We start from the raw sequence: 54042 nt of genomic DNA on the forward strand, positions 1-54042 counted from the left end.
CTTCCCCTTGCTGTCCCGGGGGTGCGTTTTTTGGTCGGGTTGGTCGGGGTATCTAGCCCCCCGGGGCTCTGTGTTTTGGGGTGCGGCACCTGATCAGGTGCCGCACCCTTCCACATGGTTCACCCCAAAAGCTCCCGCACCAGCGGCACCAGCGCCCGGAACGCCTTGCCGCGGTGGCTGATCGCGTTCTTCTCGGCCGCCGTCATCTCGGAGCAGGTGCGGGTCTCGCCGTCCGGCTGGAGGATCGGGTCGTAGCCGAAGCCGCCGTCGCCCGCGGGGGCGTGCCGGAGGGTGCCGCGGAGCTGGCCTTCGACGACGCGTTCGGTGCCGTCGGGGAGGGCGAGGGCCGCCGCGCAGGCGAAGTGGGCGGCGCGGTGGGCGGCGTCGATGTCGGAGAGCTGGGCGAGGAGCAGGTCCAGGTTGGCCTGGTCGTCGCCGTGCCTGCCCGCCCAGCGCGCGGAGAAGATCCCGGGGGCGCCGCCCAGGACGTCGACGCAGAGGCCCGAGTCGTCGGCGACGGCGGGCAGGCCGGTGGCGCGGGCGAGGGCGTGGGCCTTCAGCAGGGCGTTCTCGGCGAAGGTGACGCCGGTTTCCTTGACGTCGGGGACTTCGGGGTAGGCGTCGGCGCCGACCAGTTCGAGGTCGAGGCCCGCGTCGGTGAGGATCGCCTGGAGTTCGGTGACCTTGTGGGCGTTGCGGGTCGCGAGGACGAGGCGGCGCTCGGGGGTCGTGGCCTGGGCGGGGGTGGGGCTGCTCATGGGCCCGATTATCCAGGGGGCCCGGGTCTGGCCGGGCGCCCCCTCCCAGGGGCGCGGCGGGGGCGCCCCGCCGCGTCGGCCCCTGCCCGGTGACGCCGAGCCCGTCGGCCTGGGGCCGTCAGCCCGAGGTGCAGACCTTGGTCAGTTCGTCCGCCGCGTCGCCGACCGGCTTCACGTCCGGGGTGCGGCCCTCGTCGACGGCCTTGTCCGCGTCCTTGACGGCCGTCTGGAGGTCGTCCACGGCCTTGTTGACGTCTGCGTCCCCGGTGCTGTCACCGATCTTGTCGAGGTTCTTGTCTATGCGGTCCAGGGACTCCTGGGCCTGCTCCGGGTTCTCTCCCGCGTCCGAGACGGCCTGCTGGAGGTCGTTGGCCGCCTCGGCGACGGTGGCGGCCGTCTGGGCGCAGTCCAGGGCCTTCTCCACGGCCCCGCATCCCGTCAGCGCCATGGTGGCGAGGGCGGCGGTGCTGACGGCGGTGGCGGTGAGCGCGAGGTGACGGCGCACTACGGGTCCTCTCCCCTGTGGTTGGACGGACCGTACGGCATGACCCGTACGGCCCGTACCCGTAGAGACGCGTAAAGCACGGGCAAAGTTTCCCGGCGCGGGCTCTTTCTTCCGGGTCAGCTCGCGAGGGACTGCCGCTGGGCGCCGTCGAGCTGGGCGCAGCCCTTGACCGCGAGGTCGAGGAGGCCGTCGAGTTCGGCGCGGTCGAAGGGCTGGCCCTCAGCGGTGCCCTGGACCTCGACGAAGCGGCCGTCGCCGGTGCAGACGACGTTCATGTCGGTCTCGGCGCGGACGTCCTCCTCGTAGCAGAGGTCGAGGAGCGGTTCGCCGCCGACGATGCCGACGCTGACGGCGGAGACGGTGCCGGTCAGCGGCTGGGCCTTGGCCTTGACGAGCTTCTTCTCCTGGGCCCAGGAGACGGCGTCGGCGAGGGCGACGTAGGCGCCGGTGATGGCGGCGGTGCGGGTGCCGCCGTCGGCCTGGAGGACGTCGCAGTCGAGGACGACGGTGTTCTCGCCGAGGGCCTTGAAGTCGATGACGGCGCGGAGGGAGCGGCCGATGAGGCGGGAGATCTCGTGGGTGCGTCCGCCGATCTTGCCGCGGACGGATTCGCGGTCGCCTCGGGTGTTGGTGGCGCGGGGCAGCATCGCGTACTCGCCGGTGACCCAGCCCTCGCCGGTGCCCTTGCGCCAGCGCGGGACGCCCTCGGTGACGCTGGCGTTGCACAGGACCCGGGTGTCGCCGAAGGAGACGAGGACGGAGCCCTCGGCGTGCTTGCTCCAGCCGCGTTCGATGGTGATGGGGCGCAACTGGTCGGCCGTGCGGCCGTCGATACGTGACATGGGGGCGAGCCTAGCTCTTACAGCGGTAAGGCCCGTTCCGGGGAACGGGCCTTCGCTGTGCGAGGGCGGCCTGGCCCTCACTCGCTCACATCATGTCTTCGATCTCGCTCGCGATCGGGTCGGCGTCGGTGCCGATGACGACCTGGATGGCGGTGCCCATCTTGACGACGCCGTGCGCGCCTGCGGCCTTGAGGGCGGCCTCGTCGACGAGGGCGGCGTCCTCGACCTCGGTGCGCAGGCGGGTGATGCAGCCCTCGATCTCCACGATGTTGTCGAGTCCGCCGAGTCCGGCGACGATCTTCTCAGCCTTGCTGGCCATGTCTCTCTCCTGATGTCTCGGCCACGTCGAACCTGTGGACCGGTGCTCTCGGCGCGTCGGCCGTTCGACTCGTGGTCACGCGCCGGATCATCGACCGGCACCATGGTGCGGTCCGCCTGGCGTCCGCCTGTCGGCGGTGTTGCGTTGGTGCGAACTGCGGAATTAGAGGTCTACACCAGTATGACAGGCTACTCGGGGTCCCTGGGAGCGGGCTTTCAGCGCCTCGCCGGGCGTGGCGCGGGAGAACGTGTGAGGAACGCGAGAGGTTTGTGGAACAGAAGATTCCTTCAGGGCCCGACCTCATGCTAAGAATGGTCTAAACCACTGGGAACCGGTGTCGTGGCCCGCGGGCCATTCGGGGACGTTGCCGTTGTTACCCGCGCGCACCGTGCGATCCCTGTCTTCGGCGAGTGCTCGCCCCCCATGGAGGAAGTAGATGTCCACGGCTACAGCGCCTGAGAAGCGCCGGGGCGCCGGTGCGATGGCCACCGCACAGCGCATCGGCCGCAGCCTCATGCTCCCGATCGCCACCCTGCCCGCCGCCGCGCTGATGGTACGGCTCGGTCAGGACGACATGCTCGGCCGCGCGAACTTCCCGGCGTTCCTGAACCGGATCGCCGAGTTCCTGGCCGCGGGCGGCAGCGCGCTGCTCGACAACATGCCGCTGCTGTTCGCCGTCGGTATCGCCGTCGGCTTCGCGAAGAAGTCGGACGGTTCGACGGGCCTGGCGGCCGTCGTCGGCTACCTGGTCTTCAAGAACGTGCTGGAGGTCTTCACCGACGGCAGCATGCCCAAGATCGAGGAGGTCCAGGACGGGAAGATCGTCCAGGTCGCGCCCCCGGTCGACGCGGGCGTACTCGGCGGCGTGGTCATCGGCATCGTGGTGGCCCTGCTCTACCAGCGTTACCACCGCAAGAAGCTGCCCGACTGGCTCGGCTTCTTCGGCGGGCGCCGTCTCGTCCCGATCCTCTCCGCCTTCGCCGGTCTGATCATCGGTGTCGTCTTCGGCTACATCTGGCCCGTCCTGGGCACAGGTCTGCACAACTTCGGTGAGTGGCTGGTCGGTTCCGGTTCGGTCGGGGCCGGTATCTACGGTGTCGCCAACCGCGCGCTCATCCCTGTCGGCATGCACCACCTGCTGAACTCCTTCCCCTGGTTCCAGGCGGGCTCCTACGAGGGCAAGCACGGCGACATCGCGCGCTTCCTGGCCGGGGACCCGACGGCGGGCCAGTTCATGACGGGCTTCTTCCCGATCATGATGTTCGCCCTGCCCGCCGCGTGCCTCGCGATCTACCACTGCGCGCGTCCCGAGCGCCGCAAGGTCGTCGGCGGCATGATGCTCTCCCTCGCGCTCACCGCGTTCGTCACCGGCGTGACCGAGCCGATCGAGTTCACCTTCATGTTCCTGGCCCCGGCGCTGTACGCGGTGCACGCCGTGCTGACGGGTGTCTCCATGGCACTGACCTGGGCGCTGGGGATGAAGGACGGCTTCGGCTTCTCGGCGGGCGCGATCGACTTCGTGCTGAACCTGGGCATCGCGACGAAGCCGTGGCTGCTGGTGCTGGTGGGCCTGTGCTTCGCGGTGGTCTACTACTTCGTCTTCCGCTTCGCGATCACCAAGTTCAACATCCCCACCCCGGGCCGGGAGTCCGAGGAGGAGGCCGAGACCCAGGAGAAGGAGCAGTTCAAGTCCTGATCCCGGATGCGGGCGGGGCGCGTGCCCCGCTCCCCCGTACATGACGGAGCGCCCCGGACACCTGGTGTCCGGGGCGCTCCGTCGTCTACGGGGAGGGCCGAAGGCGGCTCGTGCGGCGACGGCCGCTACACCGTGTAGACCGCGCCGGGCCGCGCCAGTTCCACGGGCCCGTCGAAGGACGCCTTCGCGTCCCGCAGGTTGAGCTGCGCGTCCGTCCACGGCGGCACATGGGTGAGCACCAGCCGGCCCGCGCCCGCGCCCTTCGCGCACTCGCCCGCCTCCCAGCCGTTGAGGTGCAGCTCCGGGATGTCCTCCTTGCCCTGCGTGAAGGACGCCTCGCACAGGAACAGGTCGGCGCCGCGCGCCACTTCGCCCAGCACCCCGCACGGCCCCGTGTCGCCCGAGTAGACGAGCGTCCTGCCGCTCTCCCTGTGCTCGACGCGGAACGCGTACGCCTCCACCGGGTGGGCGACCTTCTCCGTGCGGACCGAGAAGGGGCCCAGTTCGAAGCTCATGCCGGAGCCCAGGGTGCGGAAGTCGAAGACCTCGCTCATCGCCGTCTCGGAGGGGGTGTCCCCGTAGGCCGTCGTCAGCCGCTCCTCGGTGCCCTCCGGGCCGTAGACCGGTATCGCGGGGCACCGGCCGCCCTCGTGGCGGTAGTAGCGCGCGACGAAGTACGCGCACATGTCGATGCAGTGGTCCGAGTGGAGATGGCTGAGCGCGATGGCGTCGAGGTCGTAGAGACCGCAGTGACGTTGCAGCTCGCCCAGGGCGCCGTTGCCCATGTCGAGCAGCAACCGGTAGCCGTCGGCCTCGACGAGGTAGCTCGAACAGGCCGAGTCCGCGGACGGGAACGACCCGGAGCAGCCGACGACGGTGAGCTTCATGGAGCGGGAACCTCCGTTGGCGGCCGGTGGGGGTCCCCATGCCGAGGGCGAGGGGAGGGGGATTTCCGAGCGTAAGCCGCGCGGCTCCCGCTGACTCCTCCGGAGGGCTGTGGTGTGGGCGGAATCACCAGGGCGGGGTACCGTCGTCACTCCGTAGATCTTGGCCGCGGCGCCCGGGCCGAACGGGCGTACGGGGCCGTTGCGTACAGCCGTACGACGCGGTGCGGCGTACGGTCCCGCGGGACGAGGGAGGCACGGCATGCACACCGCGTGGTGGCTCGCCCTGGGGGCCGTGGTGGCGCTCGCCCTGGTAGCGGCCTTCGTCGACGGCCGCGGCAGGCTCGGCCCGCGGCGTTCGCGGCGTTCGGCCGTTCGTGGCGAGGGTCCCGGCGCGGCGCCCGCTTCCCGCGCGGGCACGCGCCCGCTCGCGCCCGACGAGGGCCCGCGTCCGGGTGAGATCTGGCGGGCCCGGGTGCCGTGGGGCGACGGGCCGGGGAGCGACCGCCCTTGCCTGGTGCTGACGGTACGGACGGAGGGCGCCCGCGTGGCGCGGATCACGACGCGCCGCCGCTACGGTGACCTGCCGGGGGCGCTGCCCCTGCCGCCGGGTTCCGTGGGCGACGCGCGGGGCAGGCCCAGCTATCTGCGCACCGACGCGCTGCGCGAGGTTCCGCTGCGCGCCTTCCAGCGCCGGGTGGGCGAGGTGGATCCGCTGCTGTGGGACCGGGTGCGGCACCTCGCGGAGTGACCGGGGTGGCCTGGGGTGACCGGCCGCGTCACCTCACGGCGCCGGGCCCGTGCCCCCCGTACCCCGGCCGCCGCTTCACCCGTGACCCGTTCCGTTACCCGTCACTCGTCCGGCCCAGCCCTCTCGGGAAACGCTCAGGCCCCCTCAGAGCCGCTCAGGCCCAGAGCTGGCCCTGGAGCGCCTCGACCGCTGCCTCGGTGGACTCGGCGGTGTAGATGCCCGTCGAGAGGTACTTCCAGCCGCCGTCCGCGACGATGAAGACGATGTCCGCGCTCTCCCCGGCCTTCAGCGCCTTGCGCCCCACGCCGATGGCCGCGTGCAGCGCGGCGCCCGTGGAGACCCCGGCGAAGATGCCCTCCTGGGCGAGGAGTTCGCGGGTACGGGTGACGGCGTCGGCGGAGCCGACCGAGAAGCGGGTCGTCAGCACCGACTCGTCGTACAGCTCGGGGATGAAGCCCTCGTCGAGGTTGCGCAGCCCGTAGACGAGGTCGTCGTAGCGCGGTTCGGCGGCGACGATCTGGATGCCGGGGCGCTCCTCGCGCAGATAGCGGCCCGCGCCCATGAGGGTGCCCGTGGTGCCGAGGCCCGCCACGAAGTGGGTGACGGAGGGGAGGTCCGCGAGGATCTCGGGGCCTGTGGTGGCGTAGTGGGCGCCCGCGTTGTCGGGGTTGCCGTACTGGTAGAGCATCACCCAGTCGGGGTGCTCAGCGGCCTTCTCCTTGGCGACGCGCACGGCCGTGTTGGAGCCGCCGGCCGCCGGGGAGGAGATGATCTCGGCGCCCCACATGGCGAGGAGCTGACGCCGCTCCTCGCTGGTGTTCTCCGGCATGACGCACACGATGCGGTAGCCCTTGAGCCTGGCCGCCATGGCGAGCGAGATGCCGGTGTTCCCCGAGGTGGGCTCCAGGATGGTGCAGCCGGGGGTGAGCCGTCCGTCCTTCTCGGCCTGCTCGATCATGTGCAGGGCCGGACGGTCCTTGACCGAGCCCGTCGGGTTGCGGTCCTCCAGCTTCGCCCAGATGCGGACGTCCTCGGAGGGGGACAGGCGGGGGAGCCTGACCAGGGGGGTGTTGCCGACGGCGGCCAGCGGTGAGTCGTAGCGCATCAGCGCGCGCCGCCCGCGACGGCCGGGAGGATGGTGACGCTGTCGCCGTCGCCGAGCTTGGTGGAGATGCCGTCGAGGAAGCGGACGTCCTCGTCGTTGAGGTAGACGTTCACGAAGCGGCGCAGCTCGCCGCCGTCGACGAGGCGGTCCTGGATGCCCGCGTGGCGGCTCTCAAGGTCCTGGAACAGCTCACCGATGGTGGTGCCCTCACCGGTGACGGTCTTCTCGCCGTCGGTGTAGGTGCGGAGGATGGTCGGGATGCGGACCTCGATGGCCATGGGTGTGCTCCTGTGGGAGTGGGAGTGGTGCGTGGTTCCTGCTTACCTGCGTGCGCACGGCCCGTGTACCCAGGTGTCGCGCGCAGGCACGGCGGCGCCCGGCGGGTGGGAGCCCGACGGGCGGGGCCCGGCGGTCAGCGGGGCGCGGCGGCGGCGCGCCGACAGATGGCGCTCGCGAGGCGGCAGAGATCGACGTGCAAACGCCCCACGAGCAGCATGCCCGGGGTCTTGAGAGAAGCGTTCACGTCGTGGACAACCATGGGCTCATCGTAACGATTCCCGGAGCCGGAATCGGATGTGTGTTTCATGATGCGGACCGATCCGTCTCAGATCGGCTCCTTGCTCGGGTTACTCGGGCTCAGTACGACTCGACGACCTCGACGTCCTCCTCCGTGACCTCGCCGTCCACGATGCGGAAGGAGCGGAAGGAGAAGGGGCCCTCGTCGTTGCCGCACTCGGCGGTGGAGACGAGGACGTAGTGGGCGCCGGGCTCGTTCGCGTAGGTGATGTCCGTGCGCGAGGGGTACGCCTCGGTCGCGGTGTGCGAGTGGTAGATGACGACGGGTTCCTCGTCGCGGTCGTCCATCTCGCGGTAGAGCTTGAGGAGGTCGCCCGAGTCGAACTCGTAGAAGGTGGGCGAGCGTGCCGCGTTGAGCATCGGGATGAAGCGCTCGGGGCGGCCCTCCCCGACGGGCCCGGCGATGACCCCGCACGCCTCGTCCGGGTGGTCGGCGCGGGCGTGGGCGACGATCTTGTCCTGAAGCTCCTGGGTGATGGTCAGCATGGTCGCCAGGATATGCGTGACGTGCGTGAGGGCCGGACCGTACCCCCGAGCGGTACGGTCCGGCCCTCACGGTCCTGGCGGCGCGGCGGCCCGGCGGCCCGGTCGGGGCCGTCGGCCTCCCGCTCTCAGGCGGTCAGGCGGGCGGTCAGCCCTCGTTCGCCGTCTCGGGCGTGAGCCGCTTGGGCGCCTCCGCCTTGTGGCCGTTCGCGGCGCGGTACGCGGCGGCGGTGTGCCGGGCGTAGAAGAACCAGCCGGCGCCGAGCACGACGGCCCAGCCAGCGCCCACGTACAGCGAGATCCGCGCGGTCGGGTCGAGCGCGACGATCACGAGGACCATCGTGAGGAAGAGCAGCGCGACCCAGCTGAAGACGCTGCCGCCGGGCGCCGGGAAGGACGAGCTGGGCAGCCGCCCCTTGACGACGGCGCTGCGGTAGCGGAGGTGGCTGATGAGGATCATCATCCAGGTCCAGATGCCGCAGGCGGTGGCGACGGAGGTGACGTACGCGAACGCCTTCTCCGGGACGAGGTAGTTGAGCACCACGCCGATGCCCATCAGGATCACCGAGACGGTGATGCCCATGGCGGGGCTCTGGCGGACGTTCAGCTTGGAGAAGACCTTCGGCGCCTCGGCGTTCTCGGCGAGGTCGCGCAGCATGCGCCCGGTGGAGTACATGCCGGAGTTGCACGACGAGAGCGCGGCGGTGAGCACGACGAAGTTGACGATGCCCGCGCCGAGCGGGATGCCGATCTTGGCGAAGGCGGCCACGAAGGGGCTGACTCCGTCGGAGAACTCGGTCCACTTGACCACGGACAGGATGACGATCAGCGAGCCCACGTAGAAGATGATGATGCGCCAGGGCAGGGTGTTGATCGCCTTGGGCAGCGTCTTCTCGGGGTCCTCGCTCTCGCCCGCGGTGATGCCGACCAGCTCGACGGCGATGTAGGCGAACATGACGCCCTGGAGCGTCATGAGGCTGGAGCCGATACCGGTCGGGAAGAAGCCCTCGTGCGCCCAGAGGTTGCTGACGGCCGCGGTGTCACCGGCCTGCGAGAAGCCGAGGGTGAGCACGCCGAGACCGATGACGATCATGCCGATGATCGCGGTGACCTTGATCATCGAGAACCAGAACTCGACCTCGCCGAACACCTTCACCGAGATCAGGTTGACCCCGAAGAGGAGGACCAGGAAGACCAGCGCGCTGACCCACTGGGGGATTTCGGGGAACCAGAAGTGGATGTAGATGGCCGCCGCTGTCAGCTCGGCCATGCCGGTCACGACCCACAGGAGCCAGTACGTCCAGCCCGTCACGAAGCCGAAGAACGGCCCGAGGAACTCGCGCGCGTACTCGGCGAAACTGCCGGAGACCGGCCGGTACATCAGAAGCTCGCCGAGAGCCCGCATGATGAAGAAGATGACGACGCCCGCGAGCGCGTACATCAGGATGATGCTGGGACCGGCCTTGGCGATGTTCGCTCCGGCGCCCATGAAGAGGCCGACGCCGATCGCACCGCCGATCGCGATCATCTGAACCTGACGGCTGCCCAGCCCTCGCTGGTAGCCCTCATCGGAAGGCGCGGCGACCCCGCCGCTCCCGCCGCCTGCTGCGGAGCCGGCTTCGCCCGTGCTGTCCGCGACCCGCTCAGAGGTCATTGTTGTCCTGCGCCTTTCTCCATACCGACCCGGAACGTCCGGATCGGGTCCCGATCCCCCCGGATGGAGTACGTGCTTGCCGACGGTCGGCCGGAACAGCGCTGACGCGCGCGACAGGGGTGGCGTCGAACGCGGCAGATCGTGCAGGTGTACCACGAGGTGAGACGCGGGAAGGTGGCCGGGATCACAGGCAAAAGGGACACGGGAGGAGATCCCCTGCGTATCGCGGGGTCCCGTAATCCGTTCGTTAGTCGGCCTTTACTATCCGTTTAACGGACGGTGCGGTCACGACAGGAGCGTCTCCACAAGTGTCTCCTGAAGCCCGCCGAGCCACAGATACGCCATGACCATCGGCTTGCGGGGGTCCGAGTCCGGCAGCGTGTAGAGCGCGCTCCCGTCGTCCTCGTCGGTGACCTCCAGGCGGGTGCCGATGGCCAGCCGCAGATCGTTGAGGGCGCCGAGCCACTGCCGCGAGTCGGCGGCGGAGAGGCGCAGCACGGCACCCTCATCCCCCACGGGCATGACCGCGTCCAGCGCGCGCACGACCGCGAGGCCGTCCTCGCGCTTGCGGGCCCGCAGATCGTTCTCCGTGAAGCGCCGGAACTCGGCCGAGGCACTGCGGGCCTCCTCGTCGTCCTCGTCGGGCTTGGCGTCCGGGCCCGCGCCGTAGGCGTCGGGGAAGAGCCGGGCCAGCGCCGGGTCCGAGGGCGGCTCGGAGGGGCCGTCGACGAAGAGGGCCGCGAGCGGGTCCTCCTCGGCGCCGCCGCCGGCGGGGCCCTCGCCGGGGCCGATCAGCTCCATGAGCTGGACGACGAGGCTGCGCAGGATCGAGATCTCGACCTCGTCCAGTGCGATGGCGGCGCCGCCGTCCCCGGTCGGCTCGAAGGTGCCCGCCATCAGCGGTCCTGCTGGAGGGTGGCCCACAGGCCGTAGCCGTGCATCGCCTGCACGTCGCGTTCCATCTCCTCGCGACTGCCGGTGGAGACGACCGCGCGGCCCTTGTGGTGGACGTCCATCATCAGCTTCTTGGCCTTCTCCTTGGGATAGCCGAAGTAGCTCTGGAACACATAGGCCACATAGCTCATGAGGTTGACCGGGTCGTTGTGCACGACCGTCGCCCAGGGGACGTCCGGCTCGGGGACCTCCAGAGGGGCCTCGGCCGATTCGGGGCGTTCGATCTCCGTGGGGGCGACACTCACAGGTCCCATGCTGCCACTCGCGGGGCCCATTGGCCCAAACGGCTCCTGGACAGGGGCGTACGCAGCGCGTGGCACGGGGCGCGCGGGCCGTCGCGCGGCGCATATCGTCAAGTTGACGAGATTCGGGGTACCCTCGCACGTATGAACACAGCGGACAGCGGACTGCCGGTGACCGTGCCCTCGACGGCGCTCTTCACCGACCAGTACGAGCTCACGATGCTCCAGGCGGCGCTGCGGTCGGGGACCGCCGAGCGGCGTTCGGTCTTCGAGGTCTTCACCCGCAGACTCCCCGAGGGCCGCCGCTACGGCGTCGTCGGCGGCACCGGACGCGTGCTGGACGCGGTCGAGAACTTCCGCTTCGAGGAACGGGAGTTGGACTTCCTGCGCGAGCGGAACATCGTCGACGGGCCGACCCTGGAGTGGCTCGCCGACTACCGCTTCCGTGGCGATATCCGCGGCTACCCCGAGGGCGAGGTCTACTTCCCCGGCTCCCCCGTGATGCGCGTCGAGGGCAGCTTCGCCGAGTGCGTGCTGCTGGAGACGGTGATCCTCTCGATCCTCAACCACGACTCGGCCGTCGCCGCCGCGGCCTCGCGCATGGCCGTCGCCGCCGGGGACCGGCCGCTGATGGAGATGGGCGCCCGGCGCACCCACGAACTGGCCGCCGTCGCCGCCTCGCGCGCCGCGTACGTCGGCGGCTTCTCCACCACCTCCGACCTGGCGGCGGGCTTCCGCTACGGCATCCCGACCGTCGGCACCAGCGCCCACGCCTTCACCCTGCTGCACGACCGCGAGCGCGACGCTTTCGTCGCGCAGGTCGACTCGCTGGGCAGCGGCACCACGCTGCTCGTGGACACCTACGACGTGACCGAGGCCGTCCGCAGCGCCGTCGAGGTCGCGGGCACGGAGCTGGGCGCCGTGCGCATCGACTCGGGCGACCTGCTGCTGATCGCCCACCGGGTGCGGCAGCAGCTCGACGAACTCGGCGCGAAGCAGACGAAGATCGTGGTCACCAGCGACCTCGACGAGTACGCCATCGCCTCCCTCGCCGCCGCGCCCGTCGACGCGTACGGGGTGGGCACCCAGCTCGTCACCGGCAGCGGCCACCCCACCTGCTCGATGGTCTACAAGCTCGTCGCGCGCGCCGGATCCGACGAACCCGGCGCGCCCCTGCACCCCGTCGCCAAGAAGTCCATGGGCGGCAAGTCCACGGTGGGCGGCGCGAAGTGGGCCGCGCGGCCCGTCGACGCGGACGGCGTGGCCGAGGCGGAGGTCGTGGGCACCGGGCCCGTGCCCGACGAACTGTCCGGGCGGCTGTTGCAGACGGAGCTGGTGCGGGGCGGCGATGTCGTGGCCCGCGAGCCCCTGGACGCGGCACGCGACCGGCACCGCGCCGCGCTGTCCCGGCTGCCCATGTCGGCGCGCCAGCTCTCGCGGGGCGAGCCGGTGCTGCCGACGGAGCATGTGTGAGGGCGGCGCGCGGGCGGAGGGGGCGGGGCCGGGGGAGCGAGCGCGAAGTGCCCACTCCCCTTAACCCGGTTGAGTCTCTAGTCTCGGTTTCAAGGACCGACCGCCCCGTAACCGCCGGCAACCCGGCCGAAAGGTGTGCTCCATGCACCGGGCACTGATCGTCGTCGACGTGCAGAACGACTTCTGCGAGGGCGGCAGCCTCGCGGTCGCGGGAGGCGCCGACGTCGCCGCCGCCATCACCGAGCTGGTGGGCGCCGCCACGGCGGGCTACCGGCACGTGGTGGCCACCCGTGACCACCACATCTCGCCGGGTGACCACTTCTCGGACCAGCCGGACTACGTCCATTCGTGGCCGCCGCACTGCGTGGCGGGCACGGAGGGGATCGGCTTCCACCCGAACTTCGCCCCCGTCGTCGCGGCAGGGGCCATCGACGCCGTGTTCGACAAGGGCGCCTACTCGGCCGCGTACAGCGGGTTCGAGGGCGCGGACGAGAACGGTACGTCGCTGGCCGACTGGCTGCGGGCGCGCGAGGTGCGGGAGGTGGACGTGGTCGGGATCGCCACGGACCACTGCGTGCGGGCCACGGCGCTGGACGCGGTGCGGGAGGGGTTCCGCACCCAGGTCCTGCTCGACCTCACGGCGGGCGTCGCCGAAGCCACCACCCAGCAGGCGCTGGACCAGCTCCGCACGGCGGGCGTCGAACTCACCGGCAAGCCGGTGCGTGCGTAGTCTTTCGGGCGGGGGTTGCCGCTTCACGGGGGTGTTGCGCGGGACGGTTGGCCGGTGTGGTGGGTGCCGTAGGGTCCCGCGCTGATTTTTGTGCCGCTGCACGTGGCGCGGGGCCCCTTCGCGGGGGCGGTTCGCCGTGTCCGGCTGCCTGCCGGTGGCTACGGCGCGGCGTGGGGTTGCGGTACGACGCGGCTGGCGCCGCGTGGTTCTTGGCTTGCGCCGGTGGTCGTGTGGGATTGCTGTGTGGGTGGGGTCGGCGCCGCGCCGGGGTGTCTCCTCGGCGTGAAGGTCTCGTTGTCGGCTTTCCGCCGGTCTTCGTCTCGACCTGCGGGGACACCCCACCACGTCCCCTCCCACCCGGTGGCCGACAGCACGCCGTGGCCGGTCCGGCTTGTTCCCATGCTGTGTGCCGGTGCCGCGCGGGAGGGGCCCAGCCCCTACCACGGGACGCTGACGGCGACGGCTCGCCGTTGTTGTGGGCAATCGTCCCGCATGGCGAGGGGGCACCTCCCAGCGGTAGCTGGGGGAGGGTGGGCACAACCCGTGCCACCGGGCCGCAGCACGCGGACGAAACCCCAAAGGGGCGCCGGGGGTGGGCGCCCCCTGTGAGGAGAGGCGCACCCCGTGTGGGCTTCACCCCGCACCCCGTGAAGGGGCGCGGACCGGTGAAGGGGCAACCCTGCGTTTCAATCCTTACCCCGTGGAGGGGTTACGCGCGGAGGAGGGAGGCTATGGGGTGCCAGGATTCGCGGTCGTCGTCGGGCGTGGTGCGCCAGACGAGGCCCTCCGGGTGGTGGAGGACCGCCGTGATCTCGTCGGCCGTGGGCGGGTCCGCGTTGCCGTTGAGATAGACGGCGCGCAGCCCGAGGTTCCGGAGCCTGGTCAGGGCCCTGGACCGGTTCAGAGCGTGGACGAGGACGCGGACGCGCGGCTCGTCACCACCGCCCGCGCTCGCCGCACGCACCGTGTGCGCCTCGTCAGCGTGCGCGGACCAGCGCCGCCGCACGGGCCTCTCGCGCCGCTCGGGCGCCACCGCAGGGACCTGGTCAGGGCCCCTGGCCGCCCTCGGGCACGGGTCGGGCAGCGAGAGCGCGACGATCACGCTCCCGTCGGGAAGCTGGGCGTATCCGCCTCTAGCCATGATCAACATCTCCCCCGCGAGACTTCTTCGACAGGGCCCCGGACGAGGCCCTCAAGACGCATCTAAACGCGATCGGCCGCTGCCCGCCAGGGGGGCAACGGCCGATCATGTTTTGACCTGCAACGATGCAAATTAATTTCTTGAGGGACCCACCTGGACGGTGATCGTCTTACCGGAGAGCGGCTGGTTCGCGATCTTGATGCTGGTGTTGGTGTCCGGCACCTTCACCCCTCCGGTCGGGTTGCCGGCGTACCAGTACGTCCCCTTCCGGTCGTCGAACACCGGAACCGGCAACTTGGCCTTCACCTTTGCCGCTTTGCCGTCCTTGTGGAGAGTCATCCCCTTTGTCGGGTACCGGCTGAAGGGCGAGTCGTACGACTGGATGCGGTTCCGCATCACCGCGCCGTCCGCCCATTTCTCGGGCTTGGCGTGCGCGTCGACCGGCAGGATCAGCCCCTCGCCGGGGTGGACGCCCACGTTGTTGTCCTGCTGGGAGGTGTCCCAGAGCCAGACGAGCAGGCCCTTCTGGTACGCGTACCGCTCCACCCAGTCGGGCCGCGTGGAGGGCCAACCGAAGTTGTACGGGCCGTAGTTGAGGGCCTTGTCGTACGAGGCGTGGTTGCGGTTCTCCGCGATGTAGAACTGCGGGTAGCTCTTGGTGAACGACTCGCCGATGCGCGAGAAGCCGTTCGTCTGCCACCCGTTGTCGCCGTCGCCCTCGGCCCCGTCCTCGAACACCGGGGCACCGTCCGCTGTCACGCGGATCGCGTCGGCCGTGAAGCCCTTCTGGGCCACTCCACTGTCCGTCAGATAACGGAAGCGAACATCAATCTTCTTCCCTGCGAAGTCGTCCAGCGGGAAGGAGAGATCGCGGTACTGGCCCGAGACGCCGTGCAGCGCGGGCTGCCCGCCGCCGTCCCTCGGGATCGGCTTTCCGTCGGCCGTGCCGTCGAGCGGCTGCCAGTTCTGGCCGCCGTCCTCGGAGACCTCGGTGTAGAGGTAGTCGTAGTTCTCCTCGATGTCCCACCACCCCTTGAGGTCCAAGGAGGCGCTGGACTTGCCCGTCAGGTCGACGGGCCGGGAGAGGGTGTTGCGCAGGTCGTCGCCACTGCCGCTCCACCACTGCTTCGTGCCCTCGGCGGGCTTGGTGATCGTGGTCGTGACGTCCTTCTCGGGGAGTTCGACGACCACGGCCTGCTTGTTCTTCGTCTGGTACGAGTGCGTGCCCAGCGTGTGCTTCGAGCGCGTGGCCGCCTTCGCCCTGTCGTAGTCGAGCCAGCCGAGCTGGAGCTTGTCCCAGGCGTTCATGTCGCCCGCGGAGTCGCCGATGGCGTCCTTGCCCTTGTTGAGCCAGGAGCCCACGGACATGATCGACCAGAAGCCGACCGAGTTCTCGCCGGTGCCCGTGGTGTCGTAGTGGTCCGGCAGGCCCAGGTCGTGGCCGTACTCGTGGACGAAGACGCCCAGTCCGCCGTTCTCGGGCTGCGCCGTGTAGTCGCCTACCCAGATGCCGGTGTCACCGATCTGGGTGCCGCCCGCCTTGTTCTGCTCGGGGCCCGTGCGGCCCACGTCCGTGCCGTAGGCGTACCAGCGGTGCGCCCAGATGGCGTCGGTGCCCTGTGCGCCGCCGCCCGCCGACTCGTCCTCGCCCGCGTGCACGAACTGGAAGTGGTCGATGTAGCCGTCCGGCTCGTTGAAGTCGCCGTCCTGGTCGTAGTCGTACCGGTCCCAGAGGTCGTACTCGGCCAGCGCCTTCTTGATCTCCTCGTCGGTGCGGCCCGCCGCCTTCTGGTCCGCGACCCACTTGTTGACGCCGTCGCGCACCGCGTCCCACACGTTGGGGCAGTTGGTGTCGCCGCAGTGGTTGGACCCGTAGCGCGCCTCGTTGTAGTCGACCTTCACCCAGTCGGAGACGGCGCCGTCGACGGAGTAGCGGCCCGAGGACTGCTTCTCGTAGTAGCTCTTGACCGAGTCCTCGGTCGCGTCCGAGAAGTAGAGGTCCTCGAAGTGCTCCCGGTTGAAGTCCTTCTGCCAGTACGTGGAGTTGTCGTTCGCGCGGTCGGGCTCGGGGATCGTGTTGTGGACGGGGCCCGGAGTGCCGCCGTACTTGTCGTCGATCTTGTCCCCGAACTCGACGAGGATCGTGAAGATCTTGTCGGTCTTCTCGCGCCCCAGCTCGACGTATTTGTCGTCGTCGAGCTTCATGACCTCCGAGCCCCCCCGGCTGAAGGTCTTCGCCTCACCGGCCGCCACCTTCTCCAGCGCCGCCTGGCGCTGGTCGCGCTGCCTGGCGCTGAAGGGTCCGTCGAGATTGTCGCCGGTGTCCTTCCCCGCCTTGCCCGCCTTGTCCGCCTTCGCGGCTGTGCCCGTCTCCGCCTGCGGCTGGGCCTGTGCGCCTCCCGCGGACAGCAGTACGGTGGCGCCGAGCGCCGCCACCGCCGTGGCCAGAGCGGCCGTTCTCGATCTCTTGGATCTCCGTCTGCCGTTCACCTCTGTGGTGCCCTCCCCTGCGAATGCCATGTTGTGACAGAGGTATTCGACAGCAGCGGGTGGGGAAAAGACAGACCCCGATGCGAGTGATGCACAGAAGTGACCGCGCCTGTCCGCCTGTTGGGACAGGAGGGACGCCGTGCGACTGTGCGCCCCCTGTGCAACTGCGGCGTGGGTTAGGTCACGCTTACCGTGGTGTCCGCTCGGGCATTCGGCATCGTAGGGTCGTTCGACGGCGCACCTTTTGTACCGGGTCGATCGACTCGCGGGCCGATCGGCCCGCGCATCCCCCATCCAGAATTTCGAGGACGGATAACGCCATGCCGCGTCCGGCTCCCGCACAGCTCGCCTTCGCTCTCGCCTACGGTTCGGGCACTGTCGTCTGCTCGGCCTTCGCCATGCTGCTGCTCTCGGGAACCCGGTCGGGTACCGGAGCTGTGGTGATCGCCCTGTCCTCGTTCGCGCTCGGGCTGCTCGCCGCGGCCACGGCTCCCCTGCTCCATACGGCCAGGCGCGCCCGTGGCGCGGGGGCGTCCGCCGGGTCGCGCGTCACCGCGCGGGGTGGCGCGGCGCCGTCCTCGGCGCACGCGGCCTACCCGGCCGCTCCCGTCCCCGCCAAGGCGGGAGCGGGAGCGGGGACGGGCACGGGCGGCGCTCGGTCCTCCGCCTGGGACTGAGCCGCCGAGTCCCCAGGGGCGGCCAGACCCCCCTGGGGACGGCCGTCCCGCCTACGCGGTGGCGACGACGACCGTCTTCGCCGCCTTGTCGTGCACGCACTGCTGGTACGGCTTGTCCCAGGTGCAGAACAGCACGTTGACGAGCCAGAACAGCGAGCCCAGACAGGGCACGAGCGCGGGCAGCGAGTAGAGGGCCGCACGGAACCAGCCCGGAGTCCCCTGCGGCACCGCGCCGTTGGAGAGCACCGCCACCCGGATCTTCATGAGCTTCTTGCCCACCGTCTGGCCGGACCGGGTCAGCATGATGCCCTCGTAGATCAGGTAGACGAGGGTGTAGACGGCCTGCTGCGAGTACGTACGACCGGTGTCCGCCGCGTCGTAGCCGTTCTGCGCGAGGCCCATGACGATGCCCACCGGGATCCCGACGACCAGCGCGTCGATGATCCGCGCCAGCAGCCGCTTGCCCCGGGAGGCGAGCGGCGGCATCCCGGCGAGCGGGTCGGCTGCGCCGGCCGGCCCCCCGTAGGGGTTCGCACCGTACGGGTTCGCACCGTGCCGGCCGCCGTACGGGTCCCCGTACCCCTGGCCACCGTACGGACCGCCCCCGCCCGGCGGGGGCGGGGGCGCGCTGTCGTAGGGCGAGCCGGTTCCCGAGGGCGGCGGTGGCGGGCCCTGCCCGTACGGATCTGGCCGCTGCTCCGGCTGACCGGACTGCCCCGGCTTCCCGAAGGGATCGTTCTCAGGCTGCTCCGTGCTCATGGCCCGAGTGGACCGCGCGCGGGGCCCCCGCGCATCCGGCGCGTGCCGTTAGAGGTACGGGCCTGGTCCGTCTGACGCAGACGGCGCGGGGCCCGTCAGCCCGTCACACCGGGGCCGGGGCCGTCACAGCCTGACCCCTCCGGAGTCGCGGGAGACGAAGGTGCGCGCGGCCTTGTCGTGCCAGCACTGGCGCCAGGGCCGGTCGAAGAGGCACCACATGACGTTGACGACACCGACGACGACGAGCGACAGCACCCCGTAGACCAGCCAGCGCACCAGCGCGGCGCGGAACCCGGGCTTGTCCTGGCCCTCGACGTCCAGCACCTTGAGCCCGAACAGCTTCTTGCCCAGGGTGCGGCCCCAGCGGCTGGTCGGCAGCACTTCGTAGAGCAGCCCGAAGACGAGCAGGGCGCCGAGGACGATGGCGAGATAGCCGCCGGTCGTCCCGTCGATCAGCCAGACCTCCTTGGTCTCCCCGGACCGCCGGACGGCGTCGATCTTCCCCTGGATGTGGTCCGTCGTCTTCCCGACGAACGGGAAGACGACACCGGCCGCGACGGCGGCGGTGAGGACGCCGTCCACGAGCCGGGCGCCGAAGCGCTTGCCGAGTCCTGCGGGCCGGGCCTGCTGCTGCGCGGCCTGGAGGAACGGGTCCGAGACCGGCGGGCGCCAGGGCGTGACCGCTTCGGGGCCGCCGCTCTGCGACTGCGCCGGGAGCCCGCCCGGCTGGGGGCCGCCGGGGCCCGCCGAGTGCGCGGCCAGATCGTGGACCTGCTGTGCCCACGACTGCGGCGGCTGCTGTTGCTGTTGCTGAGCCTGCTGCGGTGCCTGTTGCGGCTGCTGCTGCGGGGGCACCTGCGCTGGCGGCATCTGCGACGGGGGCGGAACCTGGAGCGGCTGGCTCTGCGCGGGCGGGGCGTGCTGCGCCGACGGGATCTCCATGGGCTGGGCCTGGGGCCCGCCCTGCGCGGGCGGCGCCTGCTGCGCGGGCACGCCCGGCTGCGGTGCCGGTGCCTGAGCGGGCTGGGCCGACGGGCCAGCCGGAGCGTTTCCGCTCGCGCCCTGCGCGGGGATGTGGGGGTTGGCCGCCGGTGCGGCACCCTGGCCCGGGGCGCCTGGCTCCTGGGCCTGCCGTGCCTGCGCCGCCTCACGGCCGGCCTTGAGGACCTCCGAGCGGCGCAGGCCCACCGTGTGCTGCGGCACCTGCGCGTCGCCGCCCGACACCGGACCCGGACCCGGACCCGATGCCGAACTCGCCTCGCGCGCCTGGCGCTTGAGCTGCTCTGGACTCAGCGCCCGCATCTGGAAGGTGCCCTCGCGCGGCGGCTGCCCCTGGCCTTCCCCCGTCGCGGGGGACGAGGCCGCCGGCGTGTCCTCGTCGGCCCTGTCCGCCTCGGCGGGGCGGCCCCAGCCGCCGCGCGGGTCGGCCGTACCGGCTCCGGCTCCGGCGCCGCTCCCCTGGCTTCCCGGGCCGCCCTGGCCACCCTCCTCGCCGTGCTGGCCCCAGGAGACGCGGTCGTCACTCTGGCCTGCGAAGCCCTGCTGCCGCGCGGCGTCCGCGCCCCAGGCCGAGGCGGGCTCGGGGCGCTGGCCGTGCAGGCGGGACGGGTCGTCCCAGTCGACGGTCCCGTCCACGGGGGCGACCTCAGCGCTGGGCCGCACCTCGGGCAGCGCCGAGCGGTCACGCCCCTCCGGCCCCTGCCCTGACCCCTGCCCCTGCCCCTGGCCCTCGTCGAGGAAGACGGGCCCCGTCTCCTCGGCGGGCGCGGGCTCGGCCGCCGTGGGCGGCGTCGGCGCGGGTCCCGGCGCGCCGGGACCGGCGGCGGGAGGGACCGGCATCGGGTCGCCCTCGCGCGGCTCGGGGCGGCTGGTGCCCGGCACCCATGCGGAACCGTTCCAGTAGCGGATGTATCCCGGAATGGACGGGTCGGGATAGAAGCCGGCCTGGGGGCTGCCGCTGGCAGATCCTGAGGGTGGCGCACTCATGATGTCCGGGTCCCGTATCTGTTCGACCGTTATTTCGCTTGTGGCGTGTACGTGTACCGCCTCTACCGCCCCGCGTACCGCGTATCGAGCCACGGCCCACGAAGCGCAGGGTCCACATCTACCAGAAGGGGCCGACCGCTTGCCCGCCCCGAATGGGCGCATCCGCTCTTCCGGGAAAAAGAAGTCCGCGAAGTCGTGTAATGAAGTACGGCCTGCGCTCTCTCACCGGTGCACGCCCACCCGGGCGGGCACGAGCGACCACGAAAGGGCGCAGCACATGCACACCGTTGTCGAACGCGAGCTGGAACTGAAGCTGGTGCTCTCCCCTGAGCGCAGCATCCCGGTCCCCGCCCGCCTCACGTACCGCGCCGACGACCCGTACGCCGTCCACATCGCCTTCCACATCGGCTCCGCCTCCCCCGTCCACTGGACCTTCGCGCGCGAGCTGCTGGTCGAGGGCGTCTTCCGGCCCTGCGGGCAGGGCGATGTGCGCGTGTGGCCCACCAAGGTGGACTCGCGCAGCGTGATCTGCCTCGCCCTCTCCTCGCCCGACGGGGACGCGCTGCTGGAGGCACCGGCGGCGGCCGTCTCCGCATGGCTGGAAAGGACGCTGCGCGTGGTCCCTCCCGGGAGTGAGCACGAGTCGCTGGGCATCGACGAGGAGTTGCGCGACCTGCTCACCCCGACACCGAGTGACGACCTCTACCTCCGCGATCCATGGCCGTCCGACGAGTCCGGTGCCGGAGAGGCCGGGGCCTGAGAGGTGGAGGTCACCGGCGCCGTATCCGGCGGTCGTACGGGCGCGGCCGCGCACACCGCCCGGCCGCGCTCCGTCACATCCGCCTCCCCTGTCCCCGCACTCTCTTCGCTCCCTCCTCCGCCTTCCGACCCCCTGTTTGAAAGTTCTACGTATGGGAGGCGCCGCAAGCGAAATTCCGTCACTATTTCGGCCATGCCAGAGGACGAAGCCCGCAAAGAGGCGGAAGTGGCAGAAGCGGGGGAAGCAGCGAATGAGGCGGAAGAGATGGAAGCGACGGACGGGGACCCGGCACCCCGGGTGCGACCGGAGCGACCCGAGCGGCCGGAGGGAGCAAAGGGGCCAGAGGGATCAGAGCGTGACGCGGAGACGACGGCCGAGATCCAGTTCCGCGTGGGCAGGCACATCGCGGAACTCGCCGAGCGCCTCGACCCCGACTCCTTCGCCCTGTTCCTGAAGGTCATGGCGGGCCTCAACAGGGCCTTCGCACAGCACAACCAGTACGTCGACATCGAGCTGACCCCGGAGGAACAGGAGCTGTGCACCCCGCAGTTCCAGCGGGAGCTGGTCACCCTCCTGGAGAAGACCGGCATCCCCTCGGACCGCGTGACGGGCTTCACCCTCCGCACCTCCCGAACCTGTGACCGCGACCGCGACCGCGACCGGGACCGGGACCGGGACCGGAACCGGAACAGTCACCGCGACCCGCGCCCGACGGCCCGCGGCCACCCCCACGACCCGTGAGCGCCCCCACCCCGGACGACGCCGGACGGCACCTGCCGGGGCGCGGCGTTCAGGCCGCGCGTTCCCGCAGGACGAGCGCGGCGAGTGCCCCGGCCAGCGCGAGTCCGGCCGCGACGAGCAGCGCGGCGTCGGTGCCGTGCGCCAGGGCCTTCGCCGGGTCGCCGCCCTGGTGGGCGGTGGCGAGCGCGACGGTGAGCGCGACGCCCGTCGTCGAACCGATGTAGCGGGCCGTCTGGTTGGCGCCCGAACCCATCGCCGCGCGTTCGGCGGGGACGCTCTCGACGGCGAGCCGTGGCAGCGCGGCGTTGAGCAGCCCGCTGCCGACGCCGTTGACGACGAGCCCCGGCAGCAGCCGTACCCAGGACTCGTCCACCGCCCCCACGAGCGCGGCCAGCCCGGCGGCCGAGAACAGGAAGCCCAGCGCGAGCTGGTGCCGTGCGCCGAGCCGGGTCGCGAGAGGCCCCGTCAGCATCGACGCGGCGAGCGCGGCCCCGGACCACAGCGCGACGAGCCACGCGGTGCCGAGGGGCGAGAGGCCGAGGGTGACCTGGAGGACCGTCGGCAAGTAGCTGAAGAACCCGATCACCGCGAGCCCGGTGAACAGCGCGCCCGCCGTCGCGGCGAGGAACAGGGGGCGGCGGAAGAGGCCGAGGTCGAGCATGGGCGCCGCGCTGCGCCGCTCGGTCAGGACGAAGGCGGTGCCCAGGACGAGGGCAGCGCCCAGCAGCACGGCGACGGGCGCGCGCAGCCAGCCGTCGCGGCCGACGGTCAGCGCGGCGAAGAGCGCGGAGAGCGCGAGGCCCAGGGTGACCGCGCCGAGAAGGTCGGGGCGCCCTGCGCGCGGCGCCCGCGACTCCTGGAGCCCGCGGGCGGCGACGGCGCCGAGGGCGAGCGCGGCCACGGCGTAGAGGACGTAGCAGGCGCGCCAGCTCAGCGGCTCCAGCGCGCTGGAGACCAGCGGCCCGACGGCTATGCCGCCGCTGATCGAGGCGCCCCACAGCGTGGTCGCGCGGACGCGTCCCGGACCGGCGGGGAAGGCGTGCGCGAGGAGCCCGAGGCTGCTGGCCAGGACAGCGGCACTGGCCGCGCCCTGCGCGACACGGGCGAGGGTGTAGGCGAGGGTGCCGGTCGTGACGGCGGCGAGCGCGGTGGTCAGGGCGAGGGTGAGCACGCCGGTGACGAAGACCCGCTTGCGCCCGTAGTCGTCGGCGAGGCTGCCCGCGACGAGCAGCAGCGCGGACAGGCCGAGCGCGATGCCGCTGAGCAGCCACGCCTGCCCGGAGACGCCGGTGCCGAGCGAGGCGGCCATGGCGGGGAGCACGGTCATGGGCGCGTTGTAGTTCAGCAGCACGAGGAACGTCGCCGCGACGGTGACGGCGAGGGTGGCACGGCCCGTGTGCGGGGACGTGTGCCGGGGCGCGCCTGGGAGGCCCGTGGGCCTGACCTCGTCCGGAGCCGGGAGCGAGCCGGGTTCGGTGAATGAACTCACTGTCATGGCGAGCACCCTAGCAGTGCGAGTTCAGTCACCGAACTTAGTAGTTCGCTCATTGAACCCTCGCTGTTAGACTCCCCGCATGGCACTGGGGAAGGACTACGCCGCGCAGCACTGCTCCATCGCGCGCGCCCTGGAGCTGGTCGGTGAGCGCTGGACGCTGCTCGTCGTCCGGGACGCCTTCTACGGCGTGCGCCGCTACAGCGACTTCCTCGTCCGGCTCGGAGCCCCGCGCGCCGTGCTCTCCACGCGGCTGCGCGCGCTGACGGAGGCGGGCGTGCTCGACAAGGTGCGCTATCAGGAGTCGCCGCCCCGCGACGAGTACGTGCTCACCGAGATGGGCGAGCGGCTGTGGCCCGCGGTCTACGCGCTGGCCACCTGGGGCGAGCGGTACTTCTCGGAGGGCCAGGGGCCGCACCGCGAGTTCCGGCACGCCGCGTGCGGGTCCCCGCTGGACGCGGGCGGCAACTGCGCGGCGTGCGGCGGGCTCGTACCGCCGAGGGACATCGAGATGCGGCCCGGCCCGGCCCTGGACCCGCCGCCGGAGGACCCCGTCAGCCGCGCGCTGCTGCGCCCGCGCAGGCTGCTCCAGCCGCTGGAGCCGGAGCCAGAACCGGAACCCGCGCCGGAGCGGTGACCGCGCGGGGCCGCGACGTCGGAGACGTCAGAACAGCTTGCCGGGGTTCAGCAGGCCCAGCGGGTCGAAGACCTGCTTGATGCCGCGCTGCAACTCGACGCCCACGGGCCCGAGTTCACGCGCGAGCCACTCCTTCTTGAGCACGCCCACACCGTGCTCGCCCGTGATCGTGCCGCCCAGCTCCAGGCCCAGGCCCATGATCTCGTCGAAGGACTCGCGGGCCCGGCGCGACTCGTCCTCGTCGTTCGGGTCGAAGCAGACGGTGGGGTGGGTGTTGCCGTCGCCCGCGTGGGCGCAGACGCCGATGGTGAGGTCGTGCTTCTCCGCGATGGCGGCGGTACCGGCCAGCAGGTCGGCGAGGCGCGAGCGCGGCACGCACACGTCGTCGATCATCGTCGTCCCCGTCACCGCCTCCAGCGCGACGAGCGCCTTGCGGCGGGCCTGGAGCAGCAGCTCCGACTCGGCGTGGTCCTCGGCGGGCACCACCTCGCTCGCGCCCGCCGCAGCGCACAGCTCGCCCACGGCCGCGAGGTCGGCGCCGGGGTCCGGGGTGTCGAAGGCGGCGAGGAGGAGTGCCTCGGTGCTCTCGGGGAGGCCCATGTGCGTCAGCGCGTTGACCGCGCGCAACGTGGTGCGGTCCATGAGTTCGAGCAGTGAGGGGACGTGTCCGCTCTCCATGATCCGGCAGACCGCGTCGCAGGCGGCGGCGGCCGAGGGGAACTCGGCGGCGAGCGCGAGCTGCTTCGGCGGCTCCGGCTTGAGCGCGAGTGTGGCCTTCACGACGATGCCGAGGCTACCTTCGGATCCGACGAAGAGCCTGGTCAGGTCGTATCCGGCGACACCCTTGGCGGTGCGGCGGCCCGTCGAGAAGAGGCGGCCGTCGGCGAGGACGACATCGAGCCCGAGTACATACTCGGCGGTGACCCCGTACTTCACGCAGCACAGTCCGCCGGACGCGGTACCGATGTTGCCGCCGATCGTGCACTCCTCCCAACTGGAGGGGTCCGGCGGGTAGTAGAGGCCGTGTTCGTTGACGGCGCGGGACAGCGCCGCGTTGACGACGCCCGGCTCCACCACGGCGACGCGGTCCACGGGGTTGATCTCCAGGATGCGGTCCATCCTGACCAGGGACAGCACGACGCAGCCTTCGCTCGCGTTCGCCGCGCCCGACAGCCCCGTGCGGGCACCCTGCGGCACGACGGGCACCCGCAGCTCGGTCGCGGTGCGCATGACGTGCTGGACCTGCTCGACGGTCCTGGGCATGACGACGGCGGCGGGGACCCCCGCCTCGCAGAAGCTGGCCATGTCGTGGGAGTAGGCGCCGACCACGTCGGGGTCGGTCAGCACCGCATCCTCCGGCAGCCCTTCGCGCAAGCGGACGAGGAGATCGCTCATACGTACACCCTGACACCTGGGCAGCGCGTCGGGAACCCGCGTGAAGCGGATGGTCAGCGACGGTCAGCGACGCCCGGCCCCGTCCAGCGGGCGCCCGCTCCCGTGCGCCCCGCGGTGGCGGCACCGCGTGCCTTGTGGTGACGTCCCGTCAGCTCTACAGTGCGGCAACTTTCGCGTACGGCACGTACGAGCACATACGGCACGCACGGGGGAGGGCGCGCACGAAGGGCCGCACCGGCAGGACCGGCAGAGGCACGGGGTGGGCGGCCGGCGCGGGCGGGGTGCTCGCGCCCGTCCTCCTCGCGGGGTCGGGGGTCGCGGGGGTGGGGGCGCGGCGAGCGTCCGCTCGACGAGCGCGACGTGCGGCGCACACGGGCACGGCTGGCAGGGCTGCACCCGTAGCGCCGTGCGGCCCCGTGCGCCGGTGGGCCGGTGGGCCGGTTGCTGCCCGCGCCCTCACCGTCCCGCGAGACGCGCGCCCCACGAGGTCCGTTCCGTTCCGCCCCCCGGCGGAGCGGAACGGACCTGGGCCGTGGCCCGTCCCCCGTCGGTCTGATGAGCCGCGCGGCTCAAAGGTTCCCGCGGCGGTCCTGTTCGCGCTCGATGGCCTGGAAGAGGGCCTTGAAGTTGCCCTTGCCGAAGCCCATCGAGCCGTGCCGCTCGATCATCTCGAAGAAGACCGTCGGGCGGTCCTGGACCGGCTTGGTGAAGATCTGGAGCAGGTAGCCGTCCTCGTCGCGGTCGGCGAGGATCTTCAGCTCGCGCAGCGTCTCCACGGGTACCCGGGTCTCGCCGACCCACTCGCCGAGCGTGTCGTAGTACGAGTCCGGGGTGTCCAGGAACTGGACGCCCGCCGCGCGCATCGCGCGGACGGTCGCGACGATGTCGTTCGTGGCGAGGGCGATGTGCTGGACGCCGGGGCCGCCGTAGAACTCCAGGTACTCGTCGATCTGCGACTTCTTCTTGGCGACGGCGGGCTCGTTCAGCGGGAACTTGACCTTGCGGGTGCCGTCGGCGACGACCTTGGACATCAGCGCGCTGTACTCGGTGGCGATGTCGTCACCCACGAACTCCTTCATGTTCGTGAAGCCCATGACGTTGTTGTAGAACTTGACCCACTCGTCCATCATGCCGAGCTCGACGTTGCCCACGCAGTGGTCGACGGCCTGGAAGCGGCGGCGGCCGGGCTCCACCATGGGCTGTGCCTCGGTGTATCCGGGCAGGTAGGGGCCGGTGTAGGCGCCGCGCTCGACGAGGGTGTGCCGGGTCTGCCCGTAGGTCCCGATGGAGGCGAGCACCACGGTGCCGTGCTCGTCCCGCACCTCGTGGGGCTCTTCGATGCCGCGCGCGCCGTGCTCCAGCGCGTAGGCGTAGGCGGCGCGGGCGTCCGGCACCTCGATGGCGAGGTCGATCACGCCGTCGCCGTGCTCCGCGACATGGCCGGAGAGGAAGCGGCCCCAGTCGGTCGTGGGCTTGATGACTGACGTGAGGACGAAGCGGACGGAGCCCGATTCGAGTACGTAACTGGCGGTCTCGCGGGAGCCGTTCTCCGGTCCGGAGTAGGCGACCAGCTTCATGCCGAAGGCAGTGGAGTAGTAGTGCGCGGCCTGCTTGGCGTTGCCCACGGCGAAGACGACCGCGTCCATCCCCTTCACCGGGAAGGGGTCCGCCTGCCGGGCTGTGTCAGGGGTTGCGTGCGTGGTCTCAGTCATGAACGAAGGTTCCCCCGCGCCAACAAGGTGCGCAATACTTCTCGTATCCATTGAACACTCTGTCCAGCGCTTTACGGATCCGACCGGGCGATCTGCACAAGGTGTGCAACATGGTGGTTACTGAGAGGCAACTCATGGGTATTGATCGGCTCGATGGTCGATTGCTCGAACTGCTCGCGGAGGAACCGAGGATCGGGGTGCTGGAAGCGTCCCGCCGCCTCGGTGTCGCGCGTGGGACGGTGCAGGCCAGGCTGGACAGGCTTAAGTCAGCGGGAGTGATCCGCGGCTTCGGCCCGGACGTGGATCCCGCGGCCATCGGCTATCCCGTCACCGCCTTCGCCACCCTGGAGATCAAGCAGGGCCAGGGCCCCGACGTGCGGGCACATCTCGCTTCCGTACCGGAAGTGCTGGAGCTGCACACCACGACGGGTCACGGTGACATGCTGTGCCGTCTGGTCGCGCGATCCAACGCCGACCTCCAGCGCGTGATCGACAAGGTCGTCGGTTACGACGGCATCATGCGGGCCTCCACCGCGATCGTCATGGAGAACCCCGTCCCCCTCCGGATCGTCCCCCTCGTCCGCCAGGCCGCGGGGACGTCCACGGGCCCCGCGGCCCACCCGCCTCATCCGGCCCCTCCGGCCCACCCGTCCCCCGAGACGTCCTGAGCGGCGGTCAGGGCGGAGGGGTTGCCAGCGGCCGGGCGGGGCCGCACCCTCGCGGGACACCGCGTCACCGGGGGCGCCTGAACACCGGGACACCTGAACACTGAACACGTAGGGAGAAGCCGAGTGAGCTTCTGGGAGTACCTCAGCAACCGGCATGTCCAGGTGCTGACGGATTCGCTCCAGCACGCCAGCGCGGTCTTCCAGTGCATGGTGGCCGCCACCGTCATCGGCGTACTGATCGGCGTCCTCACCTACCGCAGCGAGTGGGCGGGCAACCTCGCCACCGCCGCCACCGCCTCGATCCTCACCGTCCCCTCGCTGGCCCTGATCGGCCTGCTGATCCCGCTCGTCGGGCTCGGGGTCGCGCCGACGGTCATCGCGCTGACGCTGTACGGGCTGCTGCCCATCGTCCGCAACGCCGTCGTCGGGCTGCGCGGCGTGGACCCTTCGCTGGTCGACGCGGCGCGCGGCATCGGCATGTCGCGGCCGGCGCAGCTGGTGAAGGTCGAACTGCCGCTGGCCTGGCCGCCCATCCTCACGGGCATCCGCGTCTCCACGCAGATGCTGATGGGCATCGCGGCCATCGCCGCCTTCGCCTCAGGACCCGGGCTCGGCAACCTCATCTTCCGGGGCGTGGCCTCGCTGGGCAGCGCCAACGCCCACAACCAAGTCCTCGCGGGCACGCTCGGCATCGTCGTGCTCGCCCTGCTCTTCGATGCCGCGTACGTCCTCATCGGACGCCTGACCATCCCGAGGGGGATACGTGCCTGAGACACCCGCGACACCTGGGACACCCAAGACGCCCGCGACGCCCGCGACAGCCGAGACGCCCGCACCGGCCGCTGGAGGACCGGCCCGGGGGCCCGCCTCCGGCGCCACGATCCGCCTGGAGGGGCTCACCAAGCGCTATCCGGGCTCCGCCCTGCCCGCCGTGGACAACGTGACGATGGAGATCGGCGCGGGCGAACTCGTCGTCTTCGTCGGGCCCTCCGGGTGCGGCAAGTCGACCACCCTCAAGATGATCAACCGGCTCATCGAGCCCACCTCGGGCCGCATCAAGATCGGCGACGAGGACGTCACCGACATGGACGCGGTCAAGCTGCGCCGCAAGATCGGCTACGCGATCCAGTCGTCCGGGCTCTTCCCGCACATGACCGTCGCGCAGAACATCGCGCAGGTGCCGAAGATGACCGGCTGGTCCAGGTCCAAGGTCACCGCGCGCGTCGAGGAGATGCTCGACCTGGTGGGCCTCGACCCGGGCGAGTTCAGGAACCGCTACCCGCGCCAGCTCTCCGGCGGTCAGCAGCAGCGCGTCGGCGTGGCCCGCGCGCTCGCCGCCGACCCGCCCGTCCTGCTGATGGACGAGCCCTTCGGCGCGGTGGACCCCATCACCCGCGACCACCTCCAGGACGAGCTGATCCGGCTCCAGCACGAGCTGCGCAAGACCATCGTCTTCGTCACCCACGACTTCGACGAGGCCATCAAGCTCGGCGACCGCATCGCGGTGCTCAGGGAGCAGTCGCACATCGCCCAGTTCGACGCCCCCGAGGCCATCCTCACCAACCCGGCCGACGACTTCGTCTCCGGCTTCGTCGGCGCGGGCGCCGCGCTCAAGCGGCTCAACCTCACCCGGGTGCGGGACGTGGGCGTCGTCGACTTCCCGACGGTCACCGTCGAGGAACCGCTCCAGGAGATCTTCGACTCGCTGCGCTCGGGCACCCACAACGAGGTGCTGCTGCTGGACAAGCGGCGGCGCCCGTACAAGTGGCTGCGGCGCGGTGATCTGATGCGCGCCAAGGGCTCGCTGGCCCGCGCCGGGACGCTCGTCAACGACACGGTGACCCGCGACGCCACCCTGCGCGACGCGCTGGAGGCCGTGCTCACCGACAACGCGGGCCGGGTCGCCGTCACCGGGCGGCGCGGCGAGTACATCGGGGTCGTGGACATGGAGACCCTGATGAACTCGGTGCACGAACTCCTCGACGCGGACCGGCTGGAGGCCATCGAGCACCAGCACCAGCTGGAGGAGCAGCGGGCCGAGCGCACCCGGGCGGCGCAGGAGGGGCTCGCGTGAGCGCGTCGAAGCCCGGCGGGAGCGGCAGGGGCGCCGACGCCGGAGGCGGAACCGGAAGCGGAACCGGAGGGCGCGGCGGCGCTGCGGCGGCGGCCGACGCCGACGTCCCCCGGTACACGCTCGCCCCGGACGAGGCGCCCGACGAGTCGCAGCCCGCGCGGCAGCGCACCGCCGACCGGCCGCTGGCCAGGCTGACCTGGCAGAAGCTGACCCTGCTGCCGGGCGGGCTCGCGCTGGTGCTGCTGTGCACCTGGCTGTGGTTCCGCGGCGCAGACCTGGACTCGATCGCGCGCAACGCGCTGGCCGAGGGCAGCGTGGCCTCCGGGCTGTGGAAGCACATCGAGCTGACCGCGGTCTCCACCTTCTTCGTGCTGGTCATCGCGATCCCGCTGGGCATCCTGCTCACCCGCGGCAAGCTGCGCAGGGCGGCGCCCGTCGCCATGGCCGTCGCCAACCTGGGCCAGGCGATCCCCTCGCTCGGGCTGCTGGTGCTGCTGGTGTTCTGGCTGAGCGTGGGCCCGAGCACGGCCATCGTCGGCATGGTCGTCTACGCCGTACTGCCCGTGCTGGCCAACACCATCGCGGGGCTGCGCGCCATCGATCCGGGGCTCGTGGAGGCGGCCAGGGGCATCGGGATGTCGCCGCTGGGCGTCCTGGGCCGGGTCGAACTGCCCCTCGCCGTCCCGCTGATCCTCGCGGGCGTGCGCAACGCCCTCGTACTGAACGTCGGCACCGCCACCCTCGCCACCTTCATCGGCGGCGGCGGGCTCGGCGACCTGATCGCGGCGGGCATCACCACCCAGCGGATGCCGGTCCTGGTCCTCGGCTCCGTGCTGACCGTGGCCCTCGCGCTGCTGGTCGACTGGGTGGCCTCGCTCGCCGAACTGCTGCTGCGCCCGCGCGGCCTGGAGGTTTCGTCCTGATGCGAGGTCCTGTCCCGATGCGACGCTCCGTACCGACTCGCGGTCCCGTCCCGCGACGTGGGCGTACGCGCGCCCTCACCGGCGCCTCCGCCGCGCTCGCGCTCTCCGTCGCCCTGAGCGGCTGCGGCCTGGTCAGCGGCAGCCCCATGGCCGACGACGTGCACCCCGGCACCCTCGGCCGCGGGGAACCGCTCCAGGGGGCCGAACTGACCGTGACCTCCAAGGAGTTCACCGAGTCGATCATCCTGGGCCACATCATGGGCCTGGCCTTCCAGGCGGCGGGCGCCAAGGTCGTGGACCGCACCGCCATCCAGGGCTCCATCGGCTCGCGGGAGGCGGTGAAGTCCGGCGCGGCCGACGCGATGTACGAGTACACGGGCACGAGCTGGATCACCTACCTCGGGCACGAGAAGCCCATCGTGGACTCGCACGAGCAGTGGGAGGCGGTGCGCGAGGAGGACAAGAAGGAGGGCCTGAGCTGGCTGCGGCCCTCCACGCTGAACAACACCTATGTGCTGACCGTCAGCCCGAAGCTCCAGAAGAAGTACGGCGTCAAGACGCTCTCCGACGTCGCGGAGCTGTCGAAGAAGAACCCCAAGGCCGCCTCGCTGTGCGTGGACAACGAGTTCGCCGCGCGCGACGACGGGCTCCCAGGGCTGATGAAGAAGTACGGGATGAAGATCCCCGCCTCGCGGGTCCACAAGATGAGCAACGGCGTCGTCTACACCCAGACCGCCAAGGGCACCCCCTGCACCTTCGGCGAGGTCTACGCGACCGACGGCCGCATCAAGGCGATGGGCCTGAAGGTCCTGGCGGACGACCGGCACTTCTTCCCGAACTACGACGCGGCCCCGGAGATCAACAGCGCGACACTGGAGAAGCACCCGGAGATCGCGGACGTCCTCGACCCGATCACCAAGTCGCTGAACAACGAGGTGGCCCGCGAGCTGAACGCCAAGGTCGACGTGGAGGGCGAGGACCCGCACGACGTCGCCAAGGAGTGGCTGGTGGAGAAGGGGTTCATCAAGGAAGGCTGAGCGGCGGACGGGGCCCGGCCCCCGGGCCCCCGGCTCGTGGGACGGGTCCCGTCAGCAGGAGGGGACGCGGCGCTGGTCCCCGTCCTTGAGCGCCTTGAGCGCTTCGACGGCGCCGTCGAGGCTGGTCACCGGCACCAGCCGCAGCCCCTTGGGCAGCTCGGCCCGCGCGTCGGCGCACTCCGCCTTCGGCACCAGGAAGACCGAGGCGCCGTCACGCTTGGCCGCCTGCGTCTTGAGGGGGACGCCGCCGACGGCGCCGACCTTCCCGCTCGCGTCTATGGTGCCGGTGCCCGCGACCGTACGGTCGCCGGTCAGGCCGCCGCCGCTGCCGTCGCCGTCCAGCTTGTCGACGATGCCGAGCGAGAAGAGCAGCCCCGCGCTGGGCCCCCCGACGTCGGCGAGCCGCAGGCTGACCTTCACGTCGTCCGACGACAGGTGGAGCTGGGACAGTGCGGCCTTGACCGCCTCGTCCTGGGACTGCTTCATCTCGTCCGCGTTGTACTTCTTGATCTCCTCGGTGTTGCCGCCCACCGGGTAGACCGCGTCACGGGGCATGACGGCGTGGTCCGTGGCGAACCAGTTCTTGACGACGTCGGACACCCGGACCGTCGCGTCGGGGGGCGTCGCCGCGATGGTCGTCATCCGGAGCTGGCCCTTGCCACCGCCGCCCTTGCCGCTGCCGCCGCCCTCCCCTTCGCCCTCCGCTTCCGCCGCGTCGCGCGCCGCGTCGCCGGACAGGGTGATCACCGGCTTGCCCTTGTTCTCACCGAGCACGTCCGCCGTGATGCCGGGCTCGGCGACCGAGAACGGCAGCGGCGCGGCGGCGACCACCGCGAACAGCGCCACCACGGGCACCGCGCACAGCGCGAGCGTGCGACGGCGCGGCGAGAGCCGGAACCGGAGCCGGGAGGGACGGGCCGAGCCGGTGCCCGACGGGTCGGTGCTGGACGGGTCGGCGCTGGGCGAGGCGGGGCGAGAGGTCACCCCCGCAATCTAGACGACGCGTCCGCGCCTCACCGAAGCGCGTCCGCGACCTCCTGCGCCGCGTGCACGACACGCTCCCCCACCTGGCTCGGCACCGCGTCCGAGAGCATCACCACACCCACGCTCCCCTCTATCCCGCTCACCCCGAGCACCGGCGCCGCGGCGCCGCTCGCGCCCGCCTCCAGCTCACCGTGGGTGAGGACGAAACCGGGCCCCAGCTCCTGGTCGGGGCCCCGCCCCGCGACGATGGCCCGCCCGGCCGCTCCCCTGTCCAGCGGGTGCCGGAACCCGGTGCGGTAGGCGACGTGGTAGTCCGTCCAGCTCGGTTCGACGACGGCGACGGCCAGCGCCTCCGTGCCGTCGACCAGCGTCAGATGCGCCGTGGCCCCCACGTCCTCGGCCAGCGAACGCAGCGCGGGCAGTGCCGCCTCGCGCACGAGGGGGTGCACCTGCCGCCCCAGCCGCAGCACCCCGAGCCCCACCCTGGCGCGCCCGCCGAGGTCGCGGCGGACGAGGGCGTGCTGCTCCAGGGTCGCGAGCAGTCGGTACACGACGGTGCGGTTGACGCCGAGCTTGTTGGACAACTCGGTCACGGTCAGCCCGTGATCGGTGTCGGCGAGCAGTTTGAGGACACGCAGTCCCCGGTCGAGCGTCTGAGAGGTCTCCGCGGTCACGACGCCCCCCTCCTCCGGGTGTGTGGTGGCCGACGTCCGACGCGGCCGGTGCGTGCCGCTGCCGGTCCCGTCGGCAGCGCAGCTCAGCGCCAGAAGCCGCCGGTCGCGGTGGCACTGGCAGTACGTACGAACGTCACCGGCTGCGCTCCGCGGCGACGTTGCCACGGGGCGTGTGTGACCGGAAACTTAGCGACAGGCTCCGCTGACCGGAAGAGCCTGTCCAGAATCCGGGCAAAGGCGGGTCGGTTCGCCCGGCCGACGGAGAGAATCGCGGGCCCCTTCGGACTTACGGCCCTGGACGAGGGGACCTTCGCCGCGCCGCACGGGCGTCCGGCGGGCATACATTGCCCCCATGGCATCCGGCATAGCACTGGGACTCGGAACGCTCGGACAGCTCGGACAGCACGGAGCGCTTGGAGCGAAGGCGCACGCGGCGGCGGGCACCAGCGCGTCGCTGCCCTGGGTACTGGCCGCGCTGCTGGTGACGCTCGCCGCGGCGGCGGGAGTGGCCTGGGCGGCGCGGCGCCGCACGCCGTAGAGGCGCGGGGCAGCGACGCGAGGCGGAGGCGCGGGGCGCGGGGCCGCACACGGGGCCCCGCACGCAGGGTCACCTCATGTGACGGGTCACTTCATGCGTGTGGCCCACTCGCGCACCTTGTCGATGCGCTGACGGATCTGGCCCGCCGTGGCCTCCGCGCTCGGCGGGCCCCCGCACACGCGGCGCAGCTCGGTGTGGATCACGCCGTGCGGCTTGCCGCTCTGGTGCACATACGCGCCCACCAGCGTGTTGAGCTGCTTGCGCAGCTCCAGCAGCTCCTTGTGCGTGACCACGGGCCGCCGGTCGGCGGGCAGTTCCAGCAGGTCCGCCTCCTCGGCTGGACGCTTCTTGCTGTGCGAGATCTGCCGGGCCTGCCGCTTCTGGAGCAGCATCTGCACCTGGTCGGGCTCCAGGAGGCCGGGGATGCCGAGGTAGTCCTGCTCCTCCTCGCTGCCCGGGTGCGCCTGCATGCCGAACTCGGCGCCGTCGTACATCACCCGGTCGAAGACCGCGTCGGACTCCAGCGCCTCGAAGGGCAACTGCTCCTGGTCGCCGGTGTCCTCGTCCTGCTCCTTCTCCGCCTCCTTGAGGAGCTCGGCCTCCTCCGCGTACGGGTCCTCGTCCTTGTCCTTCTTCGGCTTGTCGAGGACGTGGTCGCGCTCCACCTCCATCTCGTTGGCGAAGCTCATCAGCATCGGGATGGTGGGCAGGAAGACGGAGGCGGTCTCGCCGCGCCGCCTGGACCGTACGAAACGGCCGACGGCCTGCGCGAAGAACAGCGGCGTCGAGATGGTGGTGGCGTACACGCCGACCGCGAGGCGTGGCACGTCCACACCCTCGGACACCATCCGGACCGCGACCATCCAGCGGTCCTCCGACTGCCGGAAGTCCTCGATCCGCTGCGAGGCGCCGGTGTCGTCGGAGAGGACGACGGTCGCCGCGTGCCCGGTGATCTCGCGCAGCAGCTTCGCGTAAGCGCGCGCCGAGTCCTGGTCGCTGGCGATGACCAGGCCGCCCGCGTCCGGGATCGCCTTGCGGACCTCCGTCAGCCGGTGGTCGGCGGCGCGCAGCACGGAGGGCATCCACTCGCCGCGCGGGTCGAGCGCGGTGCGCCACGCCTGGGAGACCGCGTCCTTGGTCATCGGCTCGCCGAGCCGCGCCTCGATCTCGTCGCCCGCCTTGGTGCGCCAGCGCATGTTGCCGCTGTACGTGAGGAATATGACGGGGCGCACGACGCCGTCGGCGAGCGCGCTGCCGTAGCCGTAGGTGTAGTCGGCGACGGAGCGGCGCACGCCGTCCGCGTCCTCGCCGTACTCCACGAACGGGATCGGGTTGGTGTCCGAGCGGAAGGGCGTGCCCGTGAGGGCGAGGCGGCGCGTGGCGGGCTCGAACGCCTCCAGGCACGCCTCGCCCCAGGAGCGGCTGTCGCCCGCGTGGTGGATCTCGTCGAGGATGACCAGCGTCTTGCGCTGCTCGACGCGGTTGCGGTGCAGCATCGGCCGGACGCCGACGCCCGCGTAGGTCACGGCGATGCCGTGGTACTCCTTGCTCAGCGGGCCCGCGCTGTACTCCGGGTCCAGCTTGATCCCGATCCGGGCCGCGGCCTCCGCCCACTGCTTCTTCAGGTGCTCGGTGGGCGCGACGACCGTGACCTGCTGCACGACGTGGTGGTGCAGCAGCCACGAGGCGAGCGTCAGCGCGAAGGTCGTCTTGCCGGCGCCGGGGGTGGCGACGGCGAGGTAGTCGCGCGGCTGCTGGTCGAGGTACGCCTCCATCGCCCCCTGCTGCCAGGCGCGCAGCTTGCCTGCCGTGCCCCAAGGGGCGCGGCCGGGGAAGGCGGGCGAGAGGTGGTGGTTCGAGGAGGGGGTGGTGGTAGTCACGGTCTCCGTCGGGGTCGGCGTCCGCGTCGGCGCTCGCAAGGGTGCGCGTATCGCGGTTCGCGTCTCACGTATCAAACGGTCAAAGCAACCGCGTCAGCCTACCCGTGCCACGACGCCCGCTTCCGGGTGAGGCACGGACCGCGGCACCGGGTGCGACTCAGCTCACACCATGTGCGTACGTCGAGTGGCCGCACCGTCACGGGGACGGTGCGCACGCGGTCACGCCGTCGCGCCGTCGGCCCGTCACGCCGTGAGCAGGACCCCCGTGTACGAGACGCCCGCGATGACCACCCACGAGCAGAGCCCCAGCGCGGCGACCCGGCCGCCCGTACGCGCGAGGGAGGGCAGGTGCACCGCGCTGCCGAGGCCGAAGAGTGCGGCGGCGAGCAGCAGTTCCTGCGCGAACTGCGCGGCGTCCAGGGCCGCGCCCGGGAGCAGCCCCGTGGTGCGGAGGGCGACCATGGCGAGGAAGCCGAGGACGAAGAGGGGCACGAGGGGCGGGCGCTTGGCGCCGGTGGTCCCGGTGCCGGACGCGGCCGGGTGCGCTTGCGCGTGCCGGTCGCGGTGCCGGTTGCGTACGGACAGCGCGACGGCCGCCACCAGTGGGGCCAGCAGCGCCACCCGCATCAGCTTGACGAGCACGGCCTGGCCCAGCGCGTGCGGCCCCGCCGTCTGCGCGGTGGCCACGACCTGCCCGACATCGTGCACCCCGGCCCCGACCCAGCGCCCGAACTGGCCCGCGTCCAGGCCCAGCGGCTGGTGCAGCAGCGGCAGTACGGCGATGGCGAGGGTGCCGCACAGCGTGACGAGGGCGACGGAGGTCGCCACGTCGCGCTCGTCGCTCTCGCGCACCTCGCTGACGGCGCCGATGGCCGAGGCGCCGCAGATCGAGTAGCCGGTCGCGATGAGCAGCGGCTGGTCTCCGGGCAGTCCGAGCCTGCGGCCGAGCCACAGCGTCCCGGCGAACGTCGCGGCCACGACGACGGCCACCATCGCGACCGTCGCCCACCCGATGCCCAGCACGTCGCCGACGCTCAGCTTGAGCCCGAGCAGCACGATGCCGACGCGCATCAGCCGCTTCCCCGCGAGGGAGAGGCCGGGGCGCGCGGGGCCCCGTACGAGGGCGCGGGTACCGGGGAGGTGCGCGGCGCCGATGCCGAGCACCACGGCGGCGGTCAGCAGGGGCACGGCGGGCACCAGCAGGTGCACGGCCGCCGCGACGGCCACCCCCGCTGCGGCGAGCGCCAGTCCGGGGAGCGGCCCGTGTCCGTGACGGGAGGCTGCGGGTTCGGGGGCTGCGGGTTCGCGGGACGCGGGTTCGCCGGGCGGGGCCTTACGGAGCGGTGCGGGGGTCGCCGCGCCCGTGCGGCGGCCGGTTCCGGGGCGCTCCCCCAGGAGCGCCATCAGCGGTCGGCCGGAAGCTCGTAGACGCGGCGGACGCTGGTGCCGAGGCGGGATATGTCGGCGCCGTAGATGTGGAGGGAGATGGCCTTCTCCTGGCAGCCGTTCCACACCCGGTGGATGTCGCCGGGCGGCGCGAACCCGCAGACGGCGCCCCGCGGATTGACGACGTCCTCGGTCGCGACGAGCCGCGCGCCGGTGCCGTCGGGCTCGGCGGGGAGCAGCCGGTAGCGGCGCTCGTGCTCCTCGCCCTGGTGGACGCCGGTCACGCACCAGGAGACGTGGTCGTGGACGGCCGTCATCTGCCCCGGCAGCCAGACCAGCGCGACGACCGAGAAGCTGCCGTCGGGCTCGGCGTGCAGCAGGTGCTGGCGGTAGTGCTCCGTGTCGCCCTCGGTCTGGCCCGGTGTGAGCAGGCCCGCCGTTCCCAGGTGCGGGGCCAGCTTCTCGCCGACGAGGTACGCCGTGACGTCCGGGGGCAGACCACGTCCGACGGCTGCGCGCACGTCCTCGACGAGGGCGCGCAGGCGCGGGCTCGTGGCGGGGGCGGTCGTGGGGTTCGTCGAAGTGGCCATGCGGGCAGATTCGCGCCGCCCGATCCATTACGTCCAACGACGATTCCTTGGCTTCCCCCTCACCCACGCTTATGCGTCCCCTCCGGCGACGGGGATCTCTAGCACCCCACGCGGTTGGCGGAGACCGTTTTCAGCTCTTCGAGGACCAGCGCCGTCGCCGGTATCTCCAGGTGCTCGCGCAGCACATACGCGGAGACCTGGCGCCGCGACGCCGGTTCCAGCGCGCGCCCCTGGACCTTCTGGTGGACGAGGAACGACAGCACGAGCCCCGGCATCATCGCGATCCCGAGCCCCTCGGCCACGAGGCTCTGGACGACGAGGTTGTCGTCCGTCGTGAAGGCGATGTCCGGCGCGAAGCCCAGCTCGGCGCACTCGTGCAGGAAGTTGGCCCGGCACCGCAGGCACCCCGCGATCCACCGCTCCTCCGCCAGCTCGCCCAGCTTGACGGCACGGCGCCGCGCCAGCGGATGCCCGGCGGGCATCAGGACGGTCAACTGGTCCTCCATCAGCGGGATCTCGACCAGCTCCTCGGGCACCTGCTCCCGCAGCCCGGGGTACGTGAACGCGAGCGTGATGTCGCACTCGCCGCCCACCACCCGCTGGAGCGAGTCCGGCGGCTCCCCCTCCTGGAGTTCGACGCGCACGCCCGGATGGTCGACGGCGAGCCTGGCCAGCGCCTCGGGCACCAGCGTGGCCCCCGCGCTGGGGAACGCGCACACCCGCACCCGCCCGGCGCGCAGCCGCGTGATCGCCGTCATCTGCTGCTGCGCGGCCGACATGCTGTCGAGGATCACCCCGGCGTGCCGGGCCAGCGCCTCCCCCGCCTCCGTCAGCCGCATGCGGCGCCCGACGCGCAGGAACAGGGGCGTGCCGACGGACCGCTCCAGCGCCTTCATCTGCTGGGTGATCGCGGGCTGGGTGTAGCCGAGGGCCCGCGCGGCGGCGGAGTAGGAACCGGCCCGCACCACTTCGTGGAACGTCCTGATGTGCCGCGAGTCGAACATGGCTGAACCATAAGCGGATTTTGGGAAGACTCAACACCTCCCCTCGGCCAGCTTTTGGATCACCGCTCCTGCCCCAGAGGCCACGGGAGCCCCATGCGTCGACGTACGCCCCCTTCCTCACCCCGGTCTTTGCTGGCAGCATCGGCCTGGCCCGTACGCGGGCGTAACCCCCCACACAACAGGCCGCGAACCGGCGGCCGAACATGAGGAGTTCTGAGTTGCGAGGCACCCCTCACATATCCAGCGTCGGCACGAGGATCACGCGGACGCGCAAGCGCACCCTCTCCATGGCAGCGGCGGCGGCGATGGCGCTGACCGCGGGCGGCCTGGGCCTCACCCAGGCGACGGCGACGACGACGGCCCCGCCCCACGCGGCGGCTGCCGAGGCCGCGCCCGACATCTCCGTCGAGAAGGTCCAGGGCCATCTGACCGAGTTGCAGAAGATCGCCGAGGCCAACGGCGGCAACCGCGCGCACGGCGAGCCCGGCTACAAGGCGTCCGTCTCCTACCTCCAGGAGAAGCTGGAGGCGGCCGGGTTCACGACACAGGTGCAGGAGTTCACCGAGGGCGGCGCGACGGGCTACAACCTCGTCGCCGACCTGCCCGGCGGCGACGAGAACAACGTCCTGATGGCGGGCGGCCACCTCGACAGCGTCACCGAGGGCCCCGGCATCAACGACAACGGCACCGGTTCCGCCACCCTCCTGGAGACGGCCCTCGCCGCCGCCGAATCCGGCTACAAGCCCACGAAGCATCTGCGGTTCGCCTGGTGGGGCGCGGAGGAGCTGGGGCTCGTCGGCAGTACGGAGTACGTCAAGAGCCTGTCGGACGACGACAAGTCGAAGATCAGCTCGTATCTGAACTTCGACATGACCGGCTCCCCGAACCCCGGCTACTTCGTCTACGACAGCGCGAACGAGCCCGAGGGCTCGGCCGACGTCCAGAAGACCCTCACCGGGTTCCTGGGCGAGGGCGGCGTCGAGGCCGAGGCGACCGACATCAACGGCCGCTCCGACCACGCCGCCTTCTCGGAGGCCGGAATCCCCAACGGCGGCATCTTCACCGGGGCCGAGGAGATCAAGACCGAGGCCCAGGCCCAGAAGTGGGGCGGCGAGGCGGGCAAGGCGTTCGACCCCTGCTACCACGCCGACTGCGACACGACGGAGAACGTCGACGAGAAGGCGCTCGACGTGAACGCGGACGCCATCGCGAAGTCGGTGTGGAAGCTGTCCGAGTGACGAAGTGACCGTCGCCCTCGTCCGCGTCCTCGTCCTCGTCCGGGGGGTCGAGGGCGTGGGCGGCGGGTGGCAGAGGTCGGAGGCGGACCGAGCCCGGCGGGTGGGTCGGCGCTCGCGTTCGGCCGGACACGCCGGCCGGTGGCGAAGGAGGGTCACATCATGGCTTCCACTCCCGCGATGAGCATGGTGAGGACCGATTCGAAGAGGATGTCCGGGGACTCGAAGGTGGATTCGGCTGCGACGCGACGCAGGTGCGGGAGTTCCCCGGCTGCGGGGTTCGGTGGCACGCCGGTCCATGCGGCCGGGTCGGAACCGGGCGGTGGCCGGTCGTGCCAGGCGTCCCAGATTTCTGCGAACCCAGAGACCTGAAGGACGGTGATCGACCAGGCCCGGTAAGCGTTCTGCGGGGAGAATCCGAGGTCGAGGAAGAACCCTACGAGGATGTCGTCGGGCCGCAGCAGGTCGGCGGAGGCGAACGGGGTCAGGTCCTCGGCACGGGCGAGCGCCAGCATCCCCGGGTGCGCGCGGTACCAGGCGCGCAGATCCCGGCAATAGGTCCGCAGACTTTCCTGCCAGCGGTCGGTGTCCAGCCGGGGCTGTGGCCGGTCGCTTTGACAAACGGCAACGATCTCCCCGAGCAGGTCACGTCGATCGGCCACGTAGTTGTAGAGGGCCCGTGGCGATACCTCAAGGCGCGTACCGACGGCGCGCATCGTGAGTTCCGCCGGCCCCGTCTCCCCCAAGATCTCCAGGGCGGCCCGAGCGATCCTCTCCCTGGTCAGAGTAGGCCGACCCTTGCGGAACTCCGGGCGCCTCCGGGCCCCGGCCGCGTGCTCGCCAGGGGGTGCCGTGAGTATCCCGGCGTCGTCTGCTTCTGCCACCGCAGCATCCTAACGAACCTTGAACTTCACAGTGCGTTGACTTTAGGGCCGGTTGCAGGTTAGGTCAGCCTTACCACGTCGGGAATGTTTCGGGAGGTTGGCATGCAGTGGTCGGCAGTCCTTGGGTACGGCCTGAGCTACGGGCTGGTGCTGAGCGTGCTGTTCACTGCGGCGGTGTTCGCCGGAGCCGCCATGAGCAGGGACTTCCTGCTGAACGACTATCCACCCGCGATCCAACGCCAGTACGGCAGACCCAAGAGCACCCGCGGCCACCGGGTGGCGTTGCTTTTCGGCGTGTTCATCTGGGCCGTCTGCGGTCTCCCCCTCATGATCGGGGCGATGATCGGCCTCAACGGCGCACTGCACGAGGGGCTGGACTTCTTGTCCGCGGCTGTCTGTGCGGCACTCGTCTTCGCCACGCTGACGGTCTGGGACCTTGTCGTCTTCGACTGGATCATCTTCGCCGGACTGCGCCCGCGCCTGCTGGTTCTTCCCGGTACCGAGGACATGGCCGAGTACCGCGACCTCCGGTTCCACCTCGGCGCCGCCCTCAAGGGCAGCCCACTGATCATCGTCGTGGGGCTGCTCACCGGAGGCATCGCCACTCTGATCGCCTGACAGCAAGAGCGGGCCGCGCTCGGACCGGGGCCAGCGGTTGATCCGGGCCATGAGTTCCCGGTTCGCGGCACGTGCGGCTTCGAGGCCCTCGTCCCGTTCCGCGAGTCCCGTACGCGGTCACTTGCGCGGCCCCGTACGCGGTCACTTGCGCAGGCGGCCCGCGACCCCGATGCCCAGCGCCGCCACGGCCGTCGACAGGACGTAGACCGCGACGAACGCCGCCGGCTGGGGCCCGCCGCCGCCCGAAGCGGCGTGCGCGGCGGCCTCGGAAGCGGAAGGGGAAGCGGAGGCGGTGGCGGAGTGCGCCGTGCCGGCCGCGCCGCCGCCGAAGGCGGCGAACGCGGCGCCGGTGGCCGCGAGCAGCACGACGTTGGAGAGACTGTCGGACATCTGGAGCGAGGACGAGTTCTTGCCGGTCTCCTCGGGCGCGGAGAGCTGGAGGAGCAGCACGCTGGTGGACGAGATCACCAGGCCCATCCCGTAGCAGCCCACCGCCATGGCGACGGCCAGCGTCCACACGGGAACGCCGTCGGCCAGTACGGCGGGCGTGTACGCGATCGACGCGGTCACCAGCACCATCCCGAACCGCGTCAGTCGCTCCCTGTGCGGCGTGAGCCGGGGCCGCGACTGGGTGAACGAGCCCAGGGCCCAGGTGGCGCCGCCCGCGGCGAGGGTCAGCCCGGCCAGGGTCACCGACAGGCCGCGCTGGGTCACGAGCATGAGCGGGATGAAGCTCTCGGCCACGACGTAGGCACCCGCCGCCATGCCGCGCAGCAGGACGACGGCGGGCAGGCCGCGCGCGGCACGGTAGGTGCCGGGCGGGAGCAGCCGGAGCACGGCGGGCACGAGCAGCACGGCGCCGATGACCACGGGGCCGAGGGAGAGGAGCGTCAGCTCCTGCGCCCCGTACTGGATCAGCCCGGCGCCCGCGGCCACGGCGAACGCCAGCCGTATTCGCCCCCGGGCCCGCGGGCTCCCGCCCACGGCGCCTGTCGCGGTGCTCGCGGTGGCGCGGCGCAGCGTGGGGAGCATGACCGCGAGCGGGAGCAGGACGAGCACGGGGATGCCGAGGAACACCCAGCGCCAGCCCAGCTGCTGGGTGACGGTGCCGGAGATGAGGGGCCCGACGACGGACGGCACCACCCAGGCCGCCGCGAAGGACGCCATGACCGTGGGCCGCAGCCGCTCGGGGTAGGCGCGGCTGACGGTGACGTAGAGGGCCACGATCACCAGCCCGCCGCCTATGCCCTGCGCGGCGCGGCCGAGGACGAAGACCCACATCGCGGTGGCCGTACCGGACAGCAGCAGACCGGCGGCGAACGCCGCGATCCCGGTGCCGAGCGGGGCGAGCGGCCCGCTCCTGTCGTTCCACTGTCCTGAGACGACCATGCCGAGGAGGCTGGTGGTGAAGTACGCGGAGAAGGCGAAGGCATAGACGGAGATCCCGTTCAGCTCCTGCGCCGCGACGGGCATGGCCGTGCCGACGGCCGTCGCCTCGAAGGCGATGAGGAGGACGACGGAGACGATGCCGAGCGTCAGCGCGCGATAGCTGCGGCTGAGCACGGTCTCCTGGCCGACCGGGTCCGGGGTCGGGCCCGGAAGCGGATCCGGAACCTCCGGGACCGTCGGCACGCCCTCGATGTCGCCCTTGCTCGCGGAATCGACGGGCCCTTCCCCGCCGTCCACGGTGTGCTTCGCGTCGGCACCCACATCCTCAAATGCACCCATGAGGCTTACGGTAAGTGCCGAAAACCGCGTTGGCCCCTGTCGGGGGACGGTGATCGCCTCATCCGCTGGGCCTACGTCCCGACGTGCGTCCCGATGGCGGACGGCGTCCTTCGGGGCAAGTGGGGCAGGCTGGAAGACATGCCCCACTTCTCCTCGTACGACGGAGCCGAACTCGCCTACCGCGTCCTCGGCGACACCTCGGACCACCCCGACGCGCTCACCCGACCGGCCCTGGTCTGCCTCGCGGGCGGCCCGGCGCGCGACGCGGAGTACCTGGGCGACCTCGGCGGACTCAGCGCACACCGTCGGCTGATCGTCCCGGACGCGCGGGGCACGGGCGCTTCCCCCGCTGCGGCCGACCCCGTCGCGTACGCGTTCCCGCACCTGGCCGAGGACGTCGAAGCCCTGCGCACACACCTGGGCCTGGAGCGCTTCGCCCTGCTCGCCCACGACGCGGCGACGGCCACGGCCCAGGCGTACGCGGCCAGCCACCCGGAAGCCCTCAGCCACCTCGTCCTGCTGAACCCCGGCTCACGCCTCCAGGGCGAACTCCCGGACGACGCCCGCGAGATCTTCGAGTCCCGCGCGGCCGACGAGGACTGGTGGGAGGAGGCGTACGTCGCCGTCCAGCTCCTCCAGCGCGCCGACGACCTCGACGAGATCCGGCGGCTGCTGCTGCGGGCCGCGCCCATGGCGTACGGCACGTGGGGCGCGGAGCAACGGGCCCACGCGGAGTCCGAGGGCGAACAGCTCAACCCCGTCCCCCGCGCGGGCTTCTGGCAGGGCGTCGACGACCCCACCCGTCTGGCCCTCCTGGAACGCCTGAGCGCCGTGAAGGCGCCCGTCCTCGTCGTCACGGGCGCCCTCGACGCGGTCACCGGCACCCACGCGGGCGACGCGGTCGCCTCCTCCTTCCCCCACGCCCGGGTCCACCTCCTGCCCGGAGTGGGCCACTATCCGTGGGTGGACGCGCCCGAGGCGCTGGTGGAGGCGGTGGAGGACTTCCTGCGGACGTAGCAGCCGCTCAGGCGCGCCGCCGCATGACCACAACGCCCGCGACCACCGCCCCGACGACGACCACTCCCCCGACCCCATAGCCGATCCACTGCCCGATGGACGTCCCACCGTCTCCCCCGGACGCGGCAGCGGCCTGATCCGCCCCGGAACCCTTCCCGTCCTTCTCCGCCCCACCGGACTTGTCGCCCTCGTAGTAAGGACCGGGCAACGGATTGGTCTTCGGGTCCCCGGGGTCGCCAGGCTCGGCAAGCGCGATCCTGGGCCGCACGGCCCCGTACCCCACGTAGTCGGTCCGCTTCTTCCCGCTCTTGGCCCCACCAGCGGTATTCACCAGAACACGGGTGACCTGGTTCGCGGTCCAGTCGGGGTGCTCAGCCCAAATCAACGCGGCGGAGGCGGAGGCGATGGCGGTGGCGTGGCTGGTGCCGTGGCCTTTGCAGTAGCCCTCGCCCTTGGCGCACCCGTAGATCATCTGGTCGCCGGGGGCCGCAAGGTCCACCTGGGACCCATGCTGTGACTCGCTCGTAGCCTGGCTGTCCTTGCCGATGGCGCTGACGCCGATGACACCCGGTACCGCCGCTGGATACTCGACCTGGTTCAGGTCGTCCCCACTGTTCCCGACAGCAGCAAAGATGATCTTCCCCTTGGCCAGGGCATAGTTCACCGCCTTGGTGAATGCCGCCGACTCGCCCTCCGCCCCCATGGAGACGTTGATGACCTTGGCATCGGAATCAGCGGCATACCGAATAGCCTGCGAAATCCGCTTGGCGAACGCCTCTTCGACCTCTGCCTGATTACCCAGGCCGTCGACGTTCTGACTGATTCGGATAGGGAGGATCTTCGACTCCGGCGCCAGGCCGTAAGTCCCTTGCTCCTCCCCCGCTTTGCCTGTCCCGGCGATCAAGGCGCCCATTCCGGTCCCGTGCCCACGGCTGTCCGTGCGGCCGTCCCCGGACCCCTTCTCGAAATTCCGGCCAGGGACGACCTGTCCCTTCAGATCCGGAAGAGAAGCATCGACACCTGAGTCGATTACCGCGACAGTGACGCCCTCGCCCTTACTGGTCTTCCACATCTCCTCGGCGTGCATCGCGTCCAGATGCCACTGCTGGGACCGCACGCTCTCCGCATGAGCAGGTGTCGCGGCCATACCAACGAGCAATACGCCGAGGCACCCGACGGCGGCCTTTTTCAGCCGCCCCGAGCGGAGATCCGTGCGTCCCATGCGTTCCTCTGACTCTCTTCCTGCGTGTTCAGTCGACAACCGGAGGGGCAGCCCGCTGGCTCCTCGGCTGCTGCCACGTCTCTTCGTCCTCGACGAGGTAATCGGGCCGCTCCCCGTTCTCCTCGCGCCGCTCCCCCGGCTTGCGCGGACCGCCAGGCCCACGGGTGAGCCCCGTACCGCCAGGCGTGAAGGGACGTCCCACGGCCGCACCGGGGCGAGGCTGTGAACCCCCGACCGTGCCGCCTGGACGCGTGGCGAGAGGACGCCCGCCGACAACACCGGACTTGTTACCACCGGGACCGCCCATGCCGGGAGCGCCCGGCCTGCCGCCCATCGCGCCACGCCCCTGCTGTCCGGCCTCACCGCCCACGACCGTGCCACGGGGCAGACCACGCGTCGGCTGTCCGTTGTTCGGGGTGCCGGGCCGACCGCCGTAGATCCCATTGCCGTCGCCCGGCATACGAACGCCGGGTCGCGACTGGCCAGGGGTCATCGGGGAGCGCCCCGTGCCCGTGCTGGGCGCGGTGGGACGCCCGGGTGTCACGGGACCGGTCCGCGACGTGCCAGGAGGCCCCGTCACCGGCTTGGCGAACGGGGAGCGCGGCGAAGGCGTCGGCACACCCGGAACGGGCATCGGGCTGACAGGCGACGGCGGGTTGCTGGGACCGTTCGGCGTCGGGGACACGGGCGACGTGGTCGGAGGGTGCGGTGCGGTGACGCCCCCGTCGATGTTCGTGCCTACCTGATGGTCGGGCCCGGTGACCGGCGCCGTCGGCGATTCCGTGCTGCCGTTCGTGACGGAAGCCACTCCAGGACCGGACGTTCGCTGCCCCGGCCCGCCCCCTCCGGGCGCCGATTCAGAGCCGTGCTCCCACGCCGGAGGCTTCGGCGGCATCATGTCTTTCGGAATCGGCGGAAACGTCGGCGGCTCGGAGGCGTTCATCACCATCGACGACATCGAGTACGACTGCGCCAGCTTCCGCATCTGCCGCACCGCTTCGCCGTGGTCGTCGTTGAGCTTGCTCTGCGCGTCGTACGCGGACGACTGCGAAGGGCCAGCCAGGACGCTGTTCGACCCGGGCGGGTCCGGCTGACGGCTGGAAAGGCTCAGCAATCCGGCCGGGTTGTGCTTCAGGTACTCGTCGAGGGTGGCTTTCGAGGACGCCGAGTACTTCGGCATGTCCCGCTTCACCTCGCGCAGTGTCTGCGCCGCGTTCCGCAGGTTCTCGCCGGAGTTCTTGCTCATATCGGCCAGGCTCAGGGTCGCGCTGGACATCTGGATGACCCACGTGCGGAACGAATCGCCGCCCTCGCTGTCCCAGTCGACCTTGTCCTTGCTCCGCTTGAGGTCGTCGCCGATCTCCTCGATCGTCTTGGCGGCCTTGACGAGCTTGGCACCGAGCCGCTCGGCCTTGTCCGGGTCGGCGCTCTCGATCATCTTTTCCATGTCCGGGTGACCCTTGGACTCGAAGTCCGTCTCCACGAACAGGTCCTGGATCATGCGGGCCGGATTGAACCAGGAGAGGCCGCCGTCCCCGTCGGTGCTACCCATCGCTCCCCGTGCTCCCGTCTTCTCGTCCTGCACACGCCACGAAGCTCATGTCACATGGAAGTGCCGTGGTCACCGGGCTTCTCCTTCTCCTGGTCACCCTTGCCTTCGCCGCCCTTGGGCTCGTCCTTGTCCGCGTACGGGTCGCGTTTCGGGTCGTAGTGGCGCTGGAGGTCGGACTGGATCTGCCACATGCGGCGCTGCGTGTCGAGGTCGATGTCGGTGTAGCCCCGGTGGGAGTGCTGCATCGCGATGGTCAGGCCGTCGATCTGGCCCGAGAGGAGGCGGGAGAGGGTCTCCAACTGGTCGTGGACCGTCTCGTAGGCGGTGTAGAGGCCGTGGGCCTCGCCGAAGCCCGTGCCCAGGTTGTTCGGGGCAATCCGGTCCCGGCCGATGCGCGTCGGCTCGGCCTCGGACTCCTTCAGTTCGTCGAGCAGCCTGTCCACCCGCTTTTTGAACCCCTGGAGGGATTCGAGCCCGGTCTTCAGCGCACCCGCCGTACCGGGCAGCCGTCCTTTTTCCGCGGCGGCGCGGCCCGCCTCGTCGTCCGGGACCCCCATGTCCATCCTCCCCGTTCACCGGCTGCGAGCCGGTCACACATCATCCAGCACACGTGTCACTACGTACACGTTGATCACCACCGTAGTGACCGCCACTGACAGCCCGCCACCGGCCCGGTCAGTCTCTATCGGACCGCAACAACAGGCCACGTGGCAGGTTTTCGGCCATCGTCCCCGACGATGGCCGACAGCGTCACCCCTGGACCTGGACCACGGCCGCCTGGGGCCGGATCGGGAGGCGGTTCACGGGGCGGCCCGTGGCCGAGCGGACCGCGGAAGCGACCGCGGCCGGGGAGACGACGACCGGGATCGCGGACGCGGCCTTCGCGCCGAACGGCGCCACCACGTCCCGTTCCTCGACCAGCTTGACGATGCGGATGTCCGGCGCGTCCAGCGCCGTCGGCAGCGCGTACGCCGTGAGGTCGGGGTGCCGCACGACGCCGCGCGCGACGCGCAGGTGCTCCGTCAGCGCCGCGCCGACCCCCTGGGTGACGCCCGCCTCGATGCGCGCCCGCAACTGGCGGGGGTTCAGCACCCGGCCCACGTCCTGCGCCACGCACATCTCCACGACCCGCACCGAGCCCAGCTCGACGTCGACGTCCACGACGGCCCGTACCGCGGCGAAGGCCAGGCCCACGAACGCGTCGCCCTGGCCCGTCTCGTCCAGGGGCTCGGTCGGGTGGGGGCGGCACTGGGCCGTGGCCCACAGTTCCTTGCCCTCCAGGGCCTCGGCGACGGTGGTGGACAGGACGCCGTCGTACGACGTGATCTTGCCGTCGGCGATCGACAGCAGCTCCGTCGACATCCCGAACTTCGCCGCAAGGGGCTGGAGGAGCTGCGTGCGCACCATCTTCGCCGCGCGTTCCACCGCGCCGCCCGAGACCCAGGTGTGACGGCCCCGCGCCGCCGCGCCCGCCGGGGGCTGGTCGGTGTCCACCGAGGCGACGTGCACCTCGTCGATGCCGAGCGTCTCCTGGACGATCTGGCGGGCCAGCGTCGAGAAGCCCTGCCCCGTCTCGACGGCGGCGCACATGACCGTCGCCACGGAGCCGCTGACCTTGACCGTGGCCGTGGACACCTCGTCCGCGCCCTCGGCGCCCAGCATGTGGACCATGCCCAGCGCGTAGCCGACGCCCCGGCGCACCGCCGAAGGCTCGCCCGCGCCCTCCGGGCCGCCGGGCAGCAGCCAGTCGCGCTCGGGTCCGTCCTTGGGCAGCGCCGGCAGCGGCTCGTCGCGTACGGCTTGCAGCAGTTCGGCGACGGGCGCGGGGCAGGTGACCGTCTGGCCCGTGGGCAGGAGGTCGCCGGTGGCCATCGCGTTGCGCATGCGCAGCTCGGCCGGTTCCATGCCCAGCTTCGCGGCCAGCTTGTCCATCTGGCCCTCGTACGCCGCGCACACCTGCATCGCGCCCTCGCCGCGCACATGTCCCGAGGGCGGGTTGTTCGTGCGAACGGCCCAGCCGTCGATCACCGCGTGCGGGACGACGTAGGGGCCTGCGGCGAAGGAGACGGCGGCGGCGAGCGCGTCGGCCGAGGTGTCGGCGTAGGCGCCCGCGTCGAGCAGGATCTGCGCCTCGACCTTCAGCAGTTTGCCCTCGGCGTCCGCGTGGTGGCGGTAGCGGAGCAGGGTGGGGTGCCGGTGCGCGTGGCCCAGGAAGGACTCCTCGCGGGTGGCCGCCATCTTCACGGGGCAGCCGGTCTTCATCGCGAGCAGCCCGAGCGGCACCTGCATGCCGGTGTCCTCGCGGTCGCCCATCGCACCGGGCACCCCGGTCACGACGATCTTGACCTGCTCGGGGGCAAGACCGAAGCAGGCGGCGGCCAGGTTCCGGTCGGTGTGCGGGTCGGTCGAGGCGGTGTAGATCTCCACGCCGCCGTCGGGGCGCGGCACCGCGAGCCCAGCCTCGGCGCCGATGGGCGCCGGGTCCTGGCGGCCGATGCGGTACAGGCCCTCGACCACGATCTCCCCGGTGATGTCCGGGTCGCCGTAGCGGAGCGGGATATGGCGGATGAGATTGCCGTCGGGGTGGAGGGGCTCCGACTCGAAGGACTTCTCCGGGTCGGTGACGGCCTCCAGCACCTCGTACTCGACGGCGATGGCCGCCGCCGCGAGCCGCGCCGCGTCGGGGTGGTCGGCGGCGACGGCCGCGATCGGCTCTCCGTAGTAGCGCACCATGTCCCGCGCGAACGCGGGCTGGTCGGCGACGCGGCGCCCGTGGCTCGCGTCCCCGGGGACGTCGAGATGGGTGACGACGGCCCGTACGCCCGGCATCGACTCCGCCGCCGACACGTCGAGCGAGGTGATCCGCGCGTGCGGGTGCGGCGCCCGCAGGATCGCCGCCCACAGCAGGCCCTCGGCCCACAGGTCGGCCGCGTACGGGAAGGTGCCCTCGGTCTTGGCCGGGGCGTCGAGGGAGGGGACGGAGGCGCCGAGGCCGTGCGCCTCGGGGGCCGCGCCGAGCGAGGCCGAGGGCAGCGGAGTGCCTCCGGCGGGCGTTCCCCCCGTGGGGGTGCCCCCGGCCGGTGTGGCCGTCGTCGCGGCGCCGAAGCCGTCAGCCGTGTCCGTCATGCCGCCGCCCTTCCGTGTGTGCCGCCGTGGGTGCGGGTGCGGGTGCGCGCTCCGCTGTACGTGGAGACGTACGTGCCGCCGTACGTGTCGCCGTAGGCGCCGGTCGCCGGGGCGTCCGTGCGGGCGCGGCCCGCGTCCTGCCGTGTCACGCTCCGCCTCCGTCGGGGAAGTGCGCGCCTCCCGTGCCGGGGCCCGCCTGGTGGGGGATCTGCGGCGCGGGACCGCCGTGGCCGTCCTGGCCTCCCTGGCCCTGGTACGGGCCGTGCTCGTGCTCGTGGCCGTGCCCGGCGTACTGGCCCTGGTCCTGACCGTGGCCCTGGCCGTGGTCGTGGGCCTCCGCCTCTTCCCTGGCCGCCTTCGCCTCGCGCTCGTCCACGACCGTCCGTACGGCGTCCAGCACCCCGCGGTAGCCGGAGCAGCGGCAGAGGTTGCCGCTGATCGCCTGGCGGGTCTCCAGCTCGCTGGGGGCGTGGTTGCCCTCCAGCAGGTCGTGCACCGTCATCGCGAGGCCCGGCACGCAGAAGCCGCACTGCACGGCGCCCGAGCAGGCGAGCGCGCGCTGCACGTCGGAGGGTGCGCCGTCCGTGGCGAGGCCCTCGACCGTACGGATCTCGCTGCCGGCCGATGTCGCGGCGGGCACCAGGCAGGAGGCGACGAGGCGCCCGTCGACCTGCACGGAGCAGGCACCGCACTCGCCCTGCGAGCAGCCGTCCTTGGCACCCGCGAGACCGAGGCGCTCGCGCAGCACGTAGAGGAGCGACTCGCCGATCCAGGCGTCGGTGACGGGCCTGTCCACGCCGTTGACGTGGAGGACGTAGGAGGTGTGCGGGTGTTCGTCGTCGAGCGCGGGCACGGCGTCGTGGACGAGGGGCTGCTCGTCCTCCTCCGGCGCGGTGGGCGCGGTCGGCGCGGGGGGCTCCTCGCCGGTCGCGGCCGCGGACTGCTCCACCTCGGAGACGGCCGCTTCCGGTTCCGGTACGTCCTGCTCCGCCGCTTCCGGTTCGGGCGCGGTGGCGGACGCGACGGGCGCTTCCTGCGCGGGTACGGGCGCCTCCTGGGGCGGCGTGTTCGCCGTGTCCGGTGCGTCCGACGCGTCCTGCGCGGACTCCTCGGGCTCCGGGGCTCCCTCGGGGGCCGCCGACGACGTGTCCGCCGCCCCCTCCTCGACGGGAGTCACGGGGTGCTCGGCGTGCCGCTCGGCGTCCAAGGGGGCCGAGGGTTCCGTTCCGACGGGCGCGCCGGGCTCCGTTCCCGTTTCGGCCGGGGGAAGCGGCTGCTGCGGATGCGGCGGCTGCTCGTCACCAGGCACGGGGACGGGGGCGGGCACGCCGCCGCCCCAGTCCGCGCCGCTCACGGGCGCGGCACCGGGCACGGCCGAGGCGCCCTGGTAGCCGTGCGCGTCCGGGCGGGTCGGGTCGCTCGACCACGCCTCGCCGACCGCGTGTTCGGGCACGGCGGGAGCGGGCGACGAGGTCGGTACGGAGGGGGTCCAGGGGATGCCGGGTCCAGCGGGGGGCCCGGTGGGAGCGCCCGGAGCGCCGACGGCCGCGTACGGGTCGGCGACGGGGCCGTGCCCGGGGTCGGGCGCCACCTCGGTGCCAGGCCCCGAGCCGGAACCGGAATCCGGTCCGGGGTCCGAAGCGGAACCCGAAGCGGAAGCGGAACCCGGGTCCGGCGCCGCGTCAGGCGCCGTCGTCTCGGCCGGGCGCTGGCCCTGCTCCTGGCCCGCGCCGTCCGCGCCCGCCTCCGTACCCGCGTCCTGCGCCGGGGGCATGGGCTGCGGCGCGGTCCCCGGGGGCCCGGCTGCGGCGTCGTCACCGGCCGGTCCCGCCTCGTACCGCACCTGACGGCGCGCGTGCGCCTCCGCGAGCTGCGACGGGTCGGGGCCGCCCGGCTGCTGCGGAGCGGTGGAGACACCCTCGGGCGGGGTGCCGCCGCCCGTGCCGAGCGGGCGGCGCGTGCGCGCCTCGTGGGAACCCGCGAGCGCGGCGGCCGCACCCTGGCCCATGGCCGCGGCCACGGAGCCCGCACCCGCGGCCCCGTGCGCCTCCGCCCGAGGCTGCTGGGACTGCTGAGGCTGCTGGGACTGCTGAGGCTGCTGGGGCTGTCCCGGCTGCTCGTGGTGCGGCTGCTGTCCGTAGTGCGGCTGCGCCTGCTGCTGCTCGTGCTGGTACGGCGACGGTTCTTGCGCCTGCGGCGCCTGCTGCTGGTACGGCTGCGAGGGCTGGTACGGCAGCGACCAGTGCCCCGTCGCCGCCGGGTCCGTCGTCGCCCCGAACGTCAACGGCGACCCGCCGGAGCCGGAGCCCGTCTCGGCGCCCGGACCCGCGTACTGCGCGCCCGCGTAGCCCTCGGCGCCCTGACCGCCGGGCGCACCGGGGCCGTTCGCGTACTCGACGTGACCCGCCGGGCTGCCGTAGTCCGCGCCGCCCATGCCGCCCGCACCCATGCCGGACGGGCCCAGGTCGGCGGCACCCGGATCGGCGGAGCCCGCGCCGGGGTGCGGCGAGGGGTCTATCGGGGGCGGGGTGTAGCCGCCCTGTCCTGTGCCGGGCGCGGCGAGCGGGTCGGCGTACGGACCGGCCGTCGGGTCGTCGGGGAAGCCGTTCGCGGGGAGCTGGACGAACCCGGTGGCGTCGGCGTCGTAGTCGGTGCCCCAGCTCACCATCGGCGTCGGCGCGTACGTCCCGGCACCGCCCTGGCCCTGGTGCTGGCCCTGCCCGTAACCGTGCCCGTTCCCGTAGCCGTGCCCGCCGTCTTCGGCCCGGCCACCGGTGTCGTAACCCTGGCCGTTGGTGTCGTATCCGCGGCCGTTCGTGTCGTAGCCCTGACCGTTGTCGTGACCGTGCCCGTGCCCGTGGCCGTTTCCGTACCCGGCGTCGTGGCCGTTGCCGTGACCGTTGCTCATGAGAGTGCCCTCCCGAGTCCTCGGCGGGCCAATGTGGCCACCGTACGCCGCAAGTGCAGCGCCGCGGGCGGAAGTGCGGGAGCCTCCCCGCCCTCCTCGGCGGGCGCGGGGTCCGGGATGCAGGCCATGGCGACGTAGTCGCCGAAGGCGTGCAGCGCCTCCCGCGCCAGGCCGCGCTGCCCGTCCCAGTCGATCAGGGAGGCGATCCAGCGCTCGGCCTCCAGCGGGCGCAGCGGCATCGGCGCGACGGCGCCGACCGCGCAGCGCACCCCGCGCCGCGCCGGGTCCAGCACCACGGCGACCGAGGCGAGCGCGCGCGCCGGGCCGGTGCGCCCCGTGGACTTCAGGAAGGTCTGCGGCGCGTGCAGCAGCGGCACCCGCACAAAACCGACGATCTCGCCCGGGCTCAGCATCTCGACGCCCGCCAGCAGATGGCTGACCGGAATCTCGCGCCTGGCGCCCTCGGCCCCCGCGATGACGAGCGTGGCCTCCAGCGCGGCGAGCACGGGCAGCGTGTCACCCGTAGGGGCCGCGCTGACGATGTTGCCGCCGAGCGTGCCCGCGTTGCGGATCTGGGGCGGGCCCGCGGCGCGGGCGCTGGCCGCGAGCGCCGGGATGAGCGCGGCGAAGTCGGGACGGCCCATGCGCGCGAGGGTCAGGCCCGCGCCGAGCAGGGCGTGTCCGTCGAGGTACTGCCAGCCGCGGATCTCGCTGATCCGGCCGAGGCCGACGAGCGCCGCCGGGCGGAGCTGACCGGAGTTCACGCCTGTCATCAGGTCGGTGCCGCCCGCGACAGGCACCGCCGCGGGCACGGCTTCGAGCGCCGCCACGGCCTCGTCGAGCGTGGCCGGCAGCATGACGGACGGCACGGCCCGTGTTTCCTGCGGCGCATGCTGTGCGTGCGTGCTCAATCCCGCTGCCCCTTCCCCGATCGCCCCGGCTGCCGTGCCCGTACGGTACGTGCTCACAGCCCGGACGTGGCAACTCTGGCACATCTCACGGGCCCGCTGACGCGAGGGTCCGGGAAGGGTGGATCCGTCGCTGAGGTCGCGCTCGCCCGTGTCGTCCCTACTGTCCAGCTCGCCCGTCTCGTCACGGTCGTCGGTCTCGCGCGGCGCGTCGGCCGGACCGGGCAGGGCGTCCCGTCGGCCCGAACTCCCGCCCGCCGCCGGGCGTCAGGGCCCGCGCGCCGGGCTGACCGGCACCGCCCTGGCCCGCGCCCACGCCCGCTC

51 protein-coding genes are annotated in these 54042 nt (G+C 71.9%); 17 read left to right on the forward strand and 34 right to left on the reverse strand.

What is annotated here, in order from left to right; translation table 11 throughout:
- Window positions 1-119 precede the first annotated feature (119 nt).
- The 4 genes from rdgB to ACWGJ2_RS26950 all read right to left on the reverse strand — a co-directional run bounded on the left by rdgB (window position 120) and on the right by ACWGJ2_RS26950 (window position 2424).
- Entirely contained in the window at window positions 120-758 is a 639-nt protein-coding gene (rdgB, locus tag ACWGJ2_RS26935) for an RdgB/HAM1 family non-canonical purine NTP pyrophosphatase (protein WP_453348817.1), read from the reverse strand.
- 118 nt (window positions 759-876) lie between these two features.
- Entirely contained in the window at window positions 877-1206 is a 330-nt protein-coding gene (locus tag ACWGJ2_RS26940) for a hypothetical protein (protein ID WP_453348869.1), read from the reverse strand.
- 173 nt (window positions 1207-1379) lie between these two features.
- On the reverse strand, window positions 1380-2105 hold the full coding sequence (gene rph, locus ACWGJ2_RS26945; protein WP_453348818.1) for a ribonuclease PH: 726 nt from the start codon (window positions 2103-2105) through the stop codon (window positions 1380-1382).
- Between the two features lie 85 nt (window positions 2106-2190).
- The gene (locus ACWGJ2_RS26950) at window positions 2191-2424 is read right to left on the reverse strand and encodes a glucose PTS transporter subunit EIIB (RefSeq protein ID WP_453348819.1); all 234 of its coding nucleotides are present in this window, start codon (window positions 2422-2424) and stop codon (window positions 2191-2193) included.
- Window positions 2425-2860: 436 nt separating this feature from the next.
- On the opposite strand from ACWGJ2_RS26950, the gene ACWGJ2_RS26955 reads away from it, so the two are divergent.
- Window positions 2861-4120 (forward strand): PTS transporter subunit EIIC, encoded by a 1260-nt coding sequence (locus ACWGJ2_RS26955; protein ID WP_453348820.1) that lies wholly within the window; start codon window positions 2861-2863, stop codon window positions 4118-4120.
- A 125-nt stretch (window positions 4121-4245) separates the two neighbouring features.
- Here the strand turns inward: ACWGJ2_RS26955 and ACWGJ2_RS26960 are convergent, their stop codons facing one another.
- The gene (locus ACWGJ2_RS26960) at window positions 4246-5007 is read right to left on the reverse strand and encodes an MBL fold metallo-hydrolase (RefSeq protein ID WP_453348821.1); all 762 of its coding nucleotides are present in this window, start codon (window positions 5005-5007) and stop codon (window positions 4246-4248) included.
- A gap of 259 nt (window positions 5008-5266) precedes the next feature.
- Between ACWGJ2_RS26960 and ACWGJ2_RS26965 the strand changes: the two genes are divergently transcribed.
- Entirely contained in the window at window positions 5267-5755 is a 489-nt protein-coding gene (locus ACWGJ2_RS26965) for a type II toxin-antitoxin system PemK/MazF family toxin (RefSeq protein ID WP_453348822.1), read from the forward strand.
- Between the two features lie 154 nt (window positions 5756-5909).
- Here the strand turns inward: ACWGJ2_RS26965 and ACWGJ2_RS26970 are convergent, their stop codons facing one another.
- From ACWGJ2_RS26970 to clpS, 7 genes are all read right to left on the reverse strand, one after another.
- Window positions 5910-6860, reverse strand: a complete 951-nt coding sequence (locus ACWGJ2_RS26970) for a PLP-dependent cysteine synthase family protein (protein ID WP_453348823.1) — start codon at window positions 6858-6860, stop codon at window positions 5910-5912.
- Entirely contained in the window at window positions 6860-7138 is a 279-nt protein-coding gene (locus tag ACWGJ2_RS26975; protein WP_453348824.1) for a MoaD/ThiS family protein, read from the reverse strand. Before ACWGJ2_RS26975 ends, ACWGJ2_RS26970 begins: the two co-directional genes overlap by 1 nt.
- A gap of 134 nt (window positions 7139-7272) precedes the next feature.
- Window positions 7273-7398 (reverse strand): putative leader peptide, encoded by a 126-nt coding sequence (locus tag ACWGJ2_RS26980; RefSeq protein WP_453348825.1) that lies wholly within the window; start codon window positions 7396-7398, stop codon window positions 7273-7275.
- Window positions 7399-7496: 98 nt separating this feature from the next.
- Window positions 7497-7922, reverse strand: coding sequence for a Mov34/MPN/PAD-1 family protein (locus ACWGJ2_RS26985; protein ID WP_453348826.1), 426 nt, complete (start codon window positions 7920-7922; stop codon window positions 7497-7499).
- 145 nt (window positions 7923-8067) lie between these two features.
- A complete protein-coding gene (locus ACWGJ2_RS26990; RefSeq protein ID WP_453348827.1) occupies window positions 8068-9573 on the reverse strand; it encodes an amino acid permease in 1506 nt (501 codons plus the stop codon).
- A gap of 285 nt (window positions 9574-9858) precedes the next feature.
- Window positions 9859-10470 (reverse strand): DUF2017 domain-containing protein, encoded by a 612-nt coding sequence (locus ACWGJ2_RS26995; RefSeq protein ID WP_453348828.1) that lies wholly within the window; start codon window positions 10468-10470, stop codon window positions 9859-9861.
- Window positions 10470-10781 carry an ATP-dependent Clp protease adapter ClpS gene (gene clpS / locus ACWGJ2_RS27000; RefSeq protein ID WP_453348829.1) on the reverse strand — a complete coding sequence of 104 codons (312 nt, stop codon included), beginning with the start codon at window positions 10779-10781 and terminating at the stop codon, window positions 10470-10472. The genes ACWGJ2_RS26995 and clpS overlap by 1 nt, the downstream gene beginning before the upstream one ends.
- Window positions 10782-10913: 132 nt before the next feature.
- Between clpS and ACWGJ2_RS27005 the strand changes: the two genes are divergently transcribed.
- Window positions 10914-12242 carry a nicotinate phosphoribosyltransferase gene (locus ACWGJ2_RS27005; protein ID WP_453348830.1) on the forward strand — a complete coding sequence of 443 codons (1329 nt, stop codon included), beginning with the start codon at window positions 10914-10916 and terminating at the stop codon, window positions 12240-12242.
- A gap of 142 nt (window positions 12243-12384) precedes the next feature.
- Window positions 12385-12972 (forward strand): isochorismatase family protein, encoded by a 588-nt coding sequence (locus tag ACWGJ2_RS27010; protein ID WP_453348831.1) that lies wholly within the window; start codon window positions 12385-12387, stop codon window positions 12970-12972.
- Between the two features lie 709 nt (window positions 12973-13681).
- On the opposite strand, the gene ACWGJ2_RS27015 is transcribed toward ACWGJ2_RS27010, so the two are convergent.
- Together ACWGJ2_RS27015 and ACWGJ2_RS27020 are read right to left on the reverse strand one after the other, a co-directional pair.
- Complete coding sequence (locus ACWGJ2_RS27015) at window positions 13682-13936, reverse strand: hypothetical protein (protein WP_453348870.1); 255 nt, start codon at window positions 13934-13936, stop codon at window positions 13682-13684.
- A gap of 309 nt (window positions 13937-14245) precedes the next feature.
- Entirely contained in the window at window positions 14246-16633 is a 2388-nt protein-coding gene (locus ACWGJ2_RS27020; RefSeq protein WP_453348832.1) for an immune inhibitor A domain-containing protein, read from the reverse strand.
- Window positions 16634-16923: 290 nt separating this feature from the next.
- Between ACWGJ2_RS27020 and ACWGJ2_RS27025 the strand changes: the two genes are divergently transcribed.
- Window positions 16924-17280 carry a hypothetical protein gene (locus tag ACWGJ2_RS27025; protein WP_453348833.1) on the forward strand — a complete coding sequence of 119 codons (357 nt, stop codon included), beginning with the start codon at window positions 16924-16926 and terminating at the stop codon, window positions 17278-17280.
- A 51-nt stretch (window positions 17281-17331) separates the two neighbouring features.
- Here ACWGJ2_RS27025 and ACWGJ2_RS27030 read toward each other — a convergent pair whose 3' ends face one another.
- Window positions 17332-18039 (reverse strand): RDD family protein, encoded by a 708-nt coding sequence (locus tag ACWGJ2_RS27030; RefSeq protein ID WP_453348834.1) that lies wholly within the window; start codon window positions 18037-18039, stop codon window positions 17332-17334.
- A gap of 123 nt (window positions 18040-18162) precedes the next feature.
- On the reverse strand, window positions 18163-20025 hold the full coding sequence (locus ACWGJ2_RS27035) for an RDD family protein (protein WP_453348835.1): 1863 nt from the start codon (window positions 20023-20025) through the stop codon (window positions 18163-18165).
- 277 nt (window positions 20026-20302) lie between these two features.
- Between ACWGJ2_RS27035 and ACWGJ2_RS27040 the strand changes: the two genes are divergently transcribed.
- Entirely contained in the window at window positions 20303-20785 is a 483-nt protein-coding gene (locus tag ACWGJ2_RS27040) for an SsgA family sporulation/cell division regulator (protein ID WP_453348836.1), read from the forward strand.
- A gap of 192 nt (window positions 20786-20977) precedes the next feature.
- Window positions 20978-21526, forward strand: coding sequence for a hypothetical protein (locus ACWGJ2_RS27045; RefSeq protein ID WP_453348837.1), 549 nt, complete (start codon window positions 20978-20980; stop codon window positions 21524-21526).
- A gap of 49 nt (window positions 21527-21575) precedes the next feature.
- On the opposite strand, the gene ACWGJ2_RS27050 is transcribed toward ACWGJ2_RS27045, so the two are convergent.
- Window positions 21576-23021 (reverse strand): MFS transporter, encoded by a 1446-nt coding sequence (locus ACWGJ2_RS27050; RefSeq protein WP_453348838.1) that lies wholly within the window; start codon window positions 23019-23021, stop codon window positions 21576-21578.
- Window positions 23022-23100: 79 nt separating this feature from the next.
- Between ACWGJ2_RS27050 and ACWGJ2_RS27055 the strand changes: the two genes are divergently transcribed.
- Window positions 23101-23655: a winged helix-turn-helix transcriptional regulator gene (locus ACWGJ2_RS27055; protein WP_453348839.1), complete on the forward strand. Its 555-nt coding sequence runs from the start codon at window positions 23101-23103 to the stop codon at window positions 23653-23655.
- A 27-nt stretch (window positions 23656-23682) separates the two neighbouring features.
- On the opposite strand, the gene ACWGJ2_RS27060 is transcribed toward ACWGJ2_RS27055, so the two are convergent.
- Together ACWGJ2_RS27060 and hppD are read right to left on the reverse strand one after the other, a co-directional pair.
- A complete protein-coding gene (locus ACWGJ2_RS27060; RefSeq protein WP_453348840.1) occupies window positions 23683-25050 on the reverse strand; it encodes an FAD-binding oxidoreductase in 1368 nt (455 codons plus the stop codon).
- A 569-nt stretch (window positions 25051-25619) separates the two neighbouring features.
- The gene (gene hppD / locus ACWGJ2_RS27065) at window positions 25620-26762 is read right to left on the reverse strand and encodes a 4-hydroxyphenylpyruvate dioxygenase (protein ID WP_453348841.1); all 1143 of its coding nucleotides are present in this window, start codon (window positions 26760-26762) and stop codon (window positions 25620-25622) included.
- A 134-nt stretch (window positions 26763-26896) separates the two neighbouring features.
- Between hppD and ACWGJ2_RS27070 the strand changes: the two genes are divergently transcribed.
- From ACWGJ2_RS27070 to ACWGJ2_RS27090, 5 genes are all read left to right on the forward strand, one after another.
- On the forward strand, window positions 26897-27430 hold the full coding sequence (locus ACWGJ2_RS27070) for an Lrp/AsnC family transcriptional regulator (protein ID WP_453348842.1): 534 nt from the start codon (window positions 26897-26899) through the stop codon (window positions 27428-27430).
- A 123-nt stretch (window positions 27431-27553) separates the two neighbouring features.
- Window positions 27554-28201: an ABC transporter permease gene (locus ACWGJ2_RS27075; RefSeq protein ID WP_453348843.1), complete on the forward strand. Its 648-nt coding sequence runs from the start codon at window positions 27554-27556 to the stop codon at window positions 28199-28201.
- Window positions 28202-28310: 109 nt separating this feature from the next.
- Window positions 28311-29504, forward strand: a complete 1194-nt coding sequence (locus tag ACWGJ2_RS27080; protein WP_453348871.1) for a betaine/proline/choline family ABC transporter ATP-binding protein — start codon at window positions 28311-28313, stop codon at window positions 29502-29504.
- Window positions 29501-30427, forward strand: coding sequence for an ABC transporter permease (locus ACWGJ2_RS27085; protein WP_453348844.1), 927 nt, complete (start codon window positions 29501-29503; stop codon window positions 30425-30427). Before ACWGJ2_RS27080 ends, ACWGJ2_RS27085 begins: the two co-directional genes overlap by 4 nt.
- A 17-nt stretch (window positions 30428-30444) precedes the next feature.
- Window positions 30445-31464, forward strand: coding sequence for a glycine betaine ABC transporter substrate-binding protein (locus tag ACWGJ2_RS27090; protein ID WP_453348845.1), 1020 nt, complete (start codon window positions 30445-30447; stop codon window positions 31462-31464).
- Between the two features lie 51 nt (window positions 31465-31515).
- Here the strand turns inward: ACWGJ2_RS27090 and ACWGJ2_RS27095 are convergent, their stop codons facing one another.
- Together ACWGJ2_RS27095 and ACWGJ2_RS27100 are read right to left on the reverse strand one after the other, a co-directional pair.
- Entirely contained in the window at window positions 31516-32328 is an 813-nt protein-coding gene (locus ACWGJ2_RS27095; RefSeq protein ID WP_453348872.1) for a S16 family serine protease, read from the reverse strand.
- A 149-nt stretch (window positions 32329-32477) separates the two neighbouring features.
- A complete protein-coding gene (locus tag ACWGJ2_RS27100; RefSeq protein WP_453348846.1) occupies window positions 32478-33122 on the reverse strand; it encodes an IclR family transcriptional regulator in 645 nt (214 codons plus the stop codon).
- 352 nt (window positions 33123-33474) lie between these two features.
- Between ACWGJ2_RS27100 and ACWGJ2_RS27105 the strand changes: the two genes are divergently transcribed.
- The gene (locus tag ACWGJ2_RS27105; protein ID WP_453348847.1) at window positions 33475-33660 is read left to right on the forward strand and encodes a hypothetical protein; all 186 of its coding nucleotides are present in this window, start codon (window positions 33475-33477) and stop codon (window positions 33658-33660) included.
- Window positions 33661-33746: 86 nt separating this feature from the next.
- On the opposite strand, the gene ACWGJ2_RS27110 is transcribed toward ACWGJ2_RS27105, so the two are convergent.
- The 4 genes from ACWGJ2_RS27110 to ACWGJ2_RS27125 form a co-directional block, all read right to left on the reverse strand.
- On the reverse strand, window positions 33747-35540 hold the full coding sequence (locus ACWGJ2_RS27110) for a DEAD/DEAH box helicase (RefSeq protein WP_453348848.1): 1794 nt from the start codon (window positions 35538-35540) through the stop codon (window positions 33747-33749).
- Between the two features lie 243 nt (window positions 35541-35783).
- Window positions 35784-36944 carry a YeiH family protein gene (locus ACWGJ2_RS27115; protein ID WP_453348849.1) on the reverse strand — a complete coding sequence of 387 codons (1161 nt, stop codon included), beginning with the start codon at window positions 36942-36944 and terminating at the stop codon, window positions 35784-35786.
- Window positions 36944-37516, reverse strand: coding sequence for a cysteine dioxygenase (locus ACWGJ2_RS27120; RefSeq protein ID WP_453348850.1), 573 nt, complete (start codon window positions 37514-37516; stop codon window positions 36944-36946). The genes ACWGJ2_RS27115 and ACWGJ2_RS27120 overlap by 1 nt, the downstream gene beginning before the upstream one ends.
- Window positions 37517-37614: 98 nt before the next feature.
- Complete coding sequence (locus ACWGJ2_RS27125) at window positions 37615-38520, reverse strand: LysR family transcriptional regulator (RefSeq protein ID WP_453348851.1); 906 nt, start codon at window positions 38518-38520, stop codon at window positions 37615-37617.
- A 287-nt stretch (window positions 38521-38807) separates the two neighbouring features.
- Between ACWGJ2_RS27125 and ACWGJ2_RS27130 the strand changes: the two genes are divergently transcribed.
- Window positions 38808-39758 carry a M28 family metallopeptidase gene (locus ACWGJ2_RS27130; protein WP_453348873.1) on the forward strand — a complete coding sequence of 317 codons (951 nt, stop codon included), beginning with the start codon at window positions 38808-38810 and terminating at the stop codon, window positions 39756-39758.
- Between the two features lie 152 nt (window positions 39759-39910).
- On the opposite strand, the gene ACWGJ2_RS27135 is transcribed toward ACWGJ2_RS27130, so the two are convergent.
- The gene (locus ACWGJ2_RS27135; protein ID WP_453348852.1) at window positions 39911-40639 is read right to left on the reverse strand and encodes a TetR/AcrR family transcriptional regulator; all 729 of its coding nucleotides are present in this window, start codon (window positions 40637-40639) and stop codon (window positions 39911-39913) included.
- Between the two features lie 102 nt (window positions 40640-40741).
- On the opposite strand from ACWGJ2_RS27135, the gene ACWGJ2_RS27140 reads away from it, so the two are divergent.
- Window positions 40742-41257: a hypothetical protein gene (locus ACWGJ2_RS27140; RefSeq protein WP_453348853.1), complete on the forward strand. Its 516-nt coding sequence runs from the start codon at window positions 40742-40744 to the stop codon at window positions 41255-41257.
- A gap of 141 nt (window positions 41258-41398) precedes the next feature.
- Here ACWGJ2_RS27140 and ACWGJ2_RS27145 read toward each other — a convergent pair whose 3' ends face one another.
- A complete protein-coding gene (locus ACWGJ2_RS27145) occupies window positions 41399-42985 on the reverse strand; it encodes an MFS transporter (protein WP_453348854.1) in 1587 nt (528 codons plus the stop codon).
- A gap of 138 nt (window positions 42986-43123) precedes the next feature.
- Here ACWGJ2_RS27145 and ACWGJ2_RS27150 point away from each other — a divergent pair, with 138 nt between their 5' ends.
- Window positions 43124-44002: an alpha/beta fold hydrolase gene (locus tag ACWGJ2_RS27150; protein ID WP_453348855.1), complete on the forward strand. Its 879-nt coding sequence runs from the start codon at window positions 43124-43126 to the stop codon at window positions 44000-44002.
- A 7-nt stretch (window positions 44003-44009) separates the two neighbouring features.
- Here the strand turns inward: ACWGJ2_RS27150 and mycP are convergent, their stop codons facing one another.
- From mycP to ACWGJ2_RS27185, 7 genes are all read right to left on the reverse strand, one after another.
- Window positions 44010-45224, reverse strand: a complete 1215-nt coding sequence (gene mycP / locus ACWGJ2_RS27155; protein ID WP_453348856.1) for a type VII secretion-associated serine protease mycosin — start codon at window positions 45222-45224, stop codon at window positions 44010-44012.
- A gap of 28 nt (window positions 45225-45252) precedes the next feature.
- Window positions 45253-46776, reverse strand: coding sequence for a hypothetical protein (locus ACWGJ2_RS27160; protein WP_453348857.1), 1524 nt, complete (start codon window positions 46774-46776; stop codon window positions 45253-45255).
- Window positions 46777-46826: 50 nt separating this feature from the next.
- Window positions 46827-47333 (reverse strand): hypothetical protein, encoded by a 507-nt coding sequence (locus ACWGJ2_RS27165; RefSeq protein ID WP_453348858.1) that lies wholly within the window; start codon window positions 47331-47333, stop codon window positions 46827-46829.
- 193 nt (window positions 47334-47526) lie between these two features.
- The gene (locus tag ACWGJ2_RS27170; protein WP_453348859.1) at window positions 47527-49902 is read right to left on the reverse strand and encodes a xanthine dehydrogenase family protein molybdopterin-binding subunit; all 2376 of its coding nucleotides are present in this window, start codon (window positions 49900-49902) and stop codon (window positions 47527-47529) included.
- Window positions 49899-50051, reverse strand: coding sequence for a hypothetical protein (locus tag ACWGJ2_RS27175; RefSeq protein ID WP_453348860.1), 153 nt, complete (start codon window positions 50049-50051; stop codon window positions 49899-49901). Before ACWGJ2_RS27175 ends, ACWGJ2_RS27170 begins: the two co-directional genes overlap by 4 nt.
- On the reverse strand, window positions 50048-52810 hold the full coding sequence (locus ACWGJ2_RS27180; RefSeq protein WP_453348861.1) for a 2Fe-2S iron-sulfur cluster-binding protein: 2763 nt from the start codon (window positions 52808-52810) through the stop codon (window positions 50048-50050). Before ACWGJ2_RS27180 ends, ACWGJ2_RS27175 begins: the two co-directional genes overlap by 4 nt.
- Complete coding sequence (locus ACWGJ2_RS27185) at window positions 52807-53667, reverse strand: FAD binding domain-containing protein (protein WP_453348874.1); 861 nt, start codon at window positions 53665-53667, stop codon at window positions 52807-52809. Before ACWGJ2_RS27185 ends, ACWGJ2_RS27180 begins: the two co-directional genes overlap by 4 nt.
- Window positions 53668-54042: the final 375 nt, after the last annotated feature.

It is taken from the genome of Streptomyces sp. NPDC054796 (assembly GCF_053611545.1).

What these genes read in the sequence shown, in the direction of transcription:
- rdgB (WP_453348817.1), bottom strand. Translation starts at nt 758, where the DNA reads ATGAGCAGCCCCACCCCCGCCCAGGCCACGACCCCCGAGCGCCGCCTC.
- ACWGJ2_RS26940 (WP_453348869.1), bottom strand. Translation starts at nt 1,206, where the DNA reads ATGGCGCTGACGGGATGCGGGGCCGTGGAGAAGGCCCTGGACTGCGCC.
- rph (WP_453348818.1), bottom strand. Translation starts at nt 2,105, where the DNA reads ATGTCACGTATCGACGGCCGCACGGCCGACCAGTTGCGCCCCATCACC.
- ACWGJ2_RS26950 (WP_453348819.1), bottom strand. Translation starts at nt 2,424, where the DNA reads ATGGCCAGCAAGGCTGAGAAGATCGTCGCCGGACTCGGCGGACTCGAC.
- ACWGJ2_RS26955 (WP_453348820.1), top strand. Translation starts at nt 2,861, where the DNA reads ATGTCCACGGCTACAGCGCCTGAGAAGCGCCGGGGCGCCGGTGCGATG.
- ACWGJ2_RS26960 (WP_453348821.1), bottom strand. Translation starts at nt 5,007, where the DNA reads ATGAAGCTCACCGTCGTCGGCTGCTCCGGGTCGTTCCCGTCCGCGGAC.
- ACWGJ2_RS26965 (WP_453348822.1), top strand. Translation starts at nt 5,267, where the DNA reads ATGCACACCGCGTGGTGGCTCGCCCTGGGGGCCGTGGTGGCGCTCGCC.
- ACWGJ2_RS26970 (WP_453348823.1), bottom strand. Translation starts at nt 6,860, where the DNA reads ATGCGCTACGACTCACCGCTGGCCGCCGTCGGCAACACCCCCCTGGTC.
- ACWGJ2_RS26975 (WP_453348824.1), bottom strand. Translation starts at nt 7,138, where the DNA reads ATGGCCATCGAGGTCCGCATCCCGACCATCCTCCGCACCTACACCGAC.
- ACWGJ2_RS26980 (WP_453348825.1), bottom strand. Translation starts at nt 7,398, where the DNA reads ATGGTTGTCCACGACGTGAACGCTTCTCTCAAGACCCCGGGCATGCTG.
- ACWGJ2_RS26985 (WP_453348826.1), bottom strand. Translation starts at nt 7,922, where the DNA reads ATGCTGACCATCACCCAGGAGCTTCAGGACAAGATCGTCGCCCACGCC.
- ACWGJ2_RS26990 (WP_453348827.1), bottom strand. Translation starts at nt 9,573, where the DNA reads ATGACCTCTGAGCGGGTCGCGGACAGCACGGGCGAAGCCGGCTCCGCA.
- ACWGJ2_RS26995 (WP_453348828.1), bottom strand. Translation starts at nt 10,470, where the DNA reads ATGGCGGGCACCTTCGAGCCGACCGGGGACGGCGGCGCCGCCATCGCA.
- clpS (WP_453348829.1), bottom strand. Translation starts at nt 10,781, where the DNA reads ATGGGACCTGTGAGTGTCGCCCCCACGGAGATCGAACGCCCCGAATCG.
- ACWGJ2_RS27005 (WP_453348830.1), top strand. Translation starts at nt 10,914, where the DNA reads ATGAACACAGCGGACAGCGGACTGCCGGTGACCGTGCCCTCGACGGCG.
- ACWGJ2_RS27010 (WP_453348831.1), top strand. Translation starts at nt 12,385, where the DNA reads ATGCACCGGGCACTGATCGTCGTCGACGTGCAGAACGACTTCTGCGAG.
- ACWGJ2_RS27020 (WP_453348832.1), bottom strand. Translation starts at nt 16,633, where the DNA reads ATGGCATTCGCAGGGGAGGGCACCACAGAGGTGAACGGCAGACGGAGA.
- ACWGJ2_RS27025 (WP_453348833.1), top strand. Translation starts at nt 16,924, where the DNA reads ATGCCGCGTCCGGCTCCCGCACAGCTCGCCTTCGCTCTCGCCTACGGT.
- ACWGJ2_RS27030 (WP_453348834.1), bottom strand. Translation starts at nt 18,039, where the DNA reads ATGAGCACGGAGCAGCCTGAGAACGATCCCTTCGGGAAGCCGGGGCAG.
- ACWGJ2_RS27035 (WP_453348835.1), bottom strand. Translation starts at nt 20,025, where the DNA reads ATGAGTGCGCCACCCTCAGGATCTGCCAGCGGCAGCCCCCAGGCCGGC.
- ACWGJ2_RS27040 (WP_453348836.1), top strand. Translation starts at nt 20,303, where the DNA reads ATGCACACCGTTGTCGAACGCGAGCTGGAACTGAAGCTGGTGCTCTCC.
- ACWGJ2_RS27045 (WP_453348837.1), top strand. Translation starts at nt 20,978, where the DNA reads ATGCCAGAGGACGAAGCCCGCAAAGAGGCGGAAGTGGCAGAAGCGGGG.
- ACWGJ2_RS27050 (WP_453348838.1), bottom strand. Translation starts at nt 23,021, where the DNA reads ATGACAGTGAGTTCATTCACCGAACCCGGCTCGCTCCCGGCTCCGGAC.
- ACWGJ2_RS27055 (WP_453348839.1), top strand. Translation starts at nt 23,101, where the DNA reads ATGGCACTGGGGAAGGACTACGCCGCGCAGCACTGCTCCATCGCGCGC.
- ACWGJ2_RS27060 (WP_453348840.1), bottom strand. Translation starts at nt 25,050, where the DNA reads ATGAGCGATCTCCTCGTCCGCTTGCGCGAAGGGCTGCCGGAGGATGCG.
- hppD (WP_453348841.1), bottom strand. Translation starts at nt 26,762, where the DNA reads ATGACTGAGACCACGCACGCAACCCCTGACACAGCCCGGCAGGCGGAC.
- ACWGJ2_RS27070 (WP_453348842.1), top strand. Translation starts at nt 26,897, where the DNA reads ATGGGTATTGATCGGCTCGATGGTCGATTGCTCGAACTGCTCGCGGAG.
- ACWGJ2_RS27090 (WP_453348845.1), top strand. Translation starts at nt 30,445, where the DNA reads ATGCGACGCTCCGTACCGACTCGCGGTCCCGTCCCGCGACGTGGGCGT.
- ACWGJ2_RS27105 (WP_453348847.1), top strand. Translation starts at nt 33,475, where the DNA reads ATGGCATCCGGCATAGCACTGGGACTCGGAACGCTCGGACAGCTCGGA.
- ACWGJ2_RS27115 (WP_453348849.1), bottom strand. Translation starts at nt 36,944, where the DNA reads ATGGCGCTCCTGGGGGAGCGCCCCGGAACCGGCCGCCGCACGGGCGCG.
- ACWGJ2_RS27120 (WP_453348850.1), bottom strand. Translation starts at nt 37,516, where the DNA reads ATGGCCACTTCGACGAACCCCACGACCGCCCCCGCCACGAGCCCGCGC.
- ACWGJ2_RS27125 (WP_453348851.1), bottom strand. Translation starts at nt 38,520, where the DNA reads ATGTTCGACTCGCGGCACATCAGGACGTTCCACGAAGTGGTGCGGGCC.
- ACWGJ2_RS27130 (WP_453348873.1), top strand. Translation starts at nt 38,808, where the DNA reads ATGGCAGCGGCGGCGGCGATGGCGCTGACCGCGGGCGGCCTGGGCCTC.
- ACWGJ2_RS27140 (WP_453348853.1), top strand. Translation starts at nt 40,742, where the DNA reads ATGCAGTGGTCGGCAGTCCTTGGGTACGGCCTGAGCTACGGGCTGGTG.
- ACWGJ2_RS27145 (WP_453348854.1), bottom strand. Translation starts at nt 42,985, where the DNA reads ATGGGTGCATTTGAGGATGTGGGTGCCGACGCGAAGCACACCGTGGAC.
- ACWGJ2_RS27150 (WP_453348855.1), top strand. Translation starts at nt 43,124, where the DNA reads ATGCCCCACTTCTCCTCGTACGACGGAGCCGAACTCGCCTACCGCGTC.
- mycP (WP_453348856.1), bottom strand. Translation starts at nt 45,224, where the DNA reads ATGGGACGCACGGATCTCCGCTCGGGGCGGCTGAAAAAGGCCGCCGTC.
- ACWGJ2_RS27160 (WP_453348857.1), bottom strand. Translation starts at nt 46,776, where the DNA reads ATGGGTAGCACCGACGGGGACGGCGGCCTCTCCTGGTTCAATCCGGCC.
- ACWGJ2_RS27165 (WP_453348858.1), bottom strand. Translation starts at nt 47,333, where the DNA reads ATGGGGGTCCCGGACGACGAGGCGGGCCGCGCCGCCGCGGAAAAAGGA.
- ACWGJ2_RS27170 (WP_453348859.1), bottom strand. Translation starts at nt 49,902, where the DNA reads ATGACGGACACGGCTGACGGCTTCGGCGCCGCGACGACGGCCACACCG.
- ACWGJ2_RS27180 (WP_453348861.1), bottom strand. Translation starts at nt 52,810, where the DNA reads ATGAGCAACGGTCACGGCAACGGCCACGACGCCGGGTACGGAAACGGC.
- ACWGJ2_RS27185 (WP_453348874.1), bottom strand. Translation starts at nt 53,667, where the DNA reads ATGCTGCCGGCCACGCTCGACGAGGCCGTGGCGGCGCTCGAAGCCGTG.